This is a genomic window from Pseudomonas sp. GW821-FHT03E01 (genome assembly GCF_059420765.1).
In genome coordinates this window covers 57672-108020 of sequence record NZ_JBWKUI010000018.1, presented here as the reverse complement: position 1 = coordinate 108020, position 50349 = coordinate 57672, and the positions used below count along the sequence as shown (strand labels likewise).

Genomic DNA, 50349 nt, shown 5'->3' with positions numbered 1-50349 from the left:
CCAACCAATCCGGATGATTCGAAGACGTTGACCTCGGACAATCTGGTAACCCTGACCGCCACCATCACCGACAAGGATGGCGACAGCGCTCATGCCACGCTGAACATCGGCCAGAACCTGGTGTTCAAGGATGACGGACCGAGCATCAGCACCACCGGCACGGAGCCAGTCCTGACGGTCGATGAAACGGTGCTGGCCACCAACGACACCCAGAGCTTTACCGCCAACTTCAGCTCGGCGTTTGGCGCTGACGGTGCGGGTACGTTGACCTATGCACTGGGCGTGGTCGCGGGCGGTTCCGGGCTGACCGATACCGCTACCGGCCAAGCGGTGAATTTGTCGCTTAACGGTACAGTCGTGGAAGGCCGCACGGCGATTAGCAACGATCTGGTATTCACCGTCAGCGTCGCAGCCAATGGTGACGTTACCCTCGATCAGATCCGCGCCGTGGTACATCCCGACCCAACCAATCCGGATGATTCGAAGACGTTGACCTCGGACAATCTGGTAACCCTGACCGCCACCATCACCGACAAGGACGGCGACAGCGCTCATGCCACGCTGAACATCGGCCAGAACCTGGTGTTCAAGGACGACGGGCCAAGCATCAGCACCACCGGCACGGAGCCAGTCCTGACGGTCGATGAAACGGTGCTGGCGACCAACGACACCCAGAGCTTTACCGCCAACTTCAGCTCGGCGTTTGGCGCTGATGGTGCGGGTACGCTGACCTATGCGCTGGGCGTGACTGCCGGCCCGTCGGGGCTGACGGACACAGCCACCGGTGAAGCGGTCAACCTGTCGCTCAACGGCAGCGTGGTCGAAGGCCGCACGGCCATCACCAACCTGCTGGTGTTCACCGTCAGTGTGGCCGCCAACGGTGACGTCACTCTCGACCAGCAACGGGCCATAGTGCATCCAGACCCAACCAATCCGGATGATTCGAAGACGCTGACCTCGGACAATCTGGTGACCCTGACCGCCACCATCACCGACAAGGACGGCGACAGTGCCCATGCCACGCTGAACATCGGCCAAAACCTGGTGTTCAAGGACGACGGGCCAAGCATCAGCACCACCGGCACGGAGCCAACCCTGACGGTTGACGAAACGGTACTGACCACCGACGCCACCCAGAGCTTTGCGGCCAACTTCACCTCGGCGTATGGCGCCGATGGCGCCGGCACGCTGACCTATGCGCTGGGCGTGGTGGCGGGTGCCTCCGGGCTGACCGACACGGCCACCGGTGAGGCGGTCAACCTGTCGCTCAACGGCAGCGTGGTGGAAGGCCGCACAGCCACTACCCACCTGCTGGTGTTCACCGTCAGCGTGGCCGCCAACGGTGACGTTACCCTCGACCAGCAACGGGCCGTGGTGCATCCCGATCCAACCAATCCGAATGATTCGACGAGTCTGTCCTCGGACAATCTGGTAACCCTGACGGCGACCAAAACCGATGGAGACGGCGACAGCGCCCATGCCACGCTCAACATCGGCCAGAACCTGGTGTTCCAGGACGACGGCCCTTCACTTGCCTTTGGCAACCTGATCGGCACCGGTAGCATCCTTCCACAACAGGGATACTGGGATCATTCAACCGGAGCCGACGGACTGGGTGCAACCGGTCTGGATATTTCGTTGGTGAATAACCAATTCACTCTCGTCAGGCCAGACAACACGACCACCACCGGGACCGGCACGCTCACCGAGCAATCGCCCTCGCCGGATGTCAATGGCGCGTTCCACTTCGCAGGGACGTTGACCGGTGATTTCGACAACAACGCCGCCACCGCGAATACCAGCGTTGACTACACGCTGACCGCCTTTGCCAATGGCACCTATGCACTGGACCTGGTGCAAGGTTTCAGTTCCGAGATCGTGCTCAGCAGCGCCGACGGTTCGCTCAGTGCCGGCGGCCCGGATCCGGTGCGCACCTTGCTGATCCCGCCGCAGAATCCGCCGACGATTCCTTCGCCATCTGAGGAGATTGTGTTCTTTTCCGCGAAAGCAACGGCGTCGACTGCGGACATCCTGACCGGTATCGGGCTTGGAGCCCCCGATCCCACCGAAGCCCAGCTACAGACCAACCCCCTGCCGTCGTACATCGACCCGAGGGCCATGAACGTCAGCACGTCCGGCATCGGCATCGCCAATAACCTGTTCCAGGGAGACAACCTGGCGGCCATCAGCAATGCCGATGAAAGCTTCGTGATCAACCCGGAAAGCCTGCTGACGAGCATGAAGGTCTTCATCGACAACTCCGTGGGGGGTTACGACACGGCGACCGAGGACCTGTACTACAGGGCCTTCTACGAGGATGGCACGTTCTCGAACCTGATCGAGGTGAACACCGTGACACCGGAGGCCGGTGGACAGGTGTCCTTCCTCATTCAGCAGCAGGGCACGAAGTTGATCGACGCTGTTCAGCTCACGATGGGCCGAGGCGAGATCAAGATCCCGACGATCGAGTTCACTCATGAGACCGAGAGCCTGGCCAGCGATGTCAAGCTGGCGTTCAACGCGACGCTGACAGACAAGGATGGGGACTCGGCGACGAGCACGTTCGACGCCAACCTGTTCGCCAACGACCTGGGCACCACCTTCGACTTCACGCTGGTGGGCACGAGTGGTGAGCGGGATGCCTTCAACATCGACTTGTCACTTCCTCAAAACAAGTACCAGATCACCGGCTTCGATGCGAGCGCAGGGCTGCGCGACACGCTGGTGCTCAACGGCGACCAGAACGCCGTTGTCCAGTCGATCGACAACAGCGGCGCCAACAGCGTCGTGACGGTTGCCGAAACGGGCGGACAAGTCACGACCATCACCTTGGTCGGGGTTGATGTTCTGAATACCGACATTGTCCATGGCAGCGCCTGAGGCAGCGCGTGCGTGAAAGGATGCGAGGGTGGTGGAAACCACCCTCGCATTTTTTTGCAGTGCCAATATCAGATCCGCACGGATCGCATTCGTTGTGAGCGCTCTAGCACCACAAGCCTTGAACACTGGCCCCCTGCGGCCAGGCCTGCGACGAGGACGACTAGTCTGAAACTCCCAGCCCGCGTGGGAGTTTCGGCTGATGTGCAATCCCCAGTGCTTCTCCATAGTTGCGACCAATGGTCAACGGTCAGGCCTCGATGACCGCAACTACCCCAGGAACAAGTTATGACTATTGTCGAGCAAAATTCATCGCTGCCGGGCGATCCGACTTCCCTATACACTTCGACCCTCGACCCATCGCTGACAACGTCGATTACGACCAACGCGCTGAGTGTCGTGGCCTCCGGCGCGAGCGTTACGCTGGACGAAACGGCCGGGCTACAGAACCTCACCGCCACGCCAAGCCCCGCGGGAGACGCTGACGACAACGACATTCTGCTGGCCTCCCTGCCCTCGACTTTCTCTACCCGTTTGACCGCACTGGGGGCAGGTACCGCCACGGGTGCGGCCTTGAGTGGCTATACCGGTGCCGCAGGCAATACCGGCAGCAATGCGTTCAGCGTCAGCGCTGACCCCGGAGCAACCATTACCAATATCAGCTTCGTCGACAGCACTGGCGCACTGCTCAATGGTGTGGACAGCGGACTGGATACCCTCAATGGCACCAGCATCCTTCTCTATACCGATACGAACGACAACATCCTTCTGGGCCGAGCCGGAGGTCCAACCGGCGCAATCGTGTTCGCGGCCTATATCGAAGAAACCGGGTCGCCGCTGTCGGGCGGCAAAATCTGGACCGTGGAGTACCAACCGCTCAAGCATCCAGATGCGACGAACCCCGACGATGCGGTCAATCTGCTGAATAAGGTGTTCATCGGAGCCGGTCAGGACGCGGAATTCAGTCTGGCCAATGCGCCGTCGGGCCAGCAGTTGTTCCTGATGTTCACGACCGCGGGCGCGACGGCCGATGCGAACGGCCGGATTCCCGGCGTCTCGATCGTCGTCACCGGCAGGGATCCGCTGGATCAGTCGGCAAGCAGTGCTGCCATCACCAGTGCCGACACGGTTAACAGCAGCCAGGGCGGCGGCAGCACAACCCTGGGCACCAACAACCAGGCGATCACCGAACAGGAAGGCCTGCGCTTCAGCTTCGTCAGCGGTGCCAAGGCGGACTTCACGATCCCCAACCTGAGCCCGGGCGAAGCGGGCGTCGAAGCGAACATCGACTTCACCCAGTACTTCGGCGCCCGCTCCGCGACCTTCAAGGTCGTGCAGGAGACTGGCGGCACCACCGCGAAGCTCTTGCTCACCGCCGTCAAGAACGCCGACAACATCAGCGGGTCGCAGAGCGGCGTCAACTTCATCAACAGCTACGCCAACGACAGCACCGAAAAGGTCGCGATCATCAACGGCAGTGTCACCGTGAAGACGTTCGCGGGCGCCACCGTCAGCGGCGTTGTCATCACCTACAACGCCGACGGCACGGTGTTGATCACCGGCGTTCCGACCGATTCGCAGATCACCTACAGCACGGCGACCGACCACAACCGCGTGATGATCGAGAACGCCGGGTTGCTGACCGACAAGAGCGGCGACAAGACGCACGCTGACTTCGACATTGGCGGCTTCAAGGTGCTGCAGTCCAGCACCTCAACCGCCGAAATCGGCTCCAAGATGATCTTCGAGGATGATGGGCCGAGCATCAGCACCACCGGCACGGAACCGACCCTGACGGTGGACGAAACGGTACTGGCGACCAACGATACCAAGAGCTTTGCCGCCAACTTCACGTCGGCGTTTGGCGCTGATGGCGCGGGCACGCTGACCTATGCCCTGGGCGTGGTCGCGGGAGGCTCAGGGCTGACCGACACGGCCACCGGTGAAGCGGTGAACCTGTCGCTCAACGGCGCAGTGGTCGAAGGTCGCACGGCCACCAGCAACCTGCTGGTGTTCACGGTCAGCGTGGCTGCTAATGGCGACGTCACCCTCGACCAGATCCGCGCCGTGGTGCATCCCGACGCGACCAATCCCGATGATTCGAAGACGCTGACCTCGGACAGCCTGGTGACGCTGACGGCGACCAAGACCGATGGGGACGGCGACAGCGTCCATGCCACGCTAAATATCGGGCAGAACCTGGTGTTCAAGGATGACGCCCCCAGCATCAGCACCACCGGCACCGAGCCAACGCTGACAGTCGACGAAACGGTGCTGGCGACGAACGCCACCCAGAACTTTGCCGCTAACTTCACCTCGGCGTATGGCGCTGATGGAGCCGGCACCCTGACTTATGCGCTGGGCGTGGTCGCGGGCGCCTCAGGGCTGGTGGACACAGCCACGGGCGAGGCGGTGAACCTGTCGCTCAATGGCGGCGTGGTCGAAGGCCACACGGCCACCACCAACCTACTGGTGTTCACCGTCAGTGTGGCCGCCAATGGCGACGTCACCCTCGACCAGCTCCGCGCCGTGGTGCATCCCAATACCACCAATCCCGATGATTCGAAGACCCTGACCGCGGACAATCTGGTGACGCTGACGGCAACCATCACTGACAAGGACGGCGACAGTGCCCACGCCACCCTCAACATCGGCCAGAACCTGGTGTTCAAGGACGACGGGCCGAGCATCAGCACCACTGGCACGGAACCGACGCTAACAGTCGACGAAACGGCACTGGCCACCAACGACACCCAGAGCTTTGCGGCCAACTTCACCTCGGCGTATGGCGCCGATGGCGCCGGCACCCTGACCTATGCGCTGGGCGTGGTGGCGGGTGCCTCCGGGCTGACCGACACGGCCACCGGCCAAGTGGTGAATTTGTCGGTTAACGGCGGCGTGGTCGAAGGCCGCACGGCGACGAGCAACGATCTGGTATTCACGGTCAGCGTCGCCGCCAACGGTGACGTCACCCTCGACCAACTCCGGGCCGTGGTGCATTCCGACGCAAGCAATCCGGATGATTCGAAGACGCTGACTTCGGACAGCCTGGTGACGCTGACAGCGACCAAGACCGACAAGGACGGCGACAGCGCCCAGGCCACCCTCAACATCGGCCAGAACCTGGTGTTCAAGGACGACGGGCCAAGTATCAGCACCACCGGTACGGAACCGACGCTGACGGTGGACGAAACGGTGTTGGCGACCAACGATACCAAGAGCTTTGCCGCCAACTTCACCTCGGCGTTTGGCGCCGACGGTGCCGGCACCCTGACCTATGCGCTGGGCGTGGTCGCGGGCGGCTCCGGGCTGACGGATACGGCCACGGGCCAGGCAGTCAACCTGTCGCTCAACGGCGGCGTGGTGGAAGGCCACACGGCGATTAGCAACGACCTGGTGTTCACGGTCAGCGTCGCCGCAAATGGTGACGTCACCCTCGACCAGATCCGCGCTGTGGTGCATTCCGTCACGACCAATCCCGATGACTCGACGAGCCTGACCTCGGACGATCTGGTGACCCTGACGGCGACCAAGACCGACAAGGACGGCGACAGCGCCCAGGCCACCCTCAACATCGGGCAGAACCTGGTGTTCAAGGATGACGGGCCAAGCATCAGCACCACCGGCACCGAGCCAACGCTGACGGTCGACGAAACGGTGCTGGCGACCAACGATACCAAGAGCTTTGCCGCCAACTTCACCTCATCGTTTGGCGCTGATGGCGCCGGCACGCTGACCTATGCCCTGGGCGTGGTCGCGGGAGGCTCAGGGCTGACCGACACGGCCACCGGTGAGGCAGTCAACCTGTCGCTCAACGGCACCGTGGTCGAAGGTCGCACGGCCACCAGCAACCTGCTGGTGTTCACGGTCAGCGTCGCCGCCAATGGCGACGTCACCCTCGACCAGATCCGCGCCGTGGTGCATCCCGACGCGACCAATCCGGATGATTCGAAGACCCTGACCTCAGACACCTTGGTGACGCTGACGGCGACCAAAACCGATGGGGACGGCGACAGCGCCCAGGCCACCCTCAACATCGGCCAGAACCTGGTGTTCAAGGATGACGCCCCCAGCATCAGCACCACCGGCACCGAGCCAATCCTGACGGTCGACGAAACGGTACTGGCGACCAACGATACCAAGAGCTTCGCGGCTAACTTCAGTTCGGCGTACGGCGCTGACGGGGCCGGCACCCTGACCTACGCACTGGGCGTGGTCGCGGGCGGCTCCGGGCTGGTGGACACGGCCACGGGCCAGGCGGTCAACCTGTCGCTCAACGGTGGCGTGGTCGAAGGCCACACGGCGATTAGCAACGATCTGGTATTCACGGTCAGCGTGGCCGCCAACGGCGACGTCACCCTCGACCAACTCCGGGCCGTGGTGCATCCCGTCACGACCAATCCCGATGATTCGAAGACCCTGACCGCGGACAACCTGGTAACCCTGACGGCGACCAAGACCGATAAGGACGGCGACAGCGCCCAGGCGAGCCTGAACATCGGACAAAACCTGGTGTTCAAGGACGACGGACCGAGCATCAACACCACCGGCACGGAGCCGACACTGACGGTCGACGAGACGGTGCTGGCGACCAACGATACCAAGAGCTTCGCGGCTAACTTCAGTTCGGCGTTTGGCGCCGACGGTGCGGGCACGTTGACCTATGCACTGGGCGTGGTGGTGGGGGCCTCCGGGCTGACCGACACGGCCAGCGGCCAGGCGGTGAACCTGTCGCTCAACGGCGGCGTGGTGGAAGGCCGCACGGCCACCAGCAACTTGCTGGTGTTCACGGCCAGCGTCGCCGCCAATGGCGACGTCACCCTCGACCAGCTCCGCGCGGTGGTGCATCCCAACGCCAGCAATCCCGATGATTCGACGACGCTGTCGGCGGACAACCTGGTGACGCTGATAGCGACCAAGACCGATGGGGACGGCGACAGCGCCCAGGCGACCCTGAACATAGGGCAGAACCTGGTGTTCAAGGACGACGGCCCTACACTTGCCTTCGGCAACCTGATCGGGACCGGTAGTGTCCTTCCACAAACAGGGTACTGGGATCACTCGAACGGAGCCGACGGGCTGGGTGCAACCGGGCTGGATATTTCGTTGGTGAATAACCAATTCACCCTCGTCCGGCCAGACAACACGACCACCACCGGCACCGGCACGCTCACCGAGCAGTCACCCTCACCGGATGCCAATGGCGCCTACCACTTCGCAGGCACGTTGACCGGCGATTTCGACAACAACGCCTCCACGGCAAATACCAGCGTCGACTACACGCTGACCGCCTATACCAATGGCAGCTACACACTGGACCTGGTGCAAGGTTTCAGTTCGACGATCGTGCTCAGCAGCGCCGACGGCTCGCTCAGTGCCGGCGGCCCGGATCCGGTGCGCACGTTGCTGATCCCGGCGCAGAATCCGCCGACTATTCCTTCACCCTCCGAGGAGATTGTGTTCTTTTCCGCCAAGGCAACGGCGTTGCCTTCGGACATCCTGAGCGGTATCGGGCTCGGTAAACCCGACCCCACCGAAGCCCAGCTACAGACCACCCCGCTGCCGTCGTACATCGACCCGGCGGCCATGAACGTCAGCACGTCCGGCATCGGCGTCGGCAATAACCTTCTCCAGGGAGACAGCCTGGCAGCCATCAGCTCCGCCGATGAAAGTTTCGTGATCAATCCGGAAAGCCTGCTGACGGGGATGAAGATTTTCATCGACAACTCCGTGGGGGGGTACAACACGGCGACCGAGGACCTGTACTACCGGATCTACTACGAGAATGGCACGTTTTCGGCCCTCACCGAGGTGAACACTCTGACGCCAGAAGCCGGCGGACAAGTGTCCTTCCTCGTTCAAAAGGAAGGCTCGCTGCTGATTGACGCGGTTCAGCTCACGATGGGCCGAGGCGATGTCAAGATCCCGGTGATCCAGTTCATTCAGCAGACCGAGAACATGGCCAGTGATATCAAGCTGGCGTTCAACGCGACGCTGACGGACAAGGATGGGGACTCGGCGACGAGTGGTTTCAACGCCAACCTGTTCGCCAACGACTTGGGCACCACCTTCGACTTCACGCTGGCTGGCACGGCCGGTGTGCGGGATGCCTTCAACGTCGATTTGTCATTCACCCAAAACAAGTACCAAGTCACCGGCTTCGATGCGAGCGCAGGCCTGCGAGACACGCTGGTGCTCAACGGCGACCAGGGCGCCGTTGTCCAGTCGATCGACAACAGCGGCGCCAACAGCATCGTGACGATTGCCGAAACGGGCGGACAAATCACGACCATCACCTTGGTCGGGGTTGATGTTCTGAATACCGACATTGTCCATGGCAGCGCCTGAGGAAGCGCACGCGTAAAAGAATGCGAGGGTGGTGAGAAACCACCCTCGCATGCCTTACAGGTCTGATATGAGGCTCACGAACGGCGACACAGTGACGGCTGGGCGCCCCGAAGAAATTCAGCGCAGTTGCACCCAAGTGGACTCGGGCGGTTCTTCGTTGTTGGTGAGCCCGTGCTTCTGTGCGTATATCAGCAAGTCGATCCGGTTAACGAGATTAAGCTTTTGATAAATGTTACTGAGGTGATTGTGCACGGTGTGCTCGCTGATACCCAGGCGCCCGGCGATGCACATGTATTTGGCAGACGGATCCCCCACGATGGCGCGAATCAGTTCCCTTTCACGCAGCGTCAACCGCGCCTGTTTCGCTTGCTCCGAATTGCATTTCAAAGGTATATGCCCGGTCGCGGCATAGTCGGAAAGCCCACCGACCCAGGCTCTATCCAGCCCGATGTCGCGATGGTGGACCTGGATGATGGCTCGGATGATCGATTCCGTCGGGTCTTCCGCCAGCACGACGCCGCGTGCGCCCGCCTCTATCGCCTGGGCAACAGGGACGGTTTCGTACAGGCTCTTGAGCACCAGGACTTTCATTTCGGCGCTGCGGGCGAGCCCCGCGACGACCGCCAATGGGTTCAGCGCATCCGGAAAGAAACTGAAAAAAATGACATCGGGACGCAACTGATCGGCAAGATCCAGCGCTTTGGTATAGGTGGTGGCCTGCCCGCTCACTTCCATCTGAGGCTTGCGGGCATTGATCAAGTCTTGAAGGCCCATAAGAACAAGAGGACGACAGTCGATCAGCATCACGCTTATTGGTTTTATTTGGGTCGTCATTACCGTCCTGACTCCCTTGAAAAATGAACGATGGCCTCCACCCGCTGGCCTTCCTGGATCAACAGCTCATTCACCTGTCCATCACGATTGATGGACAGATACGAGCGCCGTCAGGCCTTGACAGTGCCCGCCCAGGTATTAGCCCTGGGGGACACTTCCACCCGTTGCACCGGCAGGGATTGCGGACGTTCCCAGAAGCCGGGCAAAAGCCATCGAAACAACAAAAATAGGAATAATCATCAATAGTTTGCGCTTGATGATGTGCTCCCGCGAACCGCTCAACTGAGTCTAGGCCAGCCCGGCGCGCTGCCGGCCCAGCCATCCGCCAGTCGTCGACTCAGCCTCATGCGGATAGCCCGGCTGATGTTCCCAGCGGTGCCATCCCCCCTAAAAAATCAAGGTCTTAGGCTCGCCACCGGCGACCCGCGGCTGAAGTCTGCCCCGATCAAAATCGTCAATTAACCGACGAGTGGCGTGCAGCAAAGTATGACAATAAAACCAGCGTCAATTTGTCGGCGAAACCCACCGCATCGAGCCACCCACAAGCCGGCCCCAGGCCCGCGGGCAGGCACTGAAAAAACAGCCTGGCTGGAGGGTCTACAACGGCGGTATTGCTGGCAGGTTCAGGGGGATGTGAGTTTTTGACTGGAGCTGCGGGGGCTCAGCCAGGCATTGACGTTTTCGACACTCTCGACAGGCGGCTTGCCCGCCCAGCGATTGAGCGTGAAGACATTGGTGACGAAGTCGTATTGCGTCTTGAGCAGATCACGACGAGCCCGGAATTCGTTGCGTACGCTAGTCAGTACATCGACGGCATTGACCATTCCGTAACTGAGTCCTTTTTCTGCCGCCACTCTGGACAGCTGTGCCGAGGCCAGGGCATGCCGGCTCGCACTGATCTTCTCTGCACTCGAGTTGGCGGTCAGGTAAGCAGTGGTGATCTCCTTGACCACCTGGCGCTGGACTGCTTCCAGTTGCTGCTCCGCCACAATCTGATCCTGGTAGAGCCCCCGCACCCGCGCCGAGGTTGAACCACCGCTGTATATCGGCACTTGCACGCCAATACCGGCGACATAGCTGTCGGTACGCGGCGCCAGGGAGTTGTTGTAGCCCTCGTTGGTCTGTTGCGCGCTCAGAGACAGGCTCACGGTCGGATAGTGCCCGCCCTTGCCGCCGCGCAACGCAGCGCCTGCGGCCTCGACACCACTTTCGTTGGCCTTGAGCGCCGGGTTTTGCGCTATACCCTCGCGAACCCAGGTTTCAAGACTCTGCGTCGACACCTGTAGTTGTACGTCATCGCGAATCCGGTTGAGCTTCTCCTTGACCGGCCGACCGACGATTTCCGCCAATGCCTCGCGGGTGATACTGGCCTGGTTCTGGGCATCCAGCTCCTGCGCCGCCAGCAAATCGACCCGGGCCTTGAGGTCGAGTTGATCGGTAATCATTGCCAGCTGCTTTTCGTACAACGCATTGACCCTGTCCAGGCTCTTTTGCGTGGTTTGACGCTCCGCCTTTACCAACTCCAGTTCATCCTCGGCCGCCAATGCGGCGAAGTAACGCTGGGCTAAATCCACTGTGGCCTCGGCCTGGGCCTCCTGCGCTTCTGATTCGGTTTGCTTGGCCAGGCTTTTGAATCTTTGGTAGTTCTCCCACGCGGCCTTGTTGTAAAGGTATTGACGCAGCACCAGGCTGTAGATTTCGCTATCGTAACTGCGCTGCACCAGGTCGCTCTCCTGATGAATCCGGTTCTGCCCGGCGTTGAGCGATACCTGTGGTAACAGCGAGCCCAGGGCCTCGCGTTGATGTTCCTCGCCCGCCTTCGCTCGCGCATACGAGGCCAACACTCGCGGATCTTCCAGCCGGGCCTCGCGATACAACTGCATGAGGTCAGTGGAGTACGTCGAGGCACTGACCCCGGTCGGCTTCGCTTCAGAGGTTTGCGCCAGAACGGCACCCGCGGCAAACATGAACGCCCCGCCCAGCAGAACTGTCGACGCTCGCATGATCACTCCTCGATCAACGCTTGAGAGATGACATTGCGGGCCGGCTGCAGAAGGTATTGCAACAGCGTGCGTTGCCCCGTGATGATCAACACGTCCGCAGGCATCCCTGGCAGTAATTTGCGATCACCCAAGGCGCGCACGCCGGCTTCGGTGACCCGGACCCGCGCCAGGTAATAGGGAGTCCCGGTCTTTTCGTTGACCAGCCGGTCCGCCGAGACACTGATGACTTCGCCCTGGATCACCGGCGTGGTCGCACTGTTGAACGCGCCGAAACGGATATCGGCACGTTTGCCGATGGCGATGCGATCGATATCGACCGGCGCCACCTGGGCCTCTATGACCAGTTCAGAAACCGAGGGAACGATGTCCAGCAAAGGCGTCGCCGAGCGCACGACGCCGCCAATCGTGTGCACCGTCATGCCAATCACCATGCCCGATTCGGGTGCGCGGATGATGATATGGCTGAGCCGGTCTTCCAGGGCGGAAGCCTTCTCTTGCAGGTCGTAGATTTTGGTCTGGACATCGGCCAATTGTTTGGCGACATCGGCATTGAAGTCTTTATCGACTTGTAGAATCTGCAGCTGTGTTTCATTGATCTGCAGGCGCGTCCTGGTGATGGTCGAACGATGGTCGGCCAATTCGGACTTGACCATTTCAAGCTTGCGCTGCTGCTCAAGCAGGCGTTGTTTGTCGACGAACCCTTGAGACAACATGTCTGTCAATTCAACGATTTCACCGCTGTAGGATTTATTCAGTTGGCTCTTGACCCCGATCATCGCCTCCAGCCCCTTGATCTGTTGATTTAACTGACCAATGCGCTCTTGCAGCACCGATATCTGGCCCAACCGTGAGCCCCGTCGTGCGTTGAATACCTGGGTCTCGCCCTGGCGCGCCTCGGCACCTCGCAGACTGTCGGCATCGGTCATGACGTCAAAGCCAATGACTGGCAGATTGTCCCGCTCAGCCTTGAGTCTTGCCTCCATGGCTCTGGCGGCAATGAGCTGGCTTCGGGTCATCTCGTATTCGGATCGCAGCTGGGCATCATCGAGAATAATCAGCGGGTCATCCTGCTTGACGATGTCACCGTCATGGGCCAACACCTCTTTGACGATGCCACCTTCGAGGTGTTGTACCGTTTTCCGATAAGCCTGCACGGTGACCACACCAGGCGCGTAAGCCGCGCCATCGATCGGTGCGACCGCCGCCCAGGTGCCGAACACCCCGAAGGTCATCAATAAAATGCCAAAACCCAGGCGACGGATCTTTCGATCAGAGACCGCCAGGTCGGCGAAGTTATCTGTTTGACGACTGAGCATCGTACTGTTCATCGGCATCACCCTTGCGAGTAGCCACCGAAGCCACGCTTGCGCCTGCTTGCGTGGCGTGCTTTTGTGCCCGCTGCGCGAGTTCGGCCAGCACTTGTTCGCGTGGTCCATAGAGACTGATGGCGCCATCACTCATCACCATCAGCCGGTCAAGTTGGGACACAATGTTGGTTCGGTGGGTAATCACAAAAACGGTTGCACCTGTCAGCTTGAGCTGCTGGATGGCCACCGCCAGGGCACGATCACCGACTTCGTCGAGATTGGAATTGGGCTCGTCGAGGATAATCAGCCGCGGGTTGCCATACAGGGCACGGGCCAGGCCGATGCGTTGGCGCTGCCCTCCCGACAGCATGACGCCATCGCTGCCAATGACGGTGTCATAGCCATCGGGCAACAGCAGAATCATTTCGTGAACCCCGGCGGACTTGGCCGCCAGAACGACTTTCTCGGAGTCGACCTCGGCGAAGCGGGCAATGTTCTCGCTGACGCTGCCTTCGAATAATTCAATGTCCTGGGGCAAGTAACCTATGTACGGCCCAAGTTCATGTTTGTCCCACGCACAGATGTCCGCGCCATCGAGCCGGACCACCCCATGCTGCGGCGCCCACACCCCCATCAGTGCCCTGGCCAGGGTGGACTTGCCCGCGGCACTTGGACCGATGATTCCGACAATGCAGCCGGCAGGTACGCTGAAACTCATGTTCTTGATGATCGGGGTTTTCGAGCCAGGTGCCGCGACGATCAGATTCTCCACCTGCACATGCCCCTGAGGCGCAGGCAGTGTCATACGCTCGGGCTGAGCCAGCTGTTTATCGAGGATGTCGTTGAGACGGCGGTACTGCGAGCGGGCCGCAATAAAGCCCTTCCAGCTGCCAATGATCAGATCGATGGGAGCCAATGCGCGCCCTAGCAGCACGGACCCGGCAAACACCATGCCTGGCCCCACCTGGTGATCCACGGTCAGGTATGCCCCCAGCCCCAGGATCAGCGATTGCACCAGGATCCGGAAGGACCTGGAAAGCGTGCTGATGATGCCACCTCTATCACTCGCCCCGGACTGCAGCATCAGGACATGTCTTTGGCGACGCCCCCACCGGTCCATCAGGGTTTCAAGCATGCCCATGGACTCGATGACTTCAGCGTTGCGCAGATTTTTCGTGGTGTGGAGCGTCGCGCTGATATGTTCCTTGTTGGCCTGGGCAAGTGCCGGCCCCGTCAACCTCTCATTGAGAAATGCGAGAAATAACAACAACAACGCACTGCCCACCGCTACCCAGCCATACCAGGGATGGAACATGAACATCACAGCGACATAGATAGGTAACCAGGGCGCATCGAAAAAGGCGAACAATCCATTACCGGAGAGAAACTGTCTCAAGCCCGTCAAGTCGTTGAGCGACTGGGCCGAGGCATCCATGCCGCCACTTTCCAGCGCCCGTTTGAAACTGGCCTTATAGACCTGGCGACTCAGCAACACATCCAGCCGGGTACTGACCCGAACCATGATGCGTGAACGCACCCATTCCAGAGAACCGAGTGTGACCACCAACCCGGTCATGATCAGCGTCAGCATCGCCAGGGTGGTCAGACTTCCGCTGGTGACCACTCGTCCATACACCTGAAGCATATAGAAGGTAGGAACGAGCATCAGCGCGTTGATGAAAAAGCTGAAAAAGCCAACAGAAACAAAGCTGTCTCTACAGGCTTTCAACGCTATTTTCAGACTGTTTTCAGGTGTGTTTCGCATGGAAACCCCTGCTCGGAAAGTCATACCTTGAGGAGCTTAGATCATGCCGAACGACTGTGCGCAGCCGTTGGCCAGATCGCCCCGGACAACGGGTTTCACCCCCGTTTTCGACTGGATGCAAGTAAAGCGTCACCGACAAGATCCGTTCCGCCAGTACTTGTCCTATCCTTCCCTCCAACCCATCACTGCGGACATCGAAATGCCCAGCCCCGAATCCACCCTCCTCCAGAGCTGGCACCACAACGCCAAGCCCTGGATCGAGGCTATCCGCACCGGCACCATCGAAAGCCGCCTCAAGGTCACCGACCAGGCAATCCTGCTGGCGATACTGGGCCGCCAACCCGAGCGCGTGCTCGACCTGGGCTGCGGCGAGGGCTGGCTGTTGCGGGCGCTGGCTGAACGGGCCATCGAGGCGGTCGGTGTGGATGGCGATGCGACACTGGTCGAGGCAGCACGGGCGGCGGGCTCTTCGCGGGTGCATTTGGCGAGCTATGACGAGTTGGTAGAGGCGAAGGTGGACATCGGCAGCGACTACGACCTGATCTGCGCCAACTTCGCCCTGTTGCACCAGGACATCATCCCCCTGCTCGCCGCCATGAACGCCCTGCTCGCCCCCGGTGGCGCGCTGGTGATCCAGACGCTGCATCCGTGGACCGCGGCGGCGGGCGACTATCAGGACGGTTGGCGGGAAGAAACCTTCGCCGGATTCAAGGGGCAGTGGCAATCCATGCCGTGGTACTTCCGAACGTTGTCCAGTTGGCTCAATGCTCTGGACATGGCCGGTTTTCGGCTGGCCGCCCTGCAGGAGCCGCAGCACCCGCAAAGTCCGGTGCCGCAGTCGTTGTTGTTGGTGGCTGAGCGATGGGATGTCTCGGGAATAGAGCAGCCTCAGGCGAGGCGTGGGGCACAGTGAAGTTCACACGGCGCAAACTACTCGAGGCTGGCATGACCTGCATAGCAGTCAATGCACTGTCGCCTTGGCGGTTATGGGCTGCGTCTTCAGGCGTCCTGGTTAACGACGTCACGCTTCTCAACCCGATTTGGGTTAACCGTCTCCTCACCCCGCATACGACAGATGATATTCGGCAGGCGCTCGCCGCAGGGTCTGGCCCGGTCTGCATTGGTGGTGGCCGCTATAGCATGGGCGGACAGATTGCCACCGAGGACAGCCTGCACATCGACATGCGTCAGTTCAATCAGGTGATCCATTACTCGCCCGAGAGCAGGGTCATACGCGTGCAAGCGGGATTGCGGTGGCGTGACCTGCAGTCGGTTATCGACCCACACGATCTATCGGTAAAAATCATGCAGAGTTATGCCAACTTTACCGTCGGCGGGGCGCTGTCGGTCAATGCGCATGGGCGTTATGTCGGCGCCGGCCCGGTGATCAACTCGGTGCGTGCCCTCCAGTTGGTGCTCGCCGACGGTTCGGTAGTAGAAGCATCCCGCAGCGCAAATGCCGACTTGTTCCACGCAGCCATCGGTGGCTATGGCGCGCTGGGGGTCATCACTGAGGTCGAATTGGACCTTGCGTCCAATGTCACGATGGAACGTCAGGTACACCGACTGTCAGTTGCCGATTACCCGACATTTTTCAACGAACAGATCCGCGGGAACGAACAGGCAATCCTGCACAACGCCGATTTGGCTCCCCCCTACTTTGACCAGGCTACTTGCGTCACCTGGCGCACCACGGACAAAGAGCTGACAGTCGCAGACAGGCTGATCGCACCGGGGCAATCGTACAAATTCGACCAGATCGCCATGTGGAGTGTGGCCAAACTTCCCGGCGGCCCGTTGATTCGCAAGGATGTGATCGATCCACTGCGCTATCTCAGCCACCCGGTTGTACGGCGCAACTATGAGGCCAGTGCGGACGTCGCCTCGCTCGGGCCTATCGCAACCCGAAACAGCACCTACGCGTTGCAGGAGTATTTTGTACCGGTCGCCCGGTTCTACGCGTTCGTACAGCAATTGACCACCATCCTGCAGGCGCACCAGGTTGAAGCGGTCAACGTCTCTATCCGGCACTCGCCGGGCGCCCCCGACTCGTGTCTGTCTTGGGCACGCGAAGAAGTGTTTTCATTCGTACTCTATTACTGGCAGCACGTCAGCGTGGCTGACCGTGAGGAAGTCGGCGCGTGGACACGCGAACTTATCGACGCCGCGTTGTCGCTTGGGGGGACTTATTATCTGCCCTACCAGCTGCATGCAACTCGAGAACAGTTCACACGCGCCTACCCCAACGCGCGACGCCTGTTCGCACTCAAGGCGCAATACGATCCGGGCAAGCGATTCCGCAACAAGCTCTGGGACAAGTACTACATGGGGTAGCGCGAGGCCCGAGGCTTGCTAGTACGTCCACATGCCAGTGTTCGGGCCAGGCCGACGCTCCGCTGTACGAATCAGCAGTGCCCACTGCTGAAGAGCTTTTTTATAGCTCCCAAGCATATTTTTAATAATTTTCCTCTTCCGATTGATGCCGCACTATCAAACCGCACTGAGCACCTCTGGTCCGGCTTTCCCGGATGAAAGCTTTTTTCATGACGATGCCGGCCCCAAGAGCCCGGCACGGTGGAACCTTATCGGCCTCTGGCCAGCACTGCCCGGCTTTACACCATTCTAAAAACCAGCTGTGGGAGCGTTCCATGTCTTTATCCTTACGTACCTGTGTTCCTTTTTCCCTGGCCCTGTTGTGCACCGGCGTGCTCGCCGAGCCCCAGGCCCTGACTGTCATTTCGTTCGGCGGCGCCACCAAGCAGGCCCAGGACAAGGCCTATTTCCAACCCTTCAATGCAAGCGGTGCGGGACGCATCGTGGCGGGCGAATACAATGGCGAACTGTCGAAGATCAAGGCCATGGTCGATGTGGGCCATGCCACCTGGGATGTGGTCGAGGTGGAGAGTCCGGAACTGTTGCGTGGCTGTGATGCCGGCTTGTTCGAGCGACTGGACAAGGCCAGTTTTGGCGACCAGGCCCAGTTCGTACCGGGGACCTTGACCGAGTGTGGTGTGGCCACCTACGTCTGGTCGATGGTCATGGCCTTCAACAAGGACAAGCTGGCCAAGACCCCGACTTCCTGGGCGGATTTCTGGAACGTCACCGACTTTCCGGGCAAGCGCGGCCTGCGCAAAGGCGCCAAGTACACCCTGGAAATCGCTCTGCTGGCCGATGGTGTCAAGCCAGACGAGCTCTACAAAGTGCTGGGCACCCCCGAGGGCGTGAACCGTGCCTTTGCCAAGCTCGACAAGATCAAGTCGAGCATCCAGTGGTGGGAGGCTGGAGCCCAACCGGCGCAGTGGTTGATCGCCGGTGACGTGGTGATGAGTGCCGCCTACAACGGTCGTATCGCCTCGGCGCAAAAAGAAGGTATGAACCTGAGCATCGTCTGGCCCCAGAGCCTGTACGACCCGGAATACTGGGCCGTGGTCAAAGGGTCGCCGAACAAGGCGCTGGCCGAGCGTTTCATCGCGTTTGCCAGCCAGCCGCAGGCCCAAAAGGTTTTCTCGGAAAACATCCCTTACGGCCCCGTCCACCGCCAGGCCCTGGCACTGCTGCCGGAGCCAGTACGGCAGCAATTGCCGACGGCCGAAGCCAACTTGGCCAAGGCCCGGTCGGTAGATGCGGAGTTCTGGGTGGACCACGGCGAGGAGCTGGAAGAACACTTCAACGCCTGGGCGGCGCGTTAGCCGCGACACACTCTCTGTAGCAGCTGCCGAGCCTGCGAGGCTGCGTTCGGCTGCGAAGCAGTCGTGAATCCGGCTGACGCGGTCTGCCTGATACACCGTAAGTTCTGGTTTTACGACTGCTGCGCAGCCGAACGCAGCCTCGCCCCGGCTCGACAGCTGCTACGGATTAATCAATCAAGCCATCAAGAGCGCCCCACGGAACCTGTGACCGGTAGATTTCCCAGCAAGTTGAGCCCGGTACTCTTCACGAAAGCGTCATAGTCCATCGGTTTCTCGATGCGGGTTTCAGCGTTGGGCAGTACGTAAGCCCAGGCACGCTTGGACGATGCGTCGTAAACCAGTTTGAACAGGCGGGTCGGCACCCAGACCTTGTTGTCGCCGACGGTGCCGTGGCCTGAATCAAAGAGCGGGCCGGTAAAGACAAAGACATTGCCATCGGCTCGTTTGGCAAACTTTCTGACATCGGACTCGACCTTACTCCAGATCTTCCGGTTGTTGGTTGGGTCTTGCGGCACCATGTTCGACAGCGCAAAGGATTGGGCCATTGCATTGGGGTTCGGTGCATCGGCTGCCGGGGATTGATGGCCACGGTCCACGGCCGGATGTTGGCTACGGTAGTCGCTCAACTCTGCCCGCCCACTCTTGGGAATGCGTGGGTCCGGGTAGAACTGGTTGGTGCGCTCCTCCCCTTTGGCATCCTGCAGCTGGGCGGCATTAAGGCGTTCGACCACTACCAGCGGTGTCTTGCTGGTTTGCGAGTACAGCACCGCGAAGTTGTCGGAACACAGGGCCAAGGGTTTCATTGTGGCAGGCACAGTGGCCATGTTGATCGGTTTCGCGGCCGGGAACAGATCCGCGCAGCCGTCAAACGATGCCTGTTTCTGTTTGTTTGAATAGAGTTCCAGCGCCGCGCTCTGGCTGATCGAGCCCGAGTGGGAGGTTTGTTGCTGATGCTGGGTGGGCGGCTTGATGAAATCCAGCAGACTGCGGGCTTGTGCCCCGGTCGAGAGCAAAACAAGGGCCGACAGCCCAACTGCAATTTTGCGTAGGTGCATGCTTTAAATCTTCGAATTGGATTGAGGGGTAAACGTACGACGAGTCCCGATTTACGAAACCAGGTAGAAGCGGTTGCGGATTATATTGCGGTGAGCATGCTTTCACTGTCCTTGATCAAATTGCCGATGCGGATCCGGTCGGCGCCAGGCAGTACGACCGCTGACGGTCGCGCGGGGTGTATTGACCATCACAAGTCACATTAGTGCTGAGCGGCGTACAGATTCTACTTGGCCATGCTCGTCGAATGGGCATACCTAAGCGGACTGGTTAACTGACGCGAAACGTTGTGCGTACTCCTTGTAGACAGGCGCGTATGCCGCTTTCCACTTAGCATCCAATAATCATCCATTCATTTTCAGGGAGTGTCTGATGAGCCCGAAAATAGAGCTGTATGGCGCGCCTACCGGCAACAGTCTGAGGGCTGCAATAGCCTTGGAGGAAGCAGGTATCCCCTACACCGCACGAAGACTGAACTTGCAGGCGAATGAGCAACGCGACTTGTCGTACCTGGCGCTTAATCCGGCAGGAAAAGTCCCAACCCTGGTCGACCATTCATCGACACCCCCGCTGGTCATTAACCAATCGAACGCAATCATTCAGTTCGCTGATGCAAAAGCTCCGGGTCGGCTTGCACCTGCGCATCGTGGACCAAAACGCGACCGGGTGTTTGATCGTTATTTCTTTTTCGTAACGGACGTCATCGGGCCCAGTCATGCTGCATTTTCCCTGCGCCAGGCAGGATTTAATGATGCGGCCACAGTTATCGATCAACGCGTCATTGAACAACTCGTCTACGCAGAACGGTTTCTTACCGACGACTTTATGGCCGGAGATCAGTTCTCCATGGCGGACATCTCCGCTTTCACCATTGCGGCATCATTTCGTGATCGGCTGGATTGGGCAGTGCTTTCACGCTTATCACGCTGGTTCGACGCGATCGAAGCCAGGCCCGCCGTACAACGAGGATTGAAAACGTTCCAGAATCACTGAGCGCTACTGCGCAGACCTTATTGTGTGCGCTAAAGATGGGCATGGCTGCTCGCATCCTGCCCGAGGTCTGAGCCCCGGACATGCGAATATCGTATGTATCACAAGAATGGCAGCGTTCTATAAGGGCTCTGCTGTCTGGATAAGCGAGTTCAACACCAGTTTTATTTCAGAGGCTGGATCTTTATGCCCTTGCAGTATCAAACCTTCCGACAAAGCGGTGAAGGTCCTTGCAAGAGCGGCATTCGCCAAAGGAGGCTTCTTGCCTGCATGATTAAATATGATGGTAATCAACTTACCCAAGGCTTCACTATTTTCCTGATGCAGATCGTAGTAATGCGTTGAGAACTCTTCATCACGCAAGGCGATCAGTTGCAACTCAGCATCAAGAATCGCGCAACTGGTATTATTTTTAAGCGTGTCAATATAGGCATTCAATCCATGGGTCAGCTCTTCCGATGAATACCCTGAAGTCAGGGTGACACTCAATCGATCAATCTCAACTCCCTTGAATCTCTGAGTTAACTGCAGAAGCAAGTCCGACTTACTTGTAAAGTTTGAAAAGAAGGCCCCCTTCGAAAAACCGGCTTCCTCGGAAATAGCGTTGACACTGGTGGCGTGAAAACCTTTTCTCACCATAAGGTCAGTGGCGGTATCGAATAACTTATCCCTTGTTATTTGCTGACTTTCTTCTCGACCTAATCTCTTTTTAATCACGCCTTCGGCTCCTTTGGCCAAACAAATCTATTTGTAACTGGATGCAACGGATCTGCCACTCACTGCGCAAACCTGTTTTAACTATCATATCTTATACTAAGCCCTCTTAATCACTTTGCATTTAAACTTTTAAGGAGTGCCATGTAAATGCCATGTATTGAGCCCCGCACGTTCAGGCGCCTTGGTATCCAGCCTGACGCGCGCGCCCTGATGAATCGAGTCAGCAAGGGTGTCTTTTGACTCCCCCCAGAAGGCAGGCGACGGACGGCAAAAATGTCTAGCGATGACCTCAATCCGCCCGATCCCGGTGAATGCCTGCTGTCGACAACGCTCTAAACCACAGGATTTTCGTGTTTCAGGTCGGGTTCAAGGACGTCGACCTTGTGGCGACTGTTAAATACCGCTTGATTTCCAGATACCGAATGGTTTTTACTTGCCGCCGTTGACGCCCCCTGCCTGGTCAAAGCATCGAGCGCGGTGACATCAATCTCAATGCAGTAGCAGGTTACCACCCCACAGGAGCTGGATTTTAATGGAATATGCCTTTGTTACAGGCGCTACAGGCCTGCTCGGCAATAATGTGGTTCATGCGCTTTTAAAGCGAAACATCAAAGTAAAAGCACTGGTCCGCTCCGTCGAAAAAGCCAAGAAGCAGTTCGGCAATCTGCCAGTCGAATTTGTCGAAGGCGACATGCTCAATGTCGACGCCTTCAGCCATGCCTTGCAAGGCTGTGATGCCTTGTTTCATACGGCCGCCTATTTCCGCGATAGTTACAAAGGTGGAAAGCACTGGCAGAAACTGTATGACACTAACGTGACCGGTACCGAGCGCCTGTTGCAGGCCGCTTATGCCGCAGGCATTCGTCGTGCAGTCCATACCTCCTCCATTGCCGTCTTGAAGGGCGATAAAGATCAGGTGATCGATGAAACAATGTCTCGCAGTGAATCGGAGGCTGACGATTACTACCTGAGTAAAATATTGTCTGAACAGAAAGTTCAGGAATTCCTGGCGCGGCATCCGGACATGTTCGTCGCCATGGTATTGCCTGGCTGGATGTTTGGCCCTGGGGACATCGGCCCGACCTCATCAGGACAGTTCCTGCTCGACTTTGTCGGACAGAAATTGCCCGGCGTACTGCCTGGAAGTTTTTCCGTTGTCGATGCCAGGGATGTAGCAGAGCATCAACTCGCGGCGATCACACGCGGCCGATCCGGAGAACGCTACTTGGCAGCCGGCAATCACATGGACATGAAAAGCATTTTCCAGGCGCTCTCCAGTGTCAGCGGCGTAAAAGCGCCGGAGCGCAAAGTGCCACTGTTCATGCTGCGTATAATTGCCTTGATCTATGAAGGTTATTACCGAATCACGAAAAAGCCGGTGCTCATCAGCACTTCCACTGTCAAACTCATGGAGCAAGAGCAAGGGCGCACCCATTTCAGCCACAACAAAAGCCTGAAAGAATTGCAGTGCAAGTTCCGCCCCGTGACGGAAACATTGACCGATACCCTGGATTGGTATCGGAAAAATAACTACATTGATGCTTAATTGAAACAATTTATATATAGCCTGCCTCTGTAGTACTTTTTTGTCTGACCATAAATTCAAGGATTGAGAGAGGTTGGTAAATGAAAAGCCTTTCATCTAAAGAAGGTTTTCTGCATCGGTTCGTCGGTTTTTCAGAGTCGTTCCCTGAGCACATTGCCATCAGGAACCTGGACGCGGAAGAAGATACCGTCACTTACCGTGAGTTGCGTATAAAGGCTGAAGAGTGCAATGGCGCACTCTCAGCATTAAATGTATTGCCTGGCGACAAAGTAGCGCTCGTTCTACCCAATGGGGTGGAGTTCATCGCTTACTATTTGGCGATCATCGGTCGCGGTGCGGTTCCGGTCATTCTCAACTACAAACTGACGCCATTCGAAATGAACAGCGTCATCAGCATCGCCAGACCGACGCTGGTAGTGACCACCGAAACGCTGTTCGAGCAGCATAGCGAGACATTTCAGCCTGACTACGGCGTTAAGCACTCCTTGGTGTTGAACGCCGCAAGCGAGCCGTCATCGCCCCTGCCCGACAACGCAACGGCGGACTCTCGGCTTCCCCGACAGACCGAGCCCTTGTTACTGCCCGAAGGCAATCCGATTGTCTCGGTACAGTTCACCTACCGGGGCATCGGTAAACCGCTGGCCGTTTCTCACCGCTACCTTGATTTGACGCAATCGAGCGATGGCCTGCATGAGCAGTTTCATCTTCAAGGTGTCGGTTCCGTTCATCTGGTGACGCTGCCGCTGTATGCCATCTTCGGCCTGTCGGTGATGATGGTTTTCCCCTTGAGCGTGGGCGCCACACTGTTAATGACTAACACCCTGCTCAACAGGGATCTGGCAGAAGTCTTGTCCCAGCATAAGGTCACCTTTGCCTGCCTGGTGCCCGACGTCATTCGCTACTTCAATACACGACTGGCCAAACGCAAGGGCGCGCTGTTGCCGTTGCACCCTCACCTGATGATTTATTCGGGTGGCAGCCATTTACCCGCAGACGAAGCCGAGAAACTGGGAAGACTGCTGGGGTGCAATCCGGTGCTGCAAGGCTATGGATTGACCGAGAGCATGCCGGTGATTGTCCAGAGCTCGATTGGCAAGGTCCATCGCGGCGCCATGGGACAACCGATCAGAGGCGTAGAACTACGGGTCGTCGATGCCGAAGGGCGGGATGTCGCACCTGGACGCATTGGCGAACTGCTGATTCGCGGTTCGATGGTGATTGACGGCTATAACGATGCAGAGGACGCCAATGCCCGGTTCTTCCGTGATGGTTGGCTACACACGGGTGATCTGGTCTGGCGGGACGACGACGGGCATGTGTTCTTCTATTGCCAACGCCTGCGAATCTCGAAGATCAAAGCGCAAATGGTCGACCTGACTGAAATCGAATCCATTGCCCTGAAGCACCCGGATGTAGTGCGCGCGAAAGCTTACATCGTCCCGGACAACAAGGAGGTCAACGTACTGCACCTGTGCGTTGAAGGGAGCGGCGACCTGATCCAGAGCGCTGTCTCTACCCTGCTCTCGCGCTACCTCTCGGGCTTCAAGTTGCCCAAAACCATCGAGATCATCTCTCTCAAGGAAGAGATTCATGCAAGCTAATGGCACACAACCGGTACTGGCCGTGTTTGACTTTGACGGCACATTGACCGACAGACATACGTTCTGGCGCTACATGCGTTATATCGTGGGAACCCGATCGTTCTGGCTCAGGATCATTCCCCTGCTGCCCAAAATGCTCAGTGTAATCGTTGGCATCACGCCATTGATGCAAGCCCGACTGGCATTCATTGCCTGTTATCTGGGCGGTCTGTCCGTTGAGCAAGAGCGCGAGCATGCCAAGTATTTCATCAGCGAGCTGCTACCGCTCTGGCTCAGGCCCGAGGCCCTGCGCCGGCTGCAATGGCATCAGTCCATGGGGCATGTCACTGCGCTGGTCAGCAACTCGCCGGAAAACTACCTGATTCCCTGGGGTCAGGCAGCGGGTTTTGACTATGTCTGCGGCACTCGCCTGGCGACGGCGAAGAACAAACTGACCGGAGGAATATCAGGTACCAACTGTGTTGAGAGAGAGAAAGTCACACGGCTCAAGGGCTGCCTGAGCAACCTTGATGACTTTTACATTTATGCCTACGGGGATTCATCCGGTGACGATGCCCTGCTCGGCATTGCCAACTCTCCCTTCTACAGAAACTGGTACTAACCGATGAACACTCTGAGCACTTTGGCCCCCAAGCACTTCAGCCAACCCGGTAATACCCCGACAGTCATGATCGTAGGCGCCGGCCCGATTGGCCTGTCCCTGGCAATCATGCTGAAGAAGTGGGGCGTCTCTTTTCGCATCATTGAAAAGAATGCCGGTCCCTCGACCGCTACCAAAGCGATGGCCATCCATTCCAGAACCCTGGAAATTTTCCGAGATCTGGGAGTTGCCGATCAGGCCATCAGCGACGGATTCACTATCAACCAGTTTTCGGTGCAATCGAACGCCAAACGGGTGCTGAACTACAACTTCTCCTACCTGGACGCCACCTACCCCCTGCTCCTCAGCCTGCCACAACCGCAGACAGAGAAGATTCTGCTTGAGCGACTGAACAAGTTGGGAGCAGATGTTGAATGGAATACCGAGCTGGTCGATATAGAAAACCAGCCGGGCTCGGTGCAGATGACGCTTCAGCATGCGGACGGCAGCGCCGAGTCCTTTTCCAGCCGCTGGGTGGTCGCGTGCGACGGTGCTCGCAGCAACATCAGAAAACGTCTTGATATGACCTTCGAAGGATCGTCCTACGACCGCTTCTTCATGCTCGCCGATGCCGATATCGAGTGGTCTGGAAGCAAGGACGAAGGCGCTTTCTTCCTGGGTGCACAGGACGGTTATGTCGCGGTCGCGCCGATCAGCGCTCAATCCCGTTATCGACTTTTCATCGAGATGCCCTACAACCTGCCGCCAGAAGGTGAACGCCCTTCCTTGAGCCTGGAGAACTTTCAGCGGTTGTGCGAAGGACGCGGGCAAAAGATGACGTTGTCCAATATTTCATCGACCACCATCGCTTCTTTCCAACATCGCCGCGTGCAGTCGTTGCAGCAAGGCTCTGTGTTTCTGGTGGGCGACTCGGCTCATATCGGCAGCCCGATAGGTGGCCAATGGATGAACCTGGGGGTTTCCGAGGCCTATAACCTGGCGTGGAAAATGGCCTATGTCGATCAGGGCCTGGCTGATCCATCGTTGCTGGAAAGCTACAACGAAGAGCGCTACCCGGTGGCCCTGGAAGTCGAGAACACGGCACATCGACTGACCGGACTGATTACCGTCAAGCATCGCGCCCTCGTTTGGCTGCGCGACAATGTTCTGCCACTGATAAGCAACAGGCGCAAGGTTCAGCGCAAACTGCCGTCGATGATTTCCGGTCATCAGTACCACTACGGCAAGAGTGATTACATCCAGGAATCGCTGACGAAAAAGCAGCGCATGAATTGGGATAAAAAAGGCAAGAAACCCGAATTCCAGACGTCGGTGCCTCGCGCCGGGCAACTGGCACCCGATGTCGAGTTGTGGCAACTGCAAGGTATGCCGCCAAAGCGCTTGATCGACTTGTTCCACGGAACGTTCACGCTGTTGATTTTCAGCGCAGCCGATCAGTTTTCCCCGTTGTTGCCGGGTTATTACTCGCTGGCCGAGTCGGTGGAGAAGGACTACCCGGGCATCAAGGCTTATTGCGTTATTGATGCCCTGAGCAGCGCCGAACTGCCTTCCTGGCACTCGACGTTGCTGGACCCCGATTGGCGGCTGCACAAGCGTTACCATGCCAAAGCGGGCACGTTGATGTTGATTCGTCCTGACGGCTACATCGCTTTCCAGGGAGCCGATGCAATAACGCTCTTCACTTATCTGAACGTAAGATCCGGGCTGCTCAAAGGAGCCAGAAAAACAACATCTTCCGAGATCGACGCAGTGGAACTCCAACTTTAAGTCGCTATATGGCTACTGCCAACCTGGTTCATTGATTCACACAAGGCCCAACCCTGGGCCAAGACTTGTTATTTCTTGTTTGTAGAAAACATATACCGACTTTGGTTAGGAGAACCTCATGCGCTTCCAACTCAACGATGTTGTGCAGGAATTCATCGTGTCCAATGGAAAAATAGCCAACAGCTATTTTTCTCTTTCAGAAAAAATCATTGATTCACTGTGCGAGTCCAATATCGCAAAAGAATCAATATTGATGCGTTTGCTGGAGCAGGCCGAATCCGTCACTGCGCACTACTTCAATGCTCATCAACAAGTCCTCGAGGGCGTTTATGCCAATGGGATTGAAGCCCCCGTCAATAAAAACCTTGCGGTGCTGGAGCCCGTACACTCGAACCCGGTAATACTGGAATCGACACCTGTTGCGGAACAAACACCCGCACTCAACTACGGGCAATGGCTGCGCGCCGAAATAAGTACGGTCACAGGATTCAAAAAAGAACAAATCGACTTCGATCAAAGTTTCGAAAGCCTGGGTATCGACTCTCTCGGCATGGTCGATATTTTCGAATCCCTGGCCCAGCACTTCCCGGAAAAGAAAGAGCTCACCTCGCAGCTCTTTGATGCCCCCACTCCTACCGCCTTGCTGGCGCGGCTTGAAGCCGATCCGCAGGCACCTGCCGTGGATGTCGAAGCATGGGTACTGGAACAACTGGCGAATATCACCGGTTTTACGGTTGACCAGATCGACCAAAAACAAAGCTATGAAAGCCTGGGCCTGGACTCCCTCGTGCAGCTGGACTTCCTGGAGTCGGTCGTCGCATTGTGGCCGCAACTCAAGGCCAACAGCACTGAGCTGGCCAACGCCAAGTATCCGCAGGCAACAATCGCCCTGATTAAAGCCGCCCTGGCCGCCCCCGAGTCGACATCAACACCCGCTACCGAAGTGCAAGCACCTGCCTCAACGGACGACCAAGGGCAGGCAAGCAACCTGCTTTTCAACTCCCTGTCACCCCTGATCCCGGACGCGCCACAGTCGATCGACATTGAGACGCCCTTTGCACAGTTAGGGCTCAACGGTTTTGCCCGAGAAGCACTCTGCCAATCAATGGCGCAACAGTGCTCTGCCAGCGAGTTTGCCGGTGAAGCACTGATGTCGCGTCGTACGCCGCAGGACGCCTTGTCGCTTCTGGCACGACTGAGCTGAAGCACTGAGCCGCTGTAAAAAATGGCATGGAATCCGGGTGATCGGACAGATCACCCAGCATTTTGGCAATCAGGAGACAGGGTATGAATGGCGCGGTAACAACAGAGGGCGACTTTTGCTTCAGCGCAATGGCCGGCGAGTTTCCCGGGGCACCGTCAACGGATGCGCTTTGGCATTTGCTGACGCAAGGACAGATAGCACCTATCAATTCGATGCTGACACGCTGGGAACTGGATAAGGCGTCAATCTATTCAGCAAAGGCAGGTGAAAAGGATCGCGTTTACCTGGACAGCGCTTTTTGCCTGACCGATGACGCATCAACCCCTTCACGGCATGAAGGACGGCAGGTCGCCATCGGTAAGAAAGTACTGCAGACACTCCTCGCCCAGCTTGCCGGACAAGGCTCGACTCTGATCAAAGAACGCACCGCATTGGTGGTCGCAACATCCTGGAGTGACGAGAGTTATTTCGTCACCGGCATGTCCGGAAAAACCGAAGCACCACAGGGCTACACGCCGGGTGAACAAGTGGCTGAACTGGCGGCGGCTTTTGCCTTCGGTGGCCCGGCGTTATCGGTCGACACCGCCTGTAGTTCGTTCCCCTATGCAATCGACATGGCTCAGGCCCTGGTCAATAGCGGACAGGCGGATAACGCGATTGTCATGGCACTGAACACCGTGCTGCCACCGGCGCTGTTTCTGGGCTTCTCGCAGTTGACCGCCTTTTCCGCCCGGGCCCAAATGCAGGCGTTCGGCCAGGACGCTGACGGCATTGTGCCGGGCGAATGTGCAGTCGCCTTTTTGGTCGAACCTGTATCGCAGGCCCTGATTGCGCAGCGCCGTCCCCTGGGTGTTTTACGGGCATTGGGAATGTCCGCCGATGGCGCCGAAGGTTCAGTGTTTGCACCTGGCAAACAGGCCCAGTACACGGCTTACCAGCGTGCCTATATCGGTCTTGATCCCAATGACGTGGACTACATCGAAACCCATGGCACCGGTACTCCGCTGGGTGATGCGACAGAGCTGGACTCGCTGAACAGCTTCTTCGCCCCCCACTGCACAGACGGCAAAAAAATCACCATCGGTTCGATCAAGTCCGTCATTGGCCACCCACTGGCCGCCGCTGGAGGCGCTTCGCTCGCCAAGGCGCTGATGATCTTGCGTCACAAAGGGATTCCACCTCAGCCCGACTACCGTACCAGCGCAAAAGTCGACGAGACCAGCCTGCGACTGGCCACAAGGCAGATACAGCCCCTCGCGGACCGGCAGTCAGCGATCCGTATAGGCATCTCGAGCTTTGGCTTTGGCGGCGCCAATGCGCATCTGGTAGTGGATGAATATATTCCCGACAACCGCCCTGTCGCCCCTCACGCCAACCCCGGCGTGTTAATGCTGGACCTTGCGATTGTCGAAGCTGAAGCAGCGATCGGCAGTCACGGCTCGTTGCAGTCATTCAAGCAACAGCTCGATCGGCCGGCAGCGCCATCAGTCAGTTTCCCTTATGGGCGTTTCGTTGATTACACCCCTGCCCCAGGTCAGCCATTACTGGGCCAATTCCTGGCGCAGGATCGCGTCATTGATATCGACGGTTTCGGCATGGGTCCCAAACCTCTGGCCCATGTCGATCCATTCAAGCTGTTGATCACCGATCGCGTCAATCATTTGCTGCGACGCCTGCCGGGTGTGGCCGGCTCACACGGCACGGCGATGGTCATGTGCTGCAACATGGGCGGGGAACGCTTCAGCAATGCGTACAGCAGCGCTCACAGCTTCTACTCCCAGGCTCAAGGCACGCCACCGGGCGTGGAGGTAGCGGACGTCGCAACCATGTTGCCGAACATGTTGTCCGGCTACCCGACGCAAATTTTTGACTTCAAGGGTTTCCATCAAACACTGGTCGGCACCCCGGGTCTGTTCTGGCAAACCTTGCTGGCATCGCAGCAATGGTTCAAGAACGGCATAACCACGCTGTTGCTCGGTGCAGGGCGCTTTATCAGCGGTGAAATCGAGATCGAGCGCGCCCGACATTCAGCGACGGTGCAAGGTGAAGGACTGGGGCTGATTGCGCTGCGTCCCTATCAACCAGACGCCAGCGACAAACCTTTACTGGTGATCCGCGCGGCGGTCCTCGCCCATGCCGCGAACTCGCTGGAAGAGGCTTGCCAACTGCTGGGCAAATCGCGGAGTCAATACCAGAACATTGAAGTCTGCGAGCTGCAACCTGACGCGACTCATGCCAGTGGATCTCTGCAAGAGATTACCGGTTTCCTGGCTGAAGCCAGTGGCATCGAAACCCTGCTGGCGGTGATGTTGAGTGCATCGGCTCACACGGTGATCGAGGTTCGCGAAGCCGGCAAGGCAGTGATGTGGTTGTTTACTGAAAAGCTTCGGGAATGGAGCACGGTGGCCGAACCCGCTCCTGCCATCAAGCATCCCTTTACCCTGCGTTTTGCTCACTCGGCCCACCATGAACTGCAACCGGTGATCCCGCCTGCCCGTCCTGTCAGCCTTGTCCGCGAACCACAAAACGACGGCGTCGACGTGCTGCAACTCAGCGACATGCTGACCAACACTCTGCTCTCAGGGCTGCGTGTCCGGGTTCGCGCCATGGAGAGTCTTTTCGCCCTGCACCGTGGTACTGAAGTCCAGCGCCCGGCGCACTGGCAACGTTGCCCGGAAAACGTCGTAATCACCAACGTCCAGCGCGGCGCTCAGTCACTGCACGCCCAGCTCGTGGTGAATGAAGCGCACCCTTATTTCTTCGATCACCCTCTTGATCACATCCCCGGCATTCTATTGCTCGAGGGCGTGTTGCAACTGATTGAACTCGCCATGCCGCCACTGAGTGGACGAGTCGCGTATGTCAAAACCCTGAATATCAAGTTCCAGCAATACGTACAAAAGGAGGGTGTGATTGATCTGCATCTGGAACAGGAAAAAGACTCCCAGGTGTTCAATGCCAAGGTCATGCAAGCCGGAAAGCTGATGTGCACCTGCGTCCTTGGGATGGCCTACAGCTCGGCGTTCGAGAAATCGCCCGCCGGCGAGTTCACGGCCACTCGCTGCCGTGACAAGGCCTTGCTGCACAAGGCCAGGGAAGAAAACGTCATCGTCAGTGACATGAGCGGCATCGCTCAGGGCTTGAGCGTGGACACGCTCAAACTGCCGGATGAGCACTTCTTCCAGGAGGGCGACCCCGAGCACCATTCGATGGTGTATTTCCTCGAAGTTGCCCGCCAGTGCTACATGCAGATTGCCCACAGCCATCTGCGGATTCCACTCAACACCCCGATGAACCTGCTGGCCTTGAGTTTCACCCTGGATCGGCCAATCCCCAGGAACAGTCCGCTGTCATTGGCACCGCAAGCGGGTTTTGACGCACAACAGCCGTTCAAAACCAACCGCATCTATATCGACCTGTTCAACCGGGGCGAAAAAATCGGTCAAGCCAGCATTACAGCTCAGGTGCTGAGTCAATCCGCACCCGCGGCCTGAGGCACTCAATTGATCCCACTCTCCCGCATGACCGTGCCCCCAACAATCAAGGTGTCGCCGTGAACGATGTCAAAGTGCAAGTCATAGTCAAATCGCCGCGTGCTGAAATCTGGAATATCTGGAGCAATTTTTCAGAAGCGCCGCTATGGGATACCGACGTTCGCCAGTGTGAACTCAATGGCCCGTTTCAACCTGGAACGCGAGGCAAATGCGTCCTCAAAAATGGCCTGAACATGCCGCTGAAACTGGAAGCAGTGAAGCTGCATGAAAGCTATCGGAACACGGCAAGACTGCTTTGGATCGACCTTGAGTTCGATCACCAGATGCGCAGGCTTTCCCCGAATGAAACCCAAGTCATCCATAGCGCAAAGATCTCTGGCCCCTTGAGTTTTTTATACCGCGGGCTGCTACGCAAAATGCTGACCGCGGCAATGACTACGGCACTGCGCAACCTGTGCACGCTGGCTGAACAACGAGCGAATGCCATCAGTACCCCAGGGCTCGAAAAACCTGGAACGCATTTGCACCGTGTATGAAATATCCCGGGAGGAGCGTGTTGCACGCTCGCTCCCGCCCCCCCCCCCGCTTACTTATCGATAACGGCACACTTTGGACCGAGCATGAACCTATTTAAAAAACCTCTGTATCTCATGATGGGCGTCATTGGCATGGGCATTATTGCCCCTGAGTCCAGTTCCGCCGACACGCTCGGCCCTTACGTCAGCGTCATGGGTGGTCTGAACTGGGTGGCTCCGCAGGACCTTAACCAAAACAACCTCGACTTTGTCGAGATGGAATTCAACCAACCGTTACACTCCGGCTACGCCACCGGACTCGCACTGGGCTGGCGATTCCCCATCGGGCTCAGACCCGAAGTGGAACTCAGCTACCGCAAAAACACCCTGACCCAGTTCAATAACCGGGTCTACGAAGGCGGCGGGAGCATCGACGGGAAAGGCGAAGAGGAAGCCACCAGCGTCATGGCCAACCTCTGGTATGACGTCTTGAACCTGCCAGCCCCCTTCAATCGGTTCACCCCTTACATCGGCGGCGGCCTGGGTTACACCAAGCTGTCGGTCAGTGGCCTGGAAGCCGGCGGCGTCCAGTTCGGCAACACTCATCGCGACACTGTATCGGCCTATCAACTCGGCGCCGGGGTAGGTTACGAACTCACCGAACAATGGTCCATGTCCCTGGATTATCGATACCTCAAGACTCGCGATGCGCACTTCGGTGACATTCAGGGCCTGCCCCAAGGCGATGTGCGTACTGACTACAGCGCCCAGTCATTAATGCTCGGCCTGCATTATTGGTTCTAAGCGGGAAACTCCTCGATAGGTGCAGTTTCACCTATCGAGGAGTCCGGGGGTCCCACCGTATCCCGTTTTTTCGACTAAATAACCGGAATCATATTGTTGATAATCTCACGCGTGTAGCTTGCCAGTTCTTTGGCGCTCATACGCGCGACCTCATCCGCCTCGATGGGTTGATGGGCGACGATACTGACTTCAGTAGGGCGCAATGAGTTGTAGGCAATGTCCCCAACGGCAGGACTGATCGTGACTGGAACGATCCCTACTCCCATCTCCTTGGCAATCCGAAAGGCCCCCGCCTTGAAAGGCAGCATATCCCCACCTTTGTTTCGGGTGCCTTCAGGAAAGATCCAGATGGAAGTATTGTCTGCGACAACACTCTTGGAAATCTTGCGCAAGCTCTGGATAGAAGCCCGGGGGCTGTTTCTGTCAATGAACAGGCTCCCCGTCAGCCAATACAGTTGCCCGACCAGAGGCAACCACCTAAGCGATTTTTTACCGACAATAACGGTGCCTGGTTTCAACGCCTCAGCAACAATCAGAACATCATAATTACATTGGTGGTTGGCCACATAGATATAAGGCTTGGCAGTGGAGATAGTATCGAATCCATTCACAGCGACACGAACCGAGAATATTTTATTAATCACTGAATATGACCGACAGGCCACATGCAGATTCCTGTTCTTTATAGGATTGATTAACATGTATACGCATAAAAAAGGAAAACTCAGGACAATGAACAGCAACACCAACAACCATCTTACAAACGAAATCATAGGTTACCCGCCTTTTCTAAATCACTTGAGCCGGTGAAAAAACCCTCTCGAACATCATTACGTTCAATCAGCGCGACACCATAAAAACCTTCATCATCAACACACGCCATCACCCCAAAACTTTGGGCCGGAACACCATTCGCCATTTCGGCCAATTGATAGGCGCCCACCAGAGACAGACTCAGAGCCTTCGCCCGATCCAGCATCTCGAACCGCGCCCCGAAGGCACGATTCAGGCTGCTCAAGGACATCTGCCAGGAATCCGCAGCAGCGAGGTTCACTCGACTGACCTGATCAAGTTCAACACCCTGTCCTGCCAGAAATGTGAGTATCAGGTCGATCAGGCCGGCCGAGTCAGAGGAAAATAGACGCCCCGTCATGCATGACCTGACGATCAATCCCTGGACCTTCAGGTCAGCAACTGCCTGAAAGCTGAAAATCGCCGCCGTATCCAGTCGTTTTTCAGCAGGCAGATTAATGCTCTGTGCGTAGAGCGTTCCAAACTCACCGCTAAACGTTTCAATCGCCGTCGTGTAGATATAGTCAGACTCGCCTCGCATGGCAATTCTTAACCCCTGAACTAATGCGTGATAGAAGCTCAACTCTTTCGCGCACAGAGAAACGTTCGGTCCTTTAATGCCATATTTGATCGCCAACTGACCCAATGAAGAATTTATGACGGTATTGGGGATTTGTGCCGGATTGACCTGAAATGCAAAACGACTCTCGTTCGACTCTTTTATCAGTTGAATAACGGTGTCGATGGAACCATTGGATGTTGCACCGATAATGGCTGAACCCGCCAGGGAGTCTCCGTCATTGCCATCCTCAATCAACGACATCGCCGCCAATAGCAACAGGGATTGTCGATCGAAATTTTTCAGCTCACGGCTCGGCACAAGTTCGCCGGAAGCCAGGTCCCACGCAGGTCTTTTTCCGCGATGTAACTCCACTCCCCCTTGCTCGAATACACCGGGCATTTGCAACATGACCCAATCGTTTAAAACCAATGCAACGATAGCGTCACCCGTCATTTGAGATTACCGAATACCAAAATTGAATTATTCCCGCCAAAAGCGAAAGCATTATTGACCGCCACATCGATTTTTCCGGCTCTGAAGCCCTCCGCGACGATGTCGATGGGTATTTCAGGGTCCTGTTCAGAAACATTGATCGTAGGAGGCAATCCCTCGCTTAGCGCAAGCATGCAGGCAATGGCTCCAAAACCAGCCGCCGCCCCCATGCTGTGCCCCATCATTGACTTAATGGAACTAACCGGCGGTGGCGAATGGCCAAAGACCCTCTCAATTGCCATGTATTCATTGCTGTCATTGGCAACCGTACCGGTACCGTGAGCGCATATATAGCCAACCGCTCCAGGCGCGACCAATGCATTTGCAAGCGCCGACTCCATGCAATCGCCAACACTATGATGATTGAGTCTCACCATATGGTCGGCATCACAGTTCATCGAAAACCCGAGGACTTCGGCATAGATAGGTGCCCCGCGACGTATTGCCCGATCGTAATCCTCAAGGACCAGTGCACTACCACCTTCTGCGGTCAAAACGCCTTTGCGGCCTGAATTGAAAGGCGTGCAGTTTTGGTCTGTCATGCTGCCCAATCGATGGAATGTTGCAAACGTGGCCTTGTAGATCGCATCGCTTCCACCGCAAATAGCAAGTTCGCAGTCCCCGGCCTTGATGGCCTCGTAACCGAATATCAACGCGGTGTTACTGGCTGAACACGCATTGCCAATCGTGACTGACTCACCGGTCGAACCTATCGATCTCAAGACATCGCGGCTTATTTCAGACGCAAACGTATGCTGCACTGATGCGTGCAGGCCTGGCTGAGGTTCGGCCATTGCCGTAACCATGTTGTCAATCAGATTGGACTCACCATAGGTCGTGCCGAAATAACAATTCACTCGCTTGCCGGAAATCGCTGCCCGTTCAATTGCCGCATCCGTTAGAGCGAGCTCGGTGGCGGCAAGCGCAAAATGGCTGGGAGTCCCGGAGAGAGCGAAAGAGTCAAAATCCGGAATCAATGTGCTGATGCTGGATTTCACCTCACACCCATACTTTCTTTCAAACCGGTCGGTATCGATTTTTGAAAGCAGTCCCGTGCCGTTTACCCCAGTTTTCAACGCATGAAAGAACGCGTCTTTCCCAATTCCGATCGGGCTGACCGGCCCCAAGCCAGTGACGACAACCCTTCTGCCCTTGCCGGAGCTCATCATGCACACTCAGCCTCAAGCAGGGTCTTGTCGATAAACGAGAGAATTGAATCCACGCTGGTTATCCGTGGAATGTAAGCTTCATTGACTCGGACCTGAAAAGCGCCCTCGATACCGGCCAGGATTTCTATTCCTGACATCGAATCAGCACCGTAAGCCTCTATGAAGTTTTCGTTGTTGCGGATCTCTCCGACGCTGACGCCCAAGACCTGAGAAACAATCTCTTTGATTTTTTCTTCGTGAACGTGAGTCATATAATCTCCTGAAATGACGTTATCAGATAATAAAAGGAATTACTTTGTAGCTGTCGAATTGGTACTGGGTGTAGGCTGCGCCAAAATAATCAACCAACATTTTCTCTTCGCCATGGATTCGTTTAAGAACCAATAAAAGTGCGACAGAGAAGACAATCAACGCGGCATAAACGCTCGTATAGAAAGCGAAACCCGTGACAATAAGCAGCGTTCCTAGATACGCCGGGTGCCTGATGTACTTGAAGGCGCCGGCCTTGACCAACTCATGATCGGTCAGCAATCGCAATGAGTGCGAAAAATGCCGTCCCAGTATGATTTTTCCATGAGCCCGCAGACCGATGCCACACAAGATCATGAATGAACCCACCATTTGAAATAAGAATTCACTGCGCATCAGCAACTGCAACAGCATGACAATCGATATCGCACACGACACCAGAAATCCACTTTTGATGCCTTTATCGAAAGCGCTATCGCTGTCTGTCTCTTGTAGAAAATACAGTTCTGAACACAACAGAACACTCGCCATGATGATCGGCGGAAGCAACGCTAAACCCGAGTAATAAAGCAGTACCATAGAAGAGCACAACAGTGGTACCAACAAACTGGCGGCGACATCAACTCTGAATGCTTTCAAAATATCCCTCTACCAATACCGATAACTTCGTCCGAGTCAAGATCACGCTCACACCCTTTTCGATATGCCACGGGCAAATGAAAAGATCGTTGAAGCGCGCCCATGGAAATAATTTTCTTTGGCGCCTGAAGAGGTCCATAAAAGACAGAACTTTGTAAATCCTGAACAAGGAGCGTACTTTCACTCTCCGCAACCTGGCATTGTCCTCTGCCGTCTGGAGCCTGCCGTACACTTCGCCGACCAGATCGTTATAGGTCACCGTGTCCTCGCTGAGGAGATAACACGTTTGCAGTGCCTGATCAGGGCTGCGCGCCAACCATTGGATAATGCACTGGGCAATACTTTCCACACCAATGACGTGCAGCGCCGGGAGGTCATCTGTCACCAATGGCAGTAGTTTCAACTTGCACAGTGAGATCATCGGCAACAGGTTCTTGTCATGACGACCCAGTACGGTCGGCACCCGCAAAATCACCCCTTGCACCTTGTTGCTATTTGAATGGATAACTTGCTCTGCCGCCCACTTATCATCGGCGTACGCATCCAGTCTTTTTTCAGGGTTGTGAGCCTTGACGCTACTCAAGTGGAAAAAATTCTTCTTGTCAGCGGTACCAACGTGAATCGACGCCAGTATCTGCTCCGTGAGTACCTTATTACTGTCGGTGCGCGCGCCCAGGCGACTAAGACCGATCCCCGTGCAGTTAACAATAAAGTCACTATCGTTAACTAATTTTATAAACTCCGCAGAGCCGATTTCGCAAGCATCATAACCAGCCCTCGGCAAGCGTGAATGGCGGATAAGCTGAATATCCTTCACTTGGCTGAGGACCTCGTAGACACCCTGTCCGATAAAACCGCTGGCCCCTAAAAGCAGTAACTTCTTCACGTGTACGCAATCCCTTTCATGGTGTTAAAGACTCGACCGTGAAACACCCTGAGCGATAAACCGTGTGAGCCTGCATGCCCTGTTTTTGCAGTGTTTTCCTGACGGTTCTGAGAAACATACCGTGGGATACGACAATCATCGTCTTCCCTCTCCCGGCGCTGGATTTGTAAAGCTCATCGGCGACACTTACAGCCCGAAGGTGTTCTGCTTTTCGGGAGACAGCTCCCAACGAAATCCCCAGCAGCCACAGAACTCTGTGCAGAGCGAACCATTGCCTTAACCCCAATCTCAGGAAAGGAATGGCGCTTACCCGCAGGTCGTACTCCTGTAATCGACTATCTTGTTGAATACGCGAAACTTTGAATAGTTTGCACGCCGTTGCATAAGCTCTGTTGACCGGCGAGGAAATGACGGTGGCCTCGGACGCCAAAAGTGGCTGCGACAAATCCGGACGCGTCAAGAAACCTGTAACTTCATCCTCATCGATATTTGAGGTCTGGTTATATTCTGCCAGAAGCACTTTCGCCGAGGCGGCATTGCAACGCCCGTAATTGACCAACGGTGAGGCGTGACGTATTAAATAAATCACAGCAGATAGACTCCCGTTACAATCGCATTACCGACAATAAACAGAAACGGTGTATCCCACGTATGAGGGGACTTTGCCTCCGTCAAGGTAAGGGCAAGAGGATAAACAGCACACAGCAGTACAAACTGATGCCATTCAAAATAATCCTTGAACAACACACAAAACAACATCGACATCACGAATACGGTTGCAGACCCTTCCAGGGTTCTTTTGAATTTCTTGTCAACAAAAAATCCTTTGGCAACATACTCGTGTTTTCCAAATCGGATACCGACAGGTTCTGCCAAGCCATCACCAAAGGTGGTGGCTAAAATGGTGATGTAAATCAACTCAATCGGAACACCGACTGCCAACCAGACATATTGCGTCACCCACAATACCAGCAAGCCCGCCACGGTTTGGCTTACCAACCAGGAAAGTGTATGCGGCGAGTCTTCCGGACGATCAATACTCGCAAACATATGCTGTGCAGTCAGATAACGACGACGCGCCCACCCGCACATGCCCAAGAATAAAATAGCCGTGGACACCACAGACAACAGTAATCGCTCATGGGTACTTTGAATGTTGAATAACACAAAGAAAAGGCTGGGCAGCAAGAACATCGCAAAATGCCCAACCTTTCTCGTATAGTTAACCCGCACTCCTTTATTCAGGACTAAAAGCCCCAAACCCTTGCATAGCATAAAATAGAAAAGAACAATCCCTAACAGAGCCGCACCCACCTGGACCATTTCATTACCACTTCATCGACGTCTTAAATAGTAGGCGGGCCTGCACCGCACCGTTACGACTACTGGATAAATACGAGCTGTTTAAATAATCTTTCGCAATGCATCAATACAGTGATCCACATCGGCAATCGTGTGGTTGTACGTCAGGCATAACCTGATCCTGGATTGATGATTCGGCACAAAGGGCGGTACGAACAGTGAGCCCATGATCCCTTTGCCGACCAACTCGGCATTGACCCGGGCGGCTTCCATCGGATCTTTGAATACCACTGGGATCACGGCAGTCTTCGAATAGAGCTTATCGACACCCAGTGAGTCAATTTGCTTATGTGCGTAGCGGGTGAGCTCAGCAAGTTGAAGCCGACGCGCAGCCCCTTCCGTAGCGTTGATCTCTAGCGCGGTGCATGAGGCCGAGGCGACACCCGGTGAAACCGACCGTGAAGCATTATAGGTAGGGCAGCGGAACCGGACTCTTTCAGCGAACGCCTCATCCTTGAATACAACGAACCCACCGGATGAGCCAAAAGCTTTGCTCATGGTACCAACTATGTAATCGATCTCTGAGACCACTCCAGCCGACTCACAGGCCCCTTGGCCTGAACCGCCCAACATACCGACACCATGAGCGTCATCGATGTAGATTTCGAGGCTCGGATGGATCTGTTTCAACCGAGCGATCTTGCCGAGATCAGCGACATCACCGTCTGCCGAGAAAACCCCATCGGTAATGATCAAAATTCTCTTGTCTTGATTCAGTCGGACTAATTGCTCCAGCATTTCGACGTTGGCATGACTGTAGGCCCTGAATGGACGGCCCGACAATTTCACACCGTCCCAGATCGACACATGTGACAATTTATCCAACAGAATCAGATCAGCATGCTCAGCTGCCAACGGGATAACACCAAAATTCGCCTGATAAGAGGTGGTAAACATCAGCGATGTTCGCCCTGCATACAAATCGCTAAAGCTATTTTGCAGGCGCTCATGGTATTCGGTGAAGCCACTGAAAATCATCGGGCCGCCGATGTTCGAACCGTACTGCAGGATGGCGGCAATAGCCGACTCCTTCATGCGTTCGTGATTTGAAAGCCCCAAATAGTCGCACGATGCAAAGTTCAACATTTTCCGACCATCCGCGAGCGTCATATCCCGACCGCAGGCAGAACGTACTTGAGGAAAATATGTGTAATAACCCAGCTCTTTCGACTTTAATGCAACATCATCAATACGCATAAGACTCTCATTCTACCGGCGCAGTATATCTATAAATGCGATAGGCTCTTTCGTGACAAATACCGTCCCGGGTGAGATGACGCATAGTTCGAAGAACCATGACATTATCTTCCAGCATCCAAGACACGCTGATTCTGCTACGACCGACCTTGCTCAGCGCGATGGCGGTCAACTTTAAAGTGAGCGCTATCGACAATCCTTTACGTTGATACTCAGGAGCGACGCCAGTAAAAAAAGCGCGGCCGTACAACCCCTGCTCATTCATGGCGGGTGCAAACATAGTAAAGCCGACAATTTTATCGTCATGCTCGGCAACCAACGCCGATATGTTTTTAATATTACGCGAGGCTATTTCAAACTGTTCTTTTGACGCAGGGCTGTAACCCCAATTTCGCTCCCAAGATTGATTATAACAGTCTGCTAACAATTGGCTTCTGGCAACCAATTCGTCTTGCCCGTAGTGATGGAACTCAATACCCGTCAATCGCTGAGTGAGCTTTTCTTCCAAGGCATGCTGTTGATACCCTTGAGCGGGCGGTTGAAAGACAATTTCAACCAGGTCTTTTTCCTTTCGGAATCCTGCCTGCACCAAGGCATCAGTCAACTCAATCGTATTTGATGGCAACGAAAACACATTGAAATCAGACTCAAATGTGCGCAGCCCTCGCTCAATCAAGAATGAACTGTGGATAGGGCCTACCAAGTCAGACACCCGCCGAGGCAGCAACCGAGTACTGTTTATATACTCAATTGCACAGCGCATCAGCTGCTGGAGGACACTCGCCACCGGCACTACTATCAGCGTTGAAAAGTACGCACTGCCAAGCCCGTTGACCTTGCGCTGCTTGTCGAAATGCACGATGCAAAAAGCGACTATCTCGCCACTCTCGTCCTTCCAGGCTATCGGTACATTATGCTCAGTTGCGGAGTGCTCGCAGGCCGCTGTCACTCGCTGCTCAAGCTGTTCCTGAGTGCGGCCCACCACCGAAATACGTTCGTCCAAGCACTTCAGGGCATACCAATCGCATGCCGCCAAACCTATGACTCTACTCATCGGCATTCTCGACTATCATTCGCTGTAAAGTTTTTAGGCGGCCAGACGCAAAGCGCTAGTGGTTTTGTCGTCGATTTCGATCCAGAAGGGAACGATACTTTTGTTGTCGATCAGCCGCGGCGGCGAAATCCTGCATGTATTGACGCCCATCCGTTTTAGCAAACGCTCATTGCCTACAGCACTGAACGCGATCAATCGAAACGCGCCTTTTGAGCGTGCGACGTCAATCACTTCCCTCACCAATTTCACCGTATTTTTCCAGGCCTGTTCAGCACTCAATACCTGGCCTTTCGGGTGGCTAATAGCGAACCGGGAGAGCTCCCATATACCCGCAGAGAACGGCGGAGGGTTCCCTCCCATTAAGTGAGGGAATACATCCCCCAGCAGGTATGGACGATTAGTAGGAATTAACCGAGCGCAACCAAATATTTCGTGATTATGATCACAGGCCAAAACATATACCGTATCAGGGCGATCGAAATCATCTAACTCAACCCCCTCCTCACAACGTAGAGGCCAGCCTAACTCTTTAACGAATACCTGATACCTATATTTAGCGAGCGCACATGCCATCCCAGGCAAAAGATCATTAACAGTCCCTGTTATAACAGTTAGCATGACAACCTCTCGGCAAATGTTATCCGGCCAGTACAACAAATCGAGAGCTGTATTAGTAGCTGCCCAAATGGGCAGGTTAATTAAAACCGCATCCAACAATGAGCAACATCAACGGTTAAACAATTGACAATTTTTATCTGACTGAGTTGAAAGTTGCGCCCTCCCTGTGGCGAGGGTAAAAATCCAGGCACTTAGAAATATCGACTTTCTAGCACTGACGTACTAAAAAATACAGAGAGCTACTGCGTCCTTGCGGGAGATTTATCTGTGCTACGGACCTTACCGGACGTGGTATTGCCGCTGTATTCAGCAAATATTGATGCACTCCAGGGCTACCTCCCTGGCACGCTCCAATTCTGTATAATAGCCCCCCGCCCTTCTCACTGGGGGCGCTGACCACGGAAGGTAGTATTGGTGAAAGAATGGCGCGAAGACTTCATTGAGTTAGTTTCTGGCTGCACTTCTGAAAATGAATTATTCAATGAACTGGTTAAAATAACTTCCAACCTGGGATTCGAATTCTGCTCCTACGGACTAAAAATCCCCTTATCGTTAACATCCCCGCAATATTTTCTACTTTCAAATTACCCTGCCCCTTGGGAAGAAAAATATGTAGCCGAACATTATTTTTCCCAAGACCCCACTGTCAAACATGGGTTAACACGGTCCATTCCCTTGCGCTGGTCAGCAGAGCAGCAAAGTCAAAGTCTGAAATTCTGGGAAGAAGCGCGGCATTACAACCTAAATCATGGATGGTGCCTTTCATCGCAGCGCGGATTCAACAGTATCGGCTTACTCTCTGTTTCCCGCTCCAGCGAATATATTTCACCGACAGAACTGGAGAGTAAAGAGACCAAGCTAATTTGGCTGACTCAGTTAGCGCATGAATCCATGACGCGTTTCTTTTCCGAAAAAAACATACCCGAAATGTATAAACCACTGACCGCTCGAGAAAAAGAAACCTTAAAATGGACGGCCACTGGAAAAACTTATGTTGAAATCAGCATTATTCTAAATATTGATATTCGGACCGTGAAATTTCATTTAGTCAATTCCATGCGTAAACTTCAAGCATCAAACAAAGCCGAAGCAGCGGTCAAAGCATCCTTGATGGGTTTGCTGTTCTAAGCACAATATGCCACAACGCCTGAGACCTGTATTTTTCAACCGGTCAACCTTCGTGCTCGGCAAATGAAAAAATGCTCCGTATCTTTCGATACGGAGCATTTTTTTAGCACCGTGCTTCAAACACATCAGCCAACTTATTTATTACATAACCCAGTCTCTAACTATCGAACGCGATCGACACTCACACTGCCCACACACAAACATAACACTTCAACAAGATTCAGACTAACACTAACGAGCCTCGCTGACTTTTTATAACATTCATTGACACGCAAACGCAGACCTCCTAGATTACTGGCACTCTGCCAACGCCAAGACTACGCATAAACTTTGTTAAGTTAATGGAATGCTGAGTTTCTGAGTTATTTCATTCCTGGTACAACGCATGAAATATGTAGACGATATTACGAAACTCTTTACACGTTTTGGTGCCAATGCGGAAACTTACCAGGAAATACAACCAAACTATAAAGATTTCAAAGACGACCCGATTACATCTGCAATGGCTGAGCCAGAACCAGAGTCGGCGGCCTTGTCTCCCACAACGCCAACGTCTCCTGTGTTTCAACTGGACGAGCCACAGTCTTCTTTATTGACTGGCGCGCCGATCGAGCCTGTGAAGAATGTTTTCCTCCCGCTGCCTTCGCCCAAGTCCCCTCCCCTGACTGAGCCACCTGCGAGTGCTGCTGCGGATGACCGTCAGCGATTGAGCGACCTGTTGCGTGAACTCAACCAGGTTCGTCGGGACGGTCTGCCAGAAACGATTCGCAAGCGGACCAAGGCGAAGGTCATTGCCATCGTTTCAGCGAATGGCGGGGTGGGTAAAAGCACCATCGCCGCTGGCCTCGCGAAAACACTTCGGCACCCTGGCGGGCGAGTCATCGCGATTGATCTGGACCCTCAGAACGCGCTGTCCAGCCACTTGGGTATCACCAGGCCGGCTCCCGGGCTGATCCAACTCAAAGAGCAGGACGCCGACTGGGGCGCTCATCGCCTGCCGGGCTTTAGCGACAGTGAGTGCCTGCCCTTCGGCACTGGCGAGCTGAACGATCGCCGATTGCTCAGGCAGATGCTGCTTGAAGATGCTGACTGGTTGAGCCAGCACCTGGCGTCAATGCACCTCAGCGAAAACGATACCGTGATCCTGGATACGCCTTCGGGCGCGACCGTCTATTCGCAACAGGCACTCGACGCTGCCGATCTGGTGCTGGTGATGACGGTGGCCGACGCGGCCTCCTACCTGGCACTGGACACCATGACCCAATGGCTGGAAACCAGCCCGCGACGCGCACAGCAGCAGCGGTATGTGCTCAACCAATGGGATGACTCCCGTGCGTTCAGCAGGGACATGGGCGTGCTGTTTCGGCGACGGCTCGGCGCTAACCTGATCGGGACGATTCGCCTCGATCACCAGTTCAACGAGTCGCTGGCCTATGGTCGGGACCTGTTGCAGCACGCGCCTGAGAGCATTGGCTGTCAGGACATTCTGTCGCTATCAGGCGCGGTCCATGCCCTGCTTTTCACGGATGCTTCCAGCCAGCAGGGCACGCTATGACCGTCCAGCTGAATCAGCTACCTGCAAAGACCTGGTGGTTGCAGAAGCTGCTGGATAGCTTCCAGGATCGCTTCAGTCAATGGCCCCTGCGTTGGCGCCTGGGCCTGAAAATTTCAGGCGGGCTGATTGCAGCATTATTGGTGCTGGGTATCCTCACTGCACCGCAGAATCTGTATTCCCAAGCCGTGTTTGCCTCCGTCTGTTTTGCCGCCAGCCTGATCATCCGCAAGCAAACCGGGCGTCTGGCGATCCTGACCCTGATCACCCTCTCGCTGATCGCTTCGTTGCGTTACATGTACTGGCGCCTGTCCGACACTCTGGACTTCGACAACTGGCAGGATGCCGTATTTGGCTACGGGCTGGTGCTGGCAGAACTGTATGCCTTGCTCGTCCTGGTCTTCGGCTATATACAGACCGCCTGGCCGTTGCAACGTAAGCCGCAGTTTCTGCAACAGCCACCCGCTGAATGGCCGACGGTGGATGTGTTCATTCCCACCTATAACGAAGCATTGGGTATCGTCAAACTGGTGGTACTCGCGGCTCAGGCCATTGACTGGCCCGAGGGCAAACTGCGGGTGCACGTGCTCGATGACGGACGCCGGGAGGAATTCAAGGCTTTCTGTCAGCAGATTGGTGTCAACTACATCACCCGCGACAACAATCAACATGCCAAGGCCGGCAACCTCAACGAGGCACTCAAAGTCACCGATGGCGAGTTCATTGCCATATTCGACGCCGACCACGTGCCCACCCGCTCCTTCCTGCAAATCACCATGGGCTGGTTTTTAAAGGACCCGAACCTGGCGTTGCTGCAAACGCCGCATTTTTTCTACTCACCCGATCCGTTCGAAAAAAACCTCGATACCTTTCGCTCGGTACCCAATGAAGGTGAGCTGTTCTACGGCTTGGTGCAGGACGGCAACGACCTGTGGAACGCGGCATTTTTCTGTGGCTCCTGCGCGGTCATCCGGCGGACTCACTTGCTGGAAGTCGGCGGCATCGCCACCGAGACCGTGACCGAAGATGCGCACACGGCACTCAAGCTCAATCGACGTGGTTTCAACACCGCTTACCTCGCCATTCCACAAGCGGCGGGACTGGCCACCGAAAGCCTTTCCCGACACATCAGCCAGCGCATACGCTGGGCACGGGGCATGGTGCAGATTTTTCGGACCGACAATCCCTTGTTTGGCAAAGGGCTGAACCTGGGGCAGCGCATCTGCTACCTCAACGCCATGATGCACTTTTTCTACAGCCTGCCCCGCCTGGTGTTCTTGACCGCACCATTGGCCTACCTGTTTTTCGACGCGCAGATTTTCCATGCCTCGGCGTTGATGGTCACGGTCTATGTGCTGCCGCATATTTTCCATTCCAGCCTGACCAACTCCAGCATCCAGGGGCGCTTCCGCCATTCCTTCTGGAACGAAGTGTATGAGTCGGTGTTGGCCTGGCACATCATGCGACCGGTCCTGCTGGCCCTGATCAGCCCTTCGCTGGGCAAATTCAACGTAACCGACAAGGGCGGCACCGTCGAAAAGGACTATTTCAACTGGAAGCTCGCGCGGCCTTACATCGTCCTGTTGACCTTGAACATGATCGGTCTGGCGATCGGCGTGGTGAAACTGGTCGGGAGTGATTCGGCCGAGGTCACGACCCTGCTGATCAACCTGATCTGGACCGTGTACAACATCATCATCGTCAGCACCGCCGTGGCGGTGGCCACTGAGTCCTCTCAGGTGCGCAACGAGCCCAGGGTGCCCGCGGATCTGCCCGTGCGCGTCTATCGCGAAGACGGCACATCGTTCGATTGCATAACCCGGGACTTCTCACAAAACGGCGTGGGTCTGGCACTGCCACCGCAAGTTCAGCTCAGCGCCAAAGAGAAGCTGCGGCTGTGCATTCTGCGCACACCTCCCTCAAGCCTCTTTCCCGCAACAACGATCTTCAGCAACGACAACGTGGCAGGCGTGAAATTCGAGGGTTTGACCCTGCGCCAGCAAAGTGAGCTGGTGCGACTGACCTTTTCACGGGCCGACACCTGGGCCAACACGTGGGGCAACGGCCGCCTCGACGCGCCAATGTCAGCGTTGCGCGAGGTCAGCAGCATTGGCTTGCGCGCCATCCTGCGCTTGTTCGTTGCCACCCTAAAGGACAGCCAGGCGCTGCTGCGCAAACGCCCGGCCACTCCATCCCCCATCGACCCCACCGCGGACACGCAACGATCTTGAAGCCTTCCACTCGCCGGACCTTTCCTCCTCGTCGCTCACTCATGCTGCTCGCCTGCTCACTAGTGGGCTGGAGCGACTGGGCGTTGAGTGCTACCACCCCAATCAACGCCACAGAGCCGGCGGTGATGCCGGTCGCATCGTTGCCCGGGACCGATGCCCCGAGCAACAGCTATACCCGCACCCTCAAGGAGCTCGGCAAAAGCTATTCGATGAACCTTAAAGGCGTGGAGGCTACCGACAGTGTGAACTTCAATGTGCGCGCCGATGAAGTCGTCACGGCTGCGCAGGTCACGCTGCAGTACAGCTATTCACCGGCGCTGCTGGCCGACCTTTCGCAAATCAACGTGCTGATCAACGATCAAGTGGCCGCCAGCCTGCCCCTCCCGAAGGAAGAGGCCGGTAAATTGCAGACCCGGACCGTGCAGATTCCGCCGCAGACCATCACCGAATTCAACCGGCTCAGCCTGCAGTTCATCGGTCACTACACGATGCAATGTGAAGACCCTCTGCACTCCAGCCTGTGGGCCAAGATCGGCAATGAGAGCCAGCTGAGCCTCCAGGTGTCCTCGATTAAACAGCCCAACGACCTGTCCGCTCTGCCTCTGCCCTTGTTCGATCGTCGAGACGCTTCGCCCCTGAAGCTGCCCTTCGTGTTCACTGCGCGCCCGAGCGGCCCTGAGCTTGAGGCCGCCGGTATCCTGTCGTCCTGGTTTGGCGCCCTGGCCAGCTACCGCGGCGCAACCTTCCCCGCCAGCCTCACCAGCCTGCCGGCCAAAGGCAACGCCGTGGTGTTTGTCAGCAGTGGCGAATCGACGGCCTTGAGTGGCTTGCCGATCAAAGCGGCCACGGGGCCGACATTGACACTCGTGAGCAACCCGAATGATGCTCAGGGCAAACTGTTGATCGTCTCCGGGCGCGATGGCGCCGATCTCAAGGTCGCCGCGACCGCGCTGGCCCTCGGTGGCTCGGCTTTTTCCGGGCAGAGCGTGGTGATCGACCGGATCGACTCGCTCAAGCCACGCCGACCGTACGACGCGCCTAACTGGCTGCCCTCCGACCGCCCGGTTCGCCTGGGTGAACTGGCGAAGCCCGCAGAACTCAATGTATCGGGTTACAACCCGGGACAAATGACGGTTGCGCTGCGCTTGCCACCCGACCTGTTCAACTGGCGTGAACCCGGCGCACAACTTGACCTGAAATACCGCTATACGCCGCAGCCGGTCTCCACCAATTCCTCGTTGCTGGTCCACTTCAACGATACCTTCATCAAGTCGATCGATCTGCCTTCGATCGAGAAACTCGGCAGCAGCGACAGCCTGCTGGCGATGCTCAAAACCGACGACAGCCTGGCCCGCACGTCGCGCATGCTGTTGCCGCTCAATTCCGTAGCGCTGCAATCACGCCTGCAATTTCGCTTTATGTATGACTACATCAAACAGGGCGACTGCCGCGACATCATCATCGACAACATGCGCGGTGTGATCGACCCGGACTCGACCCTGGACCTCAGCCAATACGAACACTTCATGGCCATGCCCAACCTCGGGGTGTTCAAGGACAGCGGCTTCCCGTTCACCCGCATGGCCGACCTTTCTGAAACATCGGTGATCCTGCCCAACGAACCAGGCCCGGCCGATCTGAGCGCCTATCTGACCGTGCTGGGCCGCTTCGGCGACTCCACCGGTTATCCGGCCACCGGCGTAAAGGTGGTCCACGCCGACCAGGTGGCCGAGCAACGCGACCGGGATCTGCTGGTGCTCGCCTCGGGCAACAATCAGCCGCTGCTGGAGCAATGGCAAAGCCTGCTGCCGGCCAAGGACGAAGCTGCTGCGCAGTACTTTGAACTGTCTGACCTGCCCTTGCGTCTGCGCAACTGGATCAGCCCGGATACGAAAACCAATCTGCGTGAAGCGCGCAGCAGCTTCAGGTTCAGCGCTGACGACGGCAGTGCTTATCTGACTGGATTCGAATCGCCGCTCAAGAGTGGGCGCAGTGTGGTGTTTATCGCCAGCGCAAGGCCCAACGGCTTGGCCGACGTGACCAACGCCCTGCTCAGCAGCGAAGAAAACGCCCACGAGTTGCAAGGCAGTCTGGTGGTGGTCAAGGGCAAGCATGTCAAATCGCTGGTCGCCGAACAGGACTACTACGTCGGGAGCCTGGGGCCATTGCGCTATCTGCAGTGGTACCTCTCGCAAAACATAATGGCGCTCATGCTGTTCACGCTCCTCGGGGTCCTGCTGCTTGCTTCGATGACTTACCTGGCCCTGCGCTTACGGGCCAAACGTCGTCTTGGCCAATGAGCTGCGCATGCCTGTGTCGTCCATGAGCAGCCGGGCGGTTTCACTTCGCCAGTGCCTGCGCGGTAACGTGCGCAGGTTGAGCGTTGTGCTTGCGCTCGCCCTGCCGGTGCCTGCGATAGCCGCCACAACTCCCTGTGAGTTGCCGGCCTGGCCACTGTGGCAAACCTATGCAACGCGCTTCGTCCAGGCCGACGGCCGGGTTCTGGAATCGAGCCTGGAGAACAATCACAGCACTTCTGAAGGGCAATCCTACGGCATGCTCTTCGCACTGATCGGCAACGATCAGGCACGCTTTGACAAACTCTGGCGCTGGACATCAGCCAACCTCGCAGGCTCCGCCACCGCCACCGCCACTCGCCTGCCAGGCTGGTTATGGGGGCAAGGCACGGACGGTCAGTGGCGCCTGCAGGACGCCAATTCGGCTGCCGACGCCGACCTGTGGATCGCCTACGCCCTCCTCGAAGCCGCACGCCTGTGGCATCGGCCGGACTATCGCCAGGATGCCCTGCACCTGATGGCGACGATTGAAGCGCAATTGGTCGTCACGCTGCCCGGGCTGGGTCCGATGGTATTGCCTGGACCACAGGGCTTCATCCTGCCGGATGCTCTCTGGCGCCTGAACCCCAGCTACCTGCCACTGCCACTGTTACGGCGGCTGGCCAAGGAAGCTCCCAACGGCCCCTGGCAAGCGATTGCCAACAACACCGCGACGATGATTGCCCAATCAAGCCACCACGGTTTTGTCGCTGACTGGGTCGGTTATCAAGGCACTTCAGCGCAATCGGGTGTCTTCGTCAGCGACCCGATCAACGGCGACACGGGCAGCTACGATGCCATTCGCGCGTACCTCTGGCTGGGCATGAGTGACACCTCCGAACCGCTGGCAGCGCTCCTGCTCAAACGGCTGGACGGCATGGCCCGCAGCACTGTCGCGACGGGCTCCCCCCCGGAAACAGTCCGAATTCTCCACGGCAGTGTTCAGGGTCAGAGCCCGTTCGGATTC

The 50349-nt window shown here is 56.5% G+C and carries 36 protein-coding genes (1 of these 36 cut by a window edge); 19 read left to right on the top strand and 17 right to left on the bottom strand.

Annotation, left to right across the window (positions count from 1 at the left end):
• Both AC07VO_RS26530 and AC07VO_RS26525 read left to right on the top strand, forming a co-directional pair.
• Positions 1–2880 (top strand): DUF5801 repeats-in-toxin domain-containing protein (locus tag AC07VO_RS26530; protein ID WP_495007682.1); only part of this gene is annotated, 2880 nt, incomplete at its 5' end.
• A 285-nt stretch (positions 2881–3165) separates the two neighbouring features.
• Positions 3166–9225 (top strand): DUF5801 repeats-in-toxin domain-containing protein, encoded by a 6060-nt coding sequence (locus AC07VO_RS26525; protein ID WP_192351302.1) that lies wholly within the window; start codon positions 3166–3168, stop codon positions 9223–9225.
• Between the two features lie 117 nt (positions 9226–9342).
• On the opposite strand, the gene AC07VO_RS26520 is transcribed toward AC07VO_RS26525, so the two are convergent.
• From AC07VO_RS26520 to AC07VO_RS26505, 4 genes are all read right to left on the bottom strand, one after another.
• Positions 9343–10059: a response regulator transcription factor gene (locus tag AC07VO_RS26520; protein WP_192351300.1), complete on the bottom strand. Its 717-nt coding sequence runs from the start codon at positions 10057–10059 to the stop codon at positions 9343–9345.
• Between the two features lie 623 nt (positions 10060–10682).
• Complete coding sequence (locus AC07VO_RS26515) at positions 10683–12062, bottom strand: TolC family outer membrane protein (RefSeq protein ID WP_192351298.1); 1380 nt, start codon at positions 12060–12062, stop codon at positions 10683–10685.
• A 2-nt stretch (positions 12063–12064) separates the two neighbouring features.
• The gene (locus AC07VO_RS26510) at positions 12065–13378 is read right to left on the bottom strand and encodes an HlyD family type I secretion periplasmic adaptor subunit (protein WP_018927963.1); all 1314 of its coding nucleotides are present in this window, start codon (positions 13376–13378) and stop codon (positions 12065–12067) included.
• Complete coding sequence (locus AC07VO_RS26505) at positions 13356–15134, bottom strand: type I secretion system permease/ATPase (RefSeq protein ID WP_192351296.1); 1779 nt, start codon at positions 15132–15134, stop codon at positions 13356–13358. Before AC07VO_RS26505 ends, AC07VO_RS26510 begins: the two co-directional genes overlap by 23 nt.
• Before the next feature lie 199 nt (positions 15135–15333).
• On the opposite strand from AC07VO_RS26505, the gene AC07VO_RS26500 reads away from it, so the two are divergent.
• From AC07VO_RS26500 to AC07VO_RS26490, 3 genes are all read left to right on the top strand, one after another.
• A complete protein-coding gene (locus tag AC07VO_RS26500; protein WP_064621256.1) occupies positions 15334–16047 on the top strand; it encodes a class I SAM-dependent methyltransferase in 714 nt (237 codons plus the stop codon).
• A 32-nt stretch (positions 16048–16079) separates the two neighbouring features.
• Positions 16080–17468 carry an FAD-binding oxidoreductase gene (locus tag AC07VO_RS26495; protein WP_064617453.1) on the top strand — a complete coding sequence of 463 codons (1389 nt, stop codon included), beginning with the start codon at positions 16080–16082 and terminating at the stop codon, positions 17466–17468.
• 314 nt (positions 17469–17782) lie between these two features.
• Positions 17783–18823 (top strand): ABC transporter substrate-binding protein, encoded by a 1041-nt coding sequence (locus AC07VO_RS26490; protein ID WP_192351294.1) that lies wholly within the window; start codon positions 17783–17785, stop codon positions 18821–18823.
• 182 nt (positions 18824–19005) lie between these two features.
• Here the strand turns inward: AC07VO_RS26490 and AC07VO_RS26485 are convergent, their stop codons facing one another.
• Complete coding sequence (locus AC07VO_RS26485; protein WP_018927953.1) at positions 19006–19878, bottom strand: DNA/RNA non-specific endonuclease; 873 nt, start codon at positions 19876–19878, stop codon at positions 19006–19008.
• 370 nt (positions 19879–20248) lie between these two features.
• On the opposite strand from AC07VO_RS26485, the gene AC07VO_RS26480 reads away from it, so the two are divergent.
• The gene (locus tag AC07VO_RS26480) at positions 20249–20869 is read left to right on the top strand and encodes a glutathione S-transferase family protein (protein WP_064617447.1); all 621 of its coding nucleotides are present in this window, start codon (positions 20249–20251) and stop codon (positions 20867–20869) included.
• Positions 20870–20986: 117 nt separating this feature from the next.
• Here the strand turns inward: AC07VO_RS26480 and AC07VO_RS26475 are convergent, their stop codons facing one another.
• Entirely contained in the window at positions 20987–21583 is a 597-nt protein-coding gene (locus AC07VO_RS26475) for a TetR/AcrR family transcriptional regulator (protein ID WP_018927951.1), read from the bottom strand.
• Between the two features lie 532 nt (positions 21584–22115).
• Here AC07VO_RS26475 and AC07VO_RS26470 point away from each other — a divergent pair.
• From AC07VO_RS26470 to AC07VO_RS26435, 8 genes are all read left to right on the top strand, one after another.
• Positions 22116–23129, top strand: a complete 1014-nt coding sequence (locus AC07VO_RS26470) for an SDR family oxidoreductase (protein ID WP_018927950.1) — start codon at positions 22116–22118, stop codon at positions 23127–23129.
• Positions 23130–23209: 80 nt separating this feature from the next.
• Positions 23210–24730 (top strand): class I adenylate-forming enzyme family protein, encoded by a 1521-nt coding sequence (locus AC07VO_RS26465; protein WP_495007681.1) that lies wholly within the window; start codon positions 23210–23212, stop codon positions 24728–24730.
• Positions 24720–25331, top strand: coding sequence for an HAD-IB family hydrolase (locus tag AC07VO_RS26460; protein WP_018927948.1), 612 nt, complete (start codon positions 24720–24722; stop codon positions 25329–25331). Before AC07VO_RS26465 ends, AC07VO_RS26460 begins: the two co-directional genes overlap by 11 nt.
• A 3-nt stretch (positions 25332–25334) precedes the next feature.
• Positions 25335–27098, top strand: a complete 1764-nt coding sequence (locus AC07VO_RS26455) for an FAD-dependent monooxygenase (protein ID WP_018927947.1) — start codon at positions 25335–25337, stop codon at positions 27096–27098.
• A 118-nt stretch (positions 27099–27216) separates the two neighbouring features.
• Positions 27217–28302, top strand: coding sequence for an acyl carrier protein (locus tag AC07VO_RS26450; RefSeq protein WP_192351292.1), 1086 nt, complete (start codon positions 27217–27219; stop codon positions 28300–28302).
• Between the two features lie 83 nt (positions 28303–28385).
• Entirely contained in the window at positions 28386–31796 is a 3411-nt protein-coding gene (locus tag AC07VO_RS26445; protein ID WP_192351290.1) for a polyketide synthase family protein, read from the top strand.
• A gap of 59 nt (positions 31797–31855) precedes the next feature.
• Complete coding sequence (locus AC07VO_RS26440) at positions 31856–32332, top strand: SRPBCC family protein (protein WP_019020906.1); 477 nt, start codon at positions 31856–31858, stop codon at positions 32330–32332.
• Positions 32333–32416: 84 nt separating this feature from the next.
• Positions 32417–33115, top strand: coding sequence for an outer membrane protein (locus tag AC07VO_RS26435; RefSeq protein ID WP_192351288.1), 699 nt, complete (start codon positions 32417–32419; stop codon positions 33113–33115).
• Positions 33116–33189: 74 nt separating this feature from the next.
• Here the strand turns inward: AC07VO_RS26435 and AC07VO_RS26430 are convergent, their stop codons facing one another.
• The 11 genes from AC07VO_RS26430 to AC07VO_RS26380 all read right to left on the bottom strand — a co-directional run bounded on the left by AC07VO_RS26430 (position 33190) and on the right by AC07VO_RS26380 (position 42135).
• Positions 33190–33888: a lysophospholipid acyltransferase family protein gene (locus AC07VO_RS26430; RefSeq protein ID WP_086945667.1), complete on the bottom strand. Its 699-nt coding sequence runs from the start codon at positions 33886–33888 to the stop codon at positions 33190–33192.
• The gene (locus AC07VO_RS26425) at positions 33885–34922 is read right to left on the bottom strand and encodes a hypothetical protein (protein WP_192351286.1); all 1038 of its coding nucleotides are present in this window, start codon (positions 34920–34922) and stop codon (positions 33885–33887) included. The genes AC07VO_RS26430 and AC07VO_RS26425 overlap by 4 nt, the downstream gene beginning before the upstream one ends.
• Positions 34919–36130, bottom strand: a complete 1212-nt coding sequence (locus AC07VO_RS26420; protein ID WP_192351284.1) for a beta-ketoacyl-[acyl-carrier-protein] synthase family protein — start codon at positions 36128–36130, stop codon at positions 34919–34921. Before AC07VO_RS26420 ends, AC07VO_RS26425 begins: the two co-directional genes overlap by 4 nt.
• Positions 36127–36381 (bottom strand): acyl carrier protein, encoded by a 255-nt coding sequence (locus tag AC07VO_RS26415; RefSeq protein ID WP_086945670.1) that lies wholly within the window; start codon positions 36379–36381, stop codon positions 36127–36129. The genes AC07VO_RS26420 and AC07VO_RS26415 overlap by 4 nt, the downstream gene beginning before the upstream one ends.
• Before the next feature lie 22 nt (positions 36382–36403).
• The gene (locus AC07VO_RS26410) at positions 36404–37018 is read right to left on the bottom strand and encodes a methyltransferase family protein (RefSeq protein WP_192351282.1); all 615 of its coding nucleotides are present in this window, start codon (positions 37016–37018) and stop codon (positions 36404–36406) included.
• On the bottom strand, positions 36999–37904 hold the full coding sequence (locus AC07VO_RS26405; protein ID WP_192351281.1) for an NAD-dependent epimerase/dehydratase family protein: 906 nt from the start codon (positions 37902–37904) through the stop codon (positions 36999–37001). Before AC07VO_RS26405 ends, AC07VO_RS26410 begins: the two co-directional genes overlap by 20 nt.
• A 16-nt stretch (positions 37905–37920) precedes the next feature.
• A complete protein-coding gene (locus AC07VO_RS26400; protein WP_192351280.1) occupies positions 37921–38493 on the bottom strand; it encodes a histidine phosphatase family protein in 573 nt (190 codons plus the stop codon).
• Positions 38490–39227: a diacylglycerol/polyprenol kinase family protein gene (locus AC07VO_RS26395; RefSeq protein ID WP_086945674.1), complete on the bottom strand. Its 738-nt coding sequence runs from the start codon at positions 39225–39227 to the stop codon at positions 38490–38492. Before AC07VO_RS26395 ends, AC07VO_RS26400 begins: the two co-directional genes overlap by 4 nt.
• Positions 39228–39308: 81 nt before the next feature.
• Positions 39309–40463: an aminotransferase class I/II-fold pyridoxal phosphate-dependent enzyme gene (locus AC07VO_RS26390; RefSeq protein ID WP_086945675.1), complete on the bottom strand. Its 1155-nt coding sequence runs from the start codon at positions 40461–40463 to the stop codon at positions 39309–39311.
• Positions 40464–40470: 7 nt separating this feature from the next.
• Positions 40471–41517, bottom strand: coding sequence for a GNAT family N-acetyltransferase (locus AC07VO_RS26385; RefSeq protein ID WP_192351279.1), 1047 nt, complete (start codon positions 41515–41517; stop codon positions 40471–40473).
• Positions 41518–41550: 33 nt separating this feature from the next.
• On the bottom strand, positions 41551–42135 hold the full coding sequence (locus AC07VO_RS26380) for an acyl-homoserine-lactone synthase (RefSeq protein WP_192351278.1): 585 nt from the start codon (positions 42133–42135) through the stop codon (positions 41551–41553).
• 414 nt (positions 42136–42549) lie between these two features.
• On the opposite strand from AC07VO_RS26380, the gene AC07VO_RS26375 reads away from it, so the two are divergent.
• The 5 genes from AC07VO_RS26375 to bcsZ all read left to right on the top strand — a co-directional run.
• Positions 42550–43263 (top strand): LuxR family transcriptional regulator, encoded by a 714-nt coding sequence (locus tag AC07VO_RS26375; RefSeq protein ID WP_192351277.1) that lies wholly within the window; start codon positions 42550–42552, stop codon positions 43261–43263.
• Between the two features lie 385 nt (positions 43264–43648).
• Positions 43649–44818, top strand: a complete 1170-nt coding sequence (bcsQ, locus tag AC07VO_RS26370) for a cellulose biosynthesis protein BcsQ (RefSeq protein WP_086945679.1) — start codon at positions 43649–43651, stop codon at positions 44816–44818.
• Positions 44815–47046 carry a UDP-forming cellulose synthase catalytic subunit gene (gene bcsA, locus AC07VO_RS26365; RefSeq protein WP_018927940.1) on the top strand — a complete coding sequence of 744 codons (2232 nt, stop codon included), beginning with the start codon at positions 44815–44817 and terminating at the stop codon, positions 47044–47046. Before bcsQ ends, bcsA begins: the two co-directional genes overlap by 4 nt.
• Positions 47043–49346 (top strand): cellulose biosynthesis cyclic di-GMP-binding regulatory protein BcsB, encoded by a 2304-nt coding sequence (gene bcsB, locus AC07VO_RS26360; RefSeq protein ID WP_225609257.1) that lies wholly within the window; start codon positions 47043–47045, stop codon positions 49344–49346. Before bcsA ends, bcsB begins: the two co-directional genes overlap by 4 nt.
• 7 nt (positions 49347–49353) lie before the next feature.
• Positions 49354–50349, top strand: partial view of a cellulose synthase complex periplasmic endoglucanase BcsZ gene (bcsZ, locus tag AC07VO_RS26355; RefSeq protein ID WP_192351276.1) — the 5' portion only. Its footprint extends 252 nt past the window's final position; only the first 996 of its 1248 coding nucleotides appear in the window; its start codon is at positions 49354–49356; its stop codon lies off the right edge, out of view.

What these genes read in the sequence shown, in the direction of transcription:
- AC07VO_RS26510 (WP_018927963.1), bottom strand. Translation starts at nt 13,378, where the DNA reads ATGCTCAGTCGTCAAACAGATAACTTCGCCGACCTGGCGGTCTCTGAT.
- AC07VO_RS26520 (WP_192351300.1), bottom strand. Translation starts at nt 10,059, where the DNA reads ATGACGACCCAAATAAAACCAATAAGCGTGATGCTGATCGACTGTCGT.
- AC07VO_RS26505 (WP_192351296.1), bottom strand. Translation starts at nt 15,134, where the DNA reads ATGCGAAACACACCTGAAAACAGTCTGAAAATAGCGTTGAAAGCCTGT.
- AC07VO_RS26525 (WP_192351302.1), top strand. Translation starts at nt 3,166, where the DNA reads ATGACTATTGTCGAGCAAAATTCATCGCTGCCGGGCGATCCGACTTCC.
- AC07VO_RS26415 (WP_086945670.1), bottom strand. Translation starts at nt 36,381, where the DNA reads ATGACTCACGTTCACGAAGAAAAAATCAAAGAGATTGTTTCTCAGGTC.
- AC07VO_RS26470 (WP_018927950.1), top strand. Translation starts at nt 22,116, where the DNA reads ATGGAATATGCCTTTGTTACAGGCGCTACAGGCCTGCTCGGCAATAAT.
- bcsQ (WP_086945679.1), top strand. Translation starts at nt 43,649, where the DNA reads ATGAAATATGTAGACGATATTACGAAACTCTTTACACGTTTTGGTGCC.
- AC07VO_RS26445 (WP_192351290.1), top strand. Translation starts at nt 28,386, where the DNA reads ATGAATGGCGCGGTAACAACAGAGGGCGACTTTTGCTTCAGCGCAATG.
- AC07VO_RS26515 (WP_192351298.1), bottom strand. Translation starts at nt 12,062, where the DNA reads ATGCGAGCGTCGACAGTTCTGCTGGGCGGGGCGTTCATGTTTGCCGCG.
- AC07VO_RS26485 (WP_018927953.1), bottom strand. Translation starts at nt 19,878, where the DNA reads ATGCACCTACGCAAAATTGCAGTTGGGCTGTCGGCCCTTGTTTTGCTC.
- bcsA (WP_018927940.1), top strand. Translation starts at nt 44,815, where the DNA reads ATGACCGTCCAGCTGAATCAGCTACCTGCAAAGACCTGGTGGTTGCAG.
- AC07VO_RS26500 (WP_064621256.1), top strand. Translation starts at nt 15,334, where the DNA reads ATGCCCAGCCCCGAATCCACCCTCCTCCAGAGCTGGCACCACAACGCC.
- AC07VO_RS26465 (WP_495007681.1), top strand. Translation starts at nt 23,210, where the DNA reads ATGAAAAGCCTTTCATCTAAAGAAGGTTTTCTGCATCGGTTCGTCGGT.
- AC07VO_RS26385 (WP_192351279.1), bottom strand. Translation starts at nt 41,517, where the DNA reads ATGAGTAGAGTCATAGGTTTGGCGGCATGCGATTGGTATGCCCTGAAG.
- AC07VO_RS26495 (WP_064617453.1), top strand. Translation starts at nt 16,080, where the DNA reads ATGACCTGCATAGCAGTCAATGCACTGTCGCCTTGGCGGTTATGGGCT.
- AC07VO_RS26435 (WP_192351288.1), top strand. Translation starts at nt 32,417, where the DNA reads ATGAACCTATTTAAAAAACCTCTGTATCTCATGATGGGCGTCATTGGC.
- AC07VO_RS26460 (WP_018927948.1), top strand. Translation starts at nt 24,720, where the DNA reads ATGCAAGCTAATGGCACACAACCGGTACTGGCCGTGTTTGACTTTGAC.
- AC07VO_RS26450 (WP_192351292.1), top strand. Translation starts at nt 27,217, where the DNA reads ATGCGCTTCCAACTCAACGATGTTGTGCAGGAATTCATCGTGTCCAAT.
- AC07VO_RS26380 (WP_192351278.1), bottom strand. Translation starts at nt 42,135, where the DNA reads ATGCTAACTGTTATAACAGGGACTGTTAATGATCTTTTGCCTGGGATG.
- AC07VO_RS26455 (WP_018927947.1), top strand. Translation starts at nt 25,335, where the DNA reads ATGAACACTCTGAGCACTTTGGCCCCCAAGCACTTCAGCCAACCCGGT.
- AC07VO_RS26390 (WP_086945675.1), bottom strand. Translation starts at nt 40,463, where the DNA reads ATGCGTATTGATGATGTTGCATTAAAGTCGAAAGAGCTGGGTTATTAC.
- AC07VO_RS26395 (WP_086945674.1), bottom strand. Translation starts at nt 39,227, where the DNA reads ATGGTCCAGGTGGGTGCGGCTCTGTTAGGGATTGTTCTTTTCTATTTT.
- AC07VO_RS26425 (WP_192351286.1), bottom strand. Translation starts at nt 34,922, where the DNA reads ATGACGGGTGACGCTATCGTTGCATTGGTTTTAAACGATTGGGTCATG.
- AC07VO_RS26420 (WP_192351284.1), bottom strand. Translation starts at nt 36,130, where the DNA reads ATGATGAGCTCCGGCAAGGGCAGAAGGGTTGTCGTCACTGGCTTGGGG.
- AC07VO_RS26480 (WP_064617447.1), top strand. Translation starts at nt 20,249, where the DNA reads ATGAGCCCGAAAATAGAGCTGTATGGCGCGCCTACCGGCAACAGTCTG.
- AC07VO_RS26430 (WP_086945667.1), bottom strand. Translation starts at nt 33,888, where the DNA reads ATGATTTCGTTTGTAAGATGGTTGTTGGTGTTGCTGTTCATTGTCCTG.
- AC07VO_RS26490 (WP_192351294.1), top strand. Translation starts at nt 17,783, where the DNA reads ATGTCTTTATCCTTACGTACCTGTGTTCCTTTTTCCCTGGCCCTGTTG.